Annotated in this window: 50 protein-coding genes, 1 pseudogene and 1 riboswitch (2 of these 52 only partly in view); of the genes and pseudogenes, 23 read left to right on the top strand and 28 right to left on the bottom strand. The window is 53.0% G+C overall.

Translation table 11 applies throughout. The features are described from left to right. The 4 genes in view from AC1MDE_RS02770 to ddpX are tightly spaced (at most 15 nt apart) and all read left to right on the top strand, a layout consistent with a single transcriptional unit that may run on beyond the window. Positions 1-804 carry the 3' end of a dipeptide ABC transporter ATP-binding protein gene (locus AC1MDE_RS02770; protein WP_479401744.1) on the top strand. The gene continues 834 nt to the left of window position 1, outside the view, so only the last 804 of its 1,638 coding nucleotides appear in the window; the start codon falls outside the window, past its left edge; the stop codon is at positions 802-804. 10 nt (positions 805-814) lie between these two features. Beyond that, complete coding sequence (locus AC1MDE_RS02765; protein ID WP_480344205.1) at positions 815-2,041, top strand: M20 family metallopeptidase; 1,227 nt, start codon at positions 815-817, stop codon at positions 2,039-2,041. Beyond that, positions 2,041-3,153 carry a M24 family metallopeptidase gene (locus tag AC1MDE_RS02760; RefSeq protein WP_479399965.1) on the top strand — a complete coding sequence of 371 codons (1,113 nt, stop codon included), beginning with the start codon at positions 2,041-2,043 and terminating at the stop codon, positions 3,151-3,153. The genes AC1MDE_RS02765 and AC1MDE_RS02760 overlap by 1 nt, the downstream gene beginning before the upstream one ends. A gap of 15 nt (positions 3,154-3,168) precedes the next feature. Then, positions 3,169-3,729, top strand: a complete 561-nt coding sequence (ddpX, locus tag AC1MDE_RS02755) for a D-alanyl-D-alanine dipeptidase (protein ID WP_058960759.1) — start codon at positions 3,169-3,171, stop codon at positions 3,727-3,729. A 3-nt stretch (positions 3,730-3,732) separates the two neighbouring features. On the opposite strand, the gene AC1MDE_RS02750 is transcribed toward ddpX, so the two are convergent. After that, positions 3,733-5,217 carry an MFS transporter gene (locus AC1MDE_RS02750; RefSeq protein ID WP_479401742.1) on the bottom strand — a complete coding sequence of 495 codons (1,485 nt, stop codon included), beginning with the start codon at positions 5,215-5,217 and terminating at the stop codon, positions 3,733-3,735. A 117-nt stretch (positions 5,218-5,334) separates the two neighbouring features. Here AC1MDE_RS02750 and AC1MDE_RS02745 point away from each other — a divergent pair, with 117 nt between their 5' ends. Then, complete coding sequence (locus tag AC1MDE_RS02745) at positions 5,335-6,339, top strand: helix-turn-helix domain-containing protein (protein WP_480344283.1); 1,005 nt, start codon at positions 5,335-5,337, stop codon at positions 6,337-6,339. A 7-nt stretch (positions 6,340-6,346) separates the two neighbouring features. Here the strand turns inward: AC1MDE_RS02745 and fhuB are convergent, their stop codons facing one another. From fhuB to AC1MDE_RS02710, 7 genes are all read right to left on the bottom strand, one after another. Further along, entirely contained in the window at positions 6,347-8,266 is a 1,920-nt protein-coding gene (fhuB, locus tag AC1MDE_RS02740) for a Fe(3+)-hydroxamate ABC transporter permease FhuB (RefSeq protein WP_480344204.1), read from the bottom strand. Continuing rightward, positions 8,263-9,147 (bottom strand): ABC transporter substrate-binding protein, encoded by an 885-nt coding sequence (locus AC1MDE_RS02735; protein WP_479399968.1) that lies wholly within the window; start codon positions 9,145-9,147, stop codon positions 8,263-8,265. The genes fhuB and AC1MDE_RS02735 overlap by 4 nt, the downstream gene beginning before the upstream one ends. Continuing rightward, positions 9,147-11,495: a TonB-dependent siderophore receptor gene (locus AC1MDE_RS02730; protein ID WP_058960757.1), complete on the bottom strand. Its 2,349-nt coding sequence runs from the start codon at positions 11,493-11,495 to the stop codon at positions 9,147-9,149. The genes AC1MDE_RS02735 and AC1MDE_RS02730 overlap by 1 nt, the downstream gene beginning before the upstream one ends. A 79-nt stretch (positions 11,496-11,574) precedes the next feature. After that, entirely contained in the window at positions 11,575-12,612 is a 1,038-nt protein-coding gene (locus tag AC1MDE_RS02725; RefSeq protein WP_058960756.1) for a FecR family protein, read from the bottom strand. Further along, positions 12,609-13,112 (bottom strand): RNA polymerase sigma factor, encoded by a 504-nt coding sequence (locus AC1MDE_RS02720; RefSeq protein WP_058960788.1) that lies wholly within the window; start codon positions 13,110-13,112, stop codon positions 12,609-12,611. Before AC1MDE_RS02720 ends, AC1MDE_RS02725 begins: the two co-directional genes overlap by 4 nt. Before the next feature lie 127 nt (positions 13,113-13,239). Next, positions 13,240-13,560, bottom strand: coding sequence for a type II toxin-antitoxin system RelE/ParE family toxin (locus AC1MDE_RS02715; RefSeq protein WP_480344203.1), 321 nt, complete (start codon positions 13,558-13,560; stop codon positions 13,240-13,242). Beyond that, the gene (locus AC1MDE_RS02710) at positions 13,553-13,795 is read right to left on the bottom strand and encodes a type II toxin-antitoxin system ParD family antitoxin (RefSeq protein ID WP_034822508.1); all 243 of its coding nucleotides are present in this window, start codon (positions 13,793-13,795) and stop codon (positions 13,553-13,555) included. The genes AC1MDE_RS02715 and AC1MDE_RS02710 overlap by 8 nt, the downstream gene beginning before the upstream one ends. 239 nt (positions 13,796-14,034) lie before the next feature. Here AC1MDE_RS02710 and pagP point away from each other — a divergent pair, with 239 nt between their 5' ends. Continuing rightward, entirely contained in the window at positions 14,035-14,592 is a 558-nt protein-coding gene (pagP, locus tag AC1MDE_RS02705; RefSeq protein ID WP_058960755.1) for a lipid IV(A) palmitoyltransferase PagP, read from the top strand. Further along, a complete protein-coding gene (locus AC1MDE_RS02700; protein ID WP_480344200.1) occupies positions 14,582-16,087 on the top strand; it encodes an alpha/beta hydrolase in 1,506 nt (501 codons plus the stop codon). Before pagP ends, AC1MDE_RS02700 begins: the two co-directional genes overlap by 11 nt. Here the strand turns inward: AC1MDE_RS02700 and AC1MDE_RS02695 are convergent. From AC1MDE_RS02695 to AC1MDE_RS02685, 3 genes are read right to left on the bottom strand one after another with little or no spacing between them, the layout of a single operon-like run. Beyond that, positions 16,077-17,042, bottom strand: coding sequence for an acyltransferase (locus tag AC1MDE_RS02695; RefSeq protein ID WP_479399970.1), 966 nt, complete (start codon positions 17,040-17,042; stop codon positions 16,077-16,079). The genes AC1MDE_RS02700 and AC1MDE_RS02695 overlap by 11 nt on opposite strands. Then, positions 17,039-20,101, bottom strand: coding sequence for an efflux RND transporter permease subunit (locus AC1MDE_RS02690; RefSeq protein WP_480344199.1), 3,063 nt, complete (start codon positions 20,099-20,101; stop codon positions 17,039-17,041). Before AC1MDE_RS02690 ends, AC1MDE_RS02695 begins: the two co-directional genes overlap by 4 nt. Continuing rightward, a complete protein-coding gene (locus AC1MDE_RS02685; protein ID WP_480344198.1) occupies positions 20,101-21,186 on the bottom strand; it encodes an efflux RND transporter periplasmic adaptor subunit in 1,086 nt (361 codons plus the stop codon). Before AC1MDE_RS02685 ends, AC1MDE_RS02690 begins: the two co-directional genes overlap by 1 nt. Before the next feature lie 757 nt (positions 21,187-21,943). Here AC1MDE_RS02685 and AC1MDE_RS02680 point away from each other — a divergent pair. After that, positions 21,944-24,631: a cation-transporting P-type ATPase gene (locus AC1MDE_RS02680; RefSeq protein ID WP_479403054.1), complete on the top strand. Its 2,688-nt coding sequence runs from the start codon at positions 21,944-21,946 to the stop codon at positions 24,629-24,631. Positions 24,632-25,101: 470 nt separating this feature from the next. Here AC1MDE_RS02680 and AC1MDE_RS02675 read toward each other — a convergent pair whose 3' ends face one another. Next, positions 25,102-25,461: a hypothetical protein gene (locus AC1MDE_RS02675; protein WP_268152935.1), complete on the bottom strand. Its 360-nt coding sequence runs from the start codon at positions 25,459-25,461 to the stop codon at positions 25,102-25,104. Positions 25,462-26,009: 548 nt separating this feature from the next. Next, positions 26,010-26,138: riboswitch (TPP riboswitch) on the top strand. 98 nt (positions 26,139-26,236) lie between these two features. Between AC1MDE_RS02675 and AC1MDE_RS02670 the strand changes: the two genes are divergently transcribed. From AC1MDE_RS02670 to AC1MDE_RS02655, 4 genes are all read left to right on the top strand, one after another. Further along, positions 26,237-27,319 (top strand): LuxE/PaaK family acyltransferase, encoded by a 1,083-nt coding sequence (locus AC1MDE_RS02670; RefSeq protein WP_479399974.1) that lies wholly within the window; start codon positions 26,237-26,239, stop codon positions 27,317-27,319. Continuing rightward, positions 27,316-28,767 carry an acyl-CoA reductase gene (locus AC1MDE_RS02665; protein ID WP_479399975.1) on the top strand — a complete coding sequence of 484 codons (1,452 nt, stop codon included), beginning with the start codon at positions 27,316-27,318 and terminating at the stop codon, positions 28,765-28,767. The genes AC1MDE_RS02670 and AC1MDE_RS02665 overlap by 4 nt, the downstream gene beginning before the upstream one ends. Before the next feature lie 26 nt (positions 28,768-28,793). Next, complete coding sequence (locus AC1MDE_RS02660) at positions 28,794-29,561, top strand: 3-oxoacyl-ACP reductase (RefSeq protein WP_479399976.1); 768 nt, start codon at positions 28,794-28,796, stop codon at positions 29,559-29,561. Between the two features lie 104 nt (positions 29,562-29,665). Beyond that, positions 29,666-30,607, top strand: a complete 942-nt coding sequence (locus AC1MDE_RS02655) for an alpha/beta fold hydrolase (protein ID WP_479399977.1) — start codon at positions 29,666-29,668, stop codon at positions 30,605-30,607. Positions 30,608-30,955: 348 nt separating this feature from the next. Here AC1MDE_RS02655 and arsC read toward each other — a convergent pair whose 3' ends face one another. From arsC to arsR, 3 genes are read right to left on the bottom strand one after another with little or no spacing between them, the layout of a single operon-like run. Next, on the bottom strand, positions 30,956-31,381 hold the full coding sequence (gene arsC / locus AC1MDE_RS02650) for a glutaredoxin-dependent arsenate reductase (protein ID WP_058960745.1): 426 nt from the start codon (positions 31,379-31,381) through the stop codon (positions 30,956-30,958). Positions 31,382-31,393: 12 nt separating this feature from the next. Continuing rightward, positions 31,394-32,683: an arsenite efflux transporter membrane subunit ArsB gene (arsB, locus tag AC1MDE_RS02645; protein WP_479399978.1), complete on the bottom strand. Its 1,290-nt coding sequence runs from the start codon at positions 32,681-32,683 to the stop codon at positions 31,394-31,396. A 45-nt stretch (positions 32,684-32,728) separates the two neighbouring features. Next, a complete protein-coding gene (gene arsR / locus AC1MDE_RS02640) occupies positions 32,729-33,049 on the bottom strand; it encodes an As(III)-sensing metalloregulatory transcriptional repressor ArsR (RefSeq protein ID WP_058960743.1) in 321 nt (106 codons plus the stop codon). Between the two features lie 85 nt (positions 33,050-33,134). Here arsR and arsH point away from each other — a divergent pair, with 85 nt between their 5' ends. Both arsH and AC1MDE_RS02630 read left to right on the top strand, forming a co-directional pair. Continuing rightward, positions 33,135-33,833 carry an arsenic resistance NADPH-dependent reductase ArsH gene (gene arsH / locus AC1MDE_RS02635; RefSeq protein WP_268152943.1) on the top strand — a complete coding sequence of 233 codons (699 nt, stop codon included), beginning with the start codon at positions 33,135-33,137 and terminating at the stop codon, positions 33,831-33,833. A gap of 195 nt (positions 33,834-34,028) precedes the next feature. Next, a pseudogene (locus tag AC1MDE_RS02630) lies at positions 34,029-35,470 on the top strand (IS1182 family transposase). 440 nt (positions 35,471-35,910) lie between these two features. On the opposite strand, the gene AC1MDE_RS02625 reads toward AC1MDE_RS02630, so the two are convergent. After that, on the bottom strand, positions 35,911-37,308 hold the full coding sequence (locus tag AC1MDE_RS02625) for an IS1182 family transposase (RefSeq protein WP_479399979.1): 1,398 nt from the start codon (positions 37,306-37,308) through the stop codon (positions 35,911-35,913). Between the two features lie 318 nt (positions 37,309-37,626). Here AC1MDE_RS02625 and AC1MDE_RS02620 point away from each other — a divergent pair, with 318 nt between their 5' ends. Beyond that, positions 37,627-38,367, top strand: a complete 741-nt coding sequence (locus tag AC1MDE_RS02620; RefSeq protein WP_480344197.1) for a hypothetical protein — start codon at positions 37,627-37,629, stop codon at positions 38,365-38,367. A gap of 201 nt (positions 38,368-38,568) precedes the next feature. On the opposite strand, the gene AC1MDE_RS02615 is transcribed toward AC1MDE_RS02620, so the two are convergent. Next, positions 38,569-39,108 (bottom strand): hypothetical protein, encoded by a 540-nt coding sequence (locus AC1MDE_RS02615; RefSeq protein ID WP_268152947.1) that lies wholly within the window; start codon positions 39,106-39,108, stop codon positions 38,569-38,571. A 314-nt stretch (positions 39,109-39,422) separates the two neighbouring features. Here AC1MDE_RS02615 and AC1MDE_RS02610 point away from each other — a divergent pair, with 314 nt between their 5' ends. Continuing rightward, positions 39,423-40,049, top strand: a complete 627-nt coding sequence (locus AC1MDE_RS02610; protein ID WP_479399982.1) for a Vat family streptogramin A O-acetyltransferase — start codon at positions 39,423-39,425, stop codon at positions 40,047-40,049. A gap of 158 nt (positions 40,050-40,207) precedes the next feature. Further along, on the top strand, positions 40,208-40,705 hold the full coding sequence (locus AC1MDE_RS02605; RefSeq protein WP_479414992.1) for a hypothetical protein: 498 nt from the start codon (positions 40,208-40,210) through the stop codon (positions 40,703-40,705). A gap of 127 nt (positions 40,706-40,832) precedes the next feature. On the opposite strand, the gene AC1MDE_RS02600 is transcribed toward AC1MDE_RS02605, so the two are convergent. From AC1MDE_RS02600 to AC1MDE_RS02585, 4 genes are all read right to left on the bottom strand, one after another. Continuing rightward, entirely contained in the window at positions 40,833-41,099 is a 267-nt protein-coding gene (locus AC1MDE_RS02600; protein WP_058960736.1) for a DksA/TraR family C4-type zinc finger protein, read from the bottom strand. Between the two features lie 38 nt (positions 41,100-41,137). Beyond that, the gene (gene ppk2 / locus AC1MDE_RS02595; protein WP_058960735.1) at positions 41,138-42,046 is read right to left on the bottom strand and encodes a polyphosphate kinase 2; all 909 of its coding nucleotides are present in this window, start codon (positions 42,044-42,046) and stop codon (positions 41,138-41,140) included. 25 nt (positions 42,047-42,071) lie between these two features. After that, positions 42,072-43,691, bottom strand: coding sequence for an inorganic phosphate transporter (locus tag AC1MDE_RS02590; protein ID WP_480344196.1), 1,620 nt, complete (start codon positions 43,689-43,691; stop codon positions 42,072-42,074). Positions 43,692-44,052: 361 nt separating this feature from the next. After that, on the bottom strand, positions 44,053-44,310 hold the full coding sequence (locus AC1MDE_RS02585) for a hypothetical protein (RefSeq protein ID WP_034822590.1): 258 nt from the start codon (positions 44,308-44,310) through the stop codon (positions 44,053-44,055). Between the two features lie 260 nt (positions 44,311-44,570). Between AC1MDE_RS02585 and AC1MDE_RS02580 the strand changes: the two genes are divergently transcribed. Continuing rightward, entirely contained in the window at positions 44,571-45,683 is a 1,113-nt protein-coding gene (locus AC1MDE_RS02580) for an alkene reductase (protein ID WP_058960733.1), read from the top strand. Between the two features lie 135 nt (positions 45,684-45,818). Here the strand turns inward: AC1MDE_RS02580 and AC1MDE_RS02575 are convergent, their stop codons facing one another. The 3 genes from AC1MDE_RS02575 to AC1MDE_RS02565 all read right to left on the bottom strand — a co-directional run bounded on the left by AC1MDE_RS02575 (position 45,819) and on the right by AC1MDE_RS02565 (position 48,037). Then, complete coding sequence (locus AC1MDE_RS02575) at positions 45,819-46,544, bottom strand: SDR family oxidoreductase (RefSeq protein WP_058960732.1); 726 nt, start codon at positions 46,542-46,544, stop codon at positions 45,819-45,821. Between the two features lie 75 nt (positions 46,545-46,619). Beyond that, the gene (locus AC1MDE_RS02570; protein WP_082678122.1) at positions 46,620-47,390 is read right to left on the bottom strand and encodes an enoyl-CoA hydratase/isomerase family protein; all 771 of its coding nucleotides are present in this window, start codon (positions 47,388-47,390) and stop codon (positions 46,620-46,622) included. A 20-nt stretch (positions 47,391-47,410) separates the two neighbouring features. Further along, positions 47,411-48,037 (bottom strand): glutathione S-transferase family protein, encoded by a 627-nt coding sequence (locus tag AC1MDE_RS02565; RefSeq protein ID WP_236699742.1) that lies wholly within the window; start codon positions 48,035-48,037, stop codon positions 47,411-47,413. Positions 48,038-48,167: 130 nt separating this feature from the next. On the opposite strand from AC1MDE_RS02565, the gene AC1MDE_RS02560 reads away from it, so the two are divergent. Continuing rightward, positions 48,168-49,046 (top strand): LysR substrate-binding domain-containing protein, encoded by an 879-nt coding sequence (locus tag AC1MDE_RS02560; RefSeq protein ID WP_479401722.1) that lies wholly within the window; start codon positions 48,168-48,170, stop codon positions 49,044-49,046. Here AC1MDE_RS02560 and AC1MDE_RS02555 read toward each other — a convergent pair. Further along, positions 49,043-50,062, bottom strand: a complete 1,020-nt coding sequence (locus tag AC1MDE_RS02555) for a LacI family DNA-binding transcriptional regulator (protein WP_479401721.1) — start codon at positions 50,060-50,062, stop codon at positions 49,043-49,045. The two genes, AC1MDE_RS02560 and AC1MDE_RS02555, sit on opposite strands and share 4 nt — an antisense overlap. 423 nt (positions 50,063-50,485) lie before the next feature. Here AC1MDE_RS02555 and AC1MDE_RS02550 point away from each other — a divergent pair, with 423 nt between their 5' ends. The 3 genes from AC1MDE_RS02550 to AC1MDE_RS02540 are packed head-to-tail and all read left to right on the top strand — an operon-like array spanning position 50,486 to position 54,312. Then, entirely contained in the window at positions 50,486-51,205 is a 720-nt protein-coding gene (locus AC1MDE_RS02550) for a gluconate 2-dehydrogenase subunit 3 family protein (protein WP_058960730.1), read from the top strand. Positions 51,206-51,227: 22 nt separating this feature from the next. Further along, entirely contained in the window at positions 51,228-53,000 is a 1,773-nt protein-coding gene (locus AC1MDE_RS02545) for a GMC family oxidoreductase (RefSeq protein ID WP_058960729.1), read from the top strand. A 1-nt stretch (position 53,001) separates the two neighbouring features. Then, positions 53,002-54,312: a c-type cytochrome gene (locus tag AC1MDE_RS02540; RefSeq protein WP_480344195.1), complete on the top strand. Its 1,311-nt coding sequence runs from the start codon at positions 53,002-53,004 to the stop codon at positions 54,310-54,312. A 657-nt stretch (positions 54,313-54,969) separates the two neighbouring features. Here the strand turns inward: AC1MDE_RS02540 and AC1MDE_RS02535 are convergent. Beyond that, complete coding sequence (locus AC1MDE_RS02535) at positions 54,970-55,485, bottom strand: NAD(P)H-dependent oxidoreductase (protein ID WP_480344194.1); 516 nt, start codon at positions 55,483-55,485, stop codon at positions 54,970-54,972. A 17-nt stretch (positions 55,486-55,502) separates the two neighbouring features. Beyond that, positions 55,503-56,468: an aldo/keto reductase gene (locus tag AC1MDE_RS02530; protein WP_480344193.1), complete on the bottom strand. Its 966-nt coding sequence runs from the start codon at positions 56,466-56,468 to the stop codon at positions 55,503-55,505. 116 nt (positions 56,469-56,584) lie between these two features. Between AC1MDE_RS02530 and AC1MDE_RS02525 the strand changes: the two genes are divergently transcribed. Beyond that, positions 56,585-57,478, top strand: a complete 894-nt coding sequence (locus tag AC1MDE_RS02525) for a LysR family transcriptional regulator (RefSeq protein ID WP_480344192.1) — start codon at positions 56,585-56,587, stop codon at positions 57,476-57,478. A 157-nt stretch (positions 57,479-57,635) separates the two neighbouring features. On the opposite strand, the gene AC1MDE_RS02520 is transcribed toward AC1MDE_RS02525, so the two are convergent. Further along, a protein-coding gene (locus tag AC1MDE_RS02520; RefSeq protein ID WP_161736118.1) for a LysR family transcriptional regulator crosses the window boundary here: on the bottom strand, positions 57,636-57,671 show its 3' portion. 852 nt of this gene lie beyond the right edge of the window; only the last 36 of its 888 coding nucleotides appear in the window; its start codon lies off the right edge, out of view; it ends in the stop codon at positions 57,636-57,638.

The following is a 57,671-nucleotide window of genomic DNA, read 5'->3' as shown; positions in this document are numbered from 1 at the left end:
CCGCTGCTGACGCTGGACGCGCTCACCATCGATTACGGCCAGCAAGGTTTTGTCGACCGCTTGCTTAAACGTGAAGCCAATACCACGCGTGCCGCCAACGCGGTTTCGCTCACCGTGCATCAGGGCGAGATCCTTGGCGTGGTGGGCGAGTCAGGTTCGGGGAAATCCTCGCTGGGCAAAGCGATCACCGGACTGGTGCCGTTTAGCGGTGAGCTCGACTTCTGCGGCTATGCGCTGCAAGGCCGCGCGCAGATGGATAAAGAGTATCGCCGCCGGGTGCAGATGATCTTTCAGCATCCGGACGCCTCGCTGAATCCACGCATGACCATCGGTGAAATCATTGCGCGTCCGCTGCGCTTATACGGTTTGCCGCCGGGAGAAACGGAAGCGCAAGCCGTGGCTCGCCTGTTAGAGGAAGTGCGGTTGCCCGCAGAGTTTGCCACGCGCTATCCGCACGCGCTGTCCGGTGGTCAGAAACAGCGTGTTGCTATCGCACGTGCTTTTGCCAATCCACCAGATTTAGTGATTTGCGATGAAATCACCGCTGCGCTGGATGTGTCAGTGCAGGCCACCATCATCGAGCTTTTGCTGGAACTGCGTCGCCGCTACGGCACGGCCTATCTGTTTATTACCCACGATCTCAACCTGATACGTCAAATCGCCCATCGCGTGGCGGTAATGTATCGCGGCGATGTGGTGGAAGTGCTGCCCGGCGAGAATATGAGCGCGCTGGCGCAGCATCCTTATACCCGCGCACTGCTTGACGCGGTGCACGTTCCCGACTTAAACCAATCCGTTGCTTAACGAGAAACGCATGAATCCTGAACAGTTAATTCATCATATCGATCGCGAGTTTTGTCTCTCTTTCCTGGCAAAAATGGTGCAGCACAAAAGCTACAGCGCCACCGACGGCGAGCGTGAGTTAGCCCGCTATATGGCAGAACAGATGGCACAGTTGGGCCTGGAAACCGAACTGCAAAAAGTCCCAGGCGACCGTCTCAATGCCATCGGCCGCCTGGCGGGCAGCGGCGGCGGCAACAGCCTGCTGTTCAACGGCCATCTGGACACCAATCCGGTAACCGAAGGCTGGACGGTGGATCCCTGGGCAGGAAAAATTGACAATCAGTTCATTTACGGCATTGGCGTCTCCAATATGAAAGCGGGCGATGCGGCCTACTTCTGTGCGCTGAAAACGCTGATTGATGCCGGTGTGAAACTGAAAGGTGATGTGATTCTGACCTACGTGGTGGGCGAATTGCAGGGCGGTATCGGCACGCTGGCGGCAATTGAACAGGGCGTGCGCGCCGATTACTTTATCAATGCGGAACCCACTGATCTGCAGGCGCTGACCATGCATGCCGGTTCACTGATGTTCACCATTGAACTCACCGGTGATACCCGCCATCTGTCGAAACGCGAAGAAGCCGTCGATGCGATTAACGCCGCCGTCGAGCTGATTCCGCAGATTAATGGCATGGTGTTCAGCGGCGCGAAAAGTGAAGAGCATCTGAAAATTAACCGGGGACATATCGGTACTGCGCACGGCGCATTGGGGCGCGATCTGCAAGAGTGGCGTCCGCCGCAGGTGGCTGACTTTGTACGCCTGAAGGGTTCAGCCCGCTTTGCGCCGGGTCAAACCGTTGAAGGCGTGTTAGCGGATCTGCAAGCGCTGCTGGATACACTGTGCCAGCGCTTCCCCGGCCTGAAAGCTGAGCTGTTTGATGACGGTATCCGCGATAAGCCCACCATGTTGCCTTTCGAAGTGTCGCCAGAGTCACCGATTGTCAAAGCGGTGAATCGCGGCTGGAAAACCGTGCGTGGCACCGAACAGCCTACTGGCGTCATCACGCCGCCAGCCTTCTTTGGTACTGATGCTGCACACCTGTATCAGCATGCGGGCATGGAAGGCATCGTGTGTGGTCCGGGCGGTAAATACAACACCATGCCGGATGAGCGCGTCGAGATAACCGAATTCCTTGATATGGTGCGCATTTATCTGCTCGCGATTCTGGAGATCTGCCAGCCGGTCGAGGGCGCATAATGAACGCCGCGGCGCTGAGTCGCCTGCGTGCCACGATGCAGCAGGCCAATGTGGACGTAATGATCATCGATCATGGTGAACTGCTGGCCTGGCTGACCGGTTATACCGTGTCAGAAACCTTGTATCGCGCTTGCCTGGTGCCGCTTAACGGCAATCCCTGGATGGTGCTGCGCCAGTTAGATGAAGCGCCGTGCCGGGCGCAATCTCCTGCGCTGACAGTAGAAAGCTATCGTGACGATCAGGACCCGTGGTTTGCGGTGGCGCACAGTCTGCTCCGACGCGGTTTTCAACGGGCGCGGTTGGGCGCGGATTACACCTCTTATGGCTTGACGGTGCACAGCTGGCAGCAGCTGTCGCGCCATTTGCCGGACGTGCAGTGGTGCGATTTAACCGGTGTGAGCGATCGGCTGCGCAGCGTGAAATTCCCGGCAGAGCTGGAGGCGTTGCGTCAGGCCTCCGCCATTGCCGATACCACGCTGGACGCGATGGGCAAAGCCGTGCAGGGCAGCTGGCGTGTACGCGATGTCGCTGCGCTGGCGGCAGGCGAATTTTTGCGTCTGGGTGCGGATACCGGGGAAACCGGGCCTATCGTCATCGCCAGCGGCGACAACGGTTTTCTCCATGCCAGCGGCCATGAACAGCGTTTACAGCGTGGCGATGTGCTGCACGTAGAGCTGATTCCTAAAGTGAAACACTACAGCGCGCGTCTGATGCGTCCGTTTATTGTGGGGGAGATCTCCACCCAGCGCGCTGAGCTGGCGCTGCAACTTATCGCAATACAGGATGAACAGTTCAGGGCCATGAAACCCGGCGTCAGCGCACGGGAAGTGGATGCGATTGTGCGCGAGGGGTTATTGCGCAATGGACTTCGTACGGATTATCCCAACATCACCGGCTATGCGCTGGGGCTGTATACGCGCACGCCGCGCCCGAGTGATTTTTCCTGTAGCTTCCATGCCAAAGCGGAGTGGTTACTGGAGGAGGATATGGTGTTCCATATGTATACTTCCGCGCAAAGTCTGGCGTTCAGCGAAACCGTTCGCGTGACGCCGCAGGGTGCAGAGCGGCTGACAACGCTGCCGCGCCAGCTATTATCATTGCCGGAACATTGATCAACAGGATGAAGGATGACGCAGGACATTTTACTCACTGATTTAGCCGCTAGCTTTCCAACGTTGGCTTTTGACCTGAAATACGCCACGACCGATAACATCACCGGTTACGGCATTTATCGCGAAGCGCGGGCCCTGCTGCATCCAGAAGCGGCGCGCGCGTTGCAAAAAAGTGTTGAGGTCGCCCGACTGGCTGGCTTCACCTTACTGATTTTTGATGCTTATCGCCCCCAGCAGGCGCAGTGGCATCTATGGGATGCCTGCCCGGATGCCGACTACGTGGTGCCGCCCGCAATCGGCTCGAATCACAGCCGTGGCGTGGCGATTGATCTGACGTTAGTGGATGACGCGGGCAAGGTGCTGGATATGGGCACCGCCTTTGATGCGATGGAAGATCTTTCGCATCCGTTCCATCCCGATGTACCGCCACAGGCACAGCGCCATCGTTTGATGCTCAATGCCATTATGCTGGCAGGCGGTTTTGTCGGTATGCCAACCGAGTGGTGGCATTTTGAGTTACCGGATGCGCAGCGCTATCCGTTGCTGGAAGATCGCTTTGGCTGCGTGGCGCGATAACCCTCACTCTCGTCGGCAGGGATGGGTCGTCCGCTCAGCCACTCTGAGACTTTTGGGCCTGAACAGCAGATAACTCGCCAGTGCCAGACCGCTTACACCCAGCGCGCCATAGGTCAGCACGGCGGAAAAACCGTCAGCCAGCACTTGCGAGGCGATAGCGCGGCTAAGCGAAACTTCAGCGCCAGCCGCTATGCGTTCTGCGAGCGCAACCACATCGCTGGAGGCAGGAAGCCGTTGCCGCAGACTGGAGGCGATCACTGCCACCAGCAGGCTGCCCATCAAGGCGATGTTGATCGCCAGCGTGATTAAACGTGCACTGATATCAATCCCGGAAGCCATGCCTACCCGATTAGCGGCAACGGAACCGGTCGTGGTATTGGTCACCGGCGTATTGGTGAGCCCGAGCGCGGTTCCCGCCAGCAGGGCACCCGGCAGCAAACTCAGTTGGTACGTGATGGCCAGTTTCATCAGCACGAACCCAGCACCGATCGAAAATAATCCGAGGGGAATGACACGGGCAGCGCCAAATCGCAGCACCAGTTTTTCCCCTATCGGCGGCATCAATAAGGTGGGCAAGGTATAGGCAAGCAGGGCAAAACCGGTATCCATACTGCTGAACCCAAGCCCGCTCTGGTAATAAACCGGCAGGTAGATCATCAGCGGCCAGAAACTGAAGTTCATGCCAATCGAACCCATCAAAGCCCCCGAGAAGGAGCGAATGCGAAACACCGAGAAATCAAACATTGGGTGAGGATGGCGCTTCTCCGTGCGAATAAACACCACTGAGCTGATCAGGATCACCAGCATAATTAGCCGGGCTTCAAGACCTCGCCAACCCATGCTGGCACCCTGGGTAATGAGATAGGTCACGCCAACCACGCATAGGGTGAGGGTGATCAACCCAACCCGATCGAGTTTGTTGCTTTGGCCAGGGTGGAATTCATCCACATTTTTCAGTGCGAGCACGAATGTCAGCAGCGCGATAAAGCCGTGCACCAGAAACACCCATTGCCAGCTTAAAACCGCCACCAGCATCCCGCCGATGATAGGACCGAAACCCAGACCAAAGCCAAAGGTTATCCCCCATGCGGCAAAGGCCTGGCTACGGGGTTTTCCCTGCGGGAACTGGTGCGAGAGTATGGCGATCAGGCAGGTTAACATCGCACCGCCGCTTAGCCCTTGCAGGAAGCGCCCGATGATGAGCCAGAATGCACTCCCGACCAGCCCGCACATCACCGAGGTCAAACCAAAACCGACAATGGTGATGAGAAAGATGCGCTTGCGGCCATAGTTATCCGCCAGCGTGCCGGTCGCCATTAAAACGGCGGTGCAGGCCAGCGTATAGGCATTCATGATCCACTGCAGATCGCGAAAATTCGCCTGCATCTCCTGTTCCAGTACCGGCAAAATCACCGGCACGCTGGAGATTTCCAGCCCCGACATCAACGCGGCTAAGCACACCGCCATCAGCGCCAACATGTTCTTCATCCTGAATTCCTGCGTCACGTTAAGAGCGTGCCAGCATGGAAGATTGACGCAACGGTGGAAATCCATGCCGATGCCAGATATCGTCAAAATCGTGCCAACATCATGGATAAGGCTGACATGCAAATCACTTCTTCTCTGCGTTCCCCTCCTGCAGCGCCGAAAAATCGGCGGCTGGTGCTTTTGGCGTATGAATGCCTCTGTACCTTTGAATTTGGTACTGCCGTTGAAGCGTTTGGCCGAGCAGATGACGTCTTCGGCCATCCGCTGTATGACCTGAGCGTGGCGTCGGTGGAAGAGGGCGTGTTTGGTGCGCAGGGCGGTGTGCGCCTGGTGGTGGATGGCGGGCTTGAGTTACTGGAAGACGCCGGAACCATCGTCATCCCCGGCTGGCGCAGCGTGACCGCACCGGCCTCTGAGGCGTTAATCACAGCGTTACAAAAAGCCCATCAAAATGGCACACGGATTGTCTCCATTTGTGCCGGAAGCTTTGTACTGGGTGAAGCGGGGCTGTTAAACGGGAAACGTGCCACCGCCCACTGGAACAGCACCGAGATCCTGGCCGAAAGATTTCCTCAGGTGCAGGTGGAACACGGCATGATTTACGTGGATGAAGGCAGCATCATCACTTCGGCGGGCGGTGCAGCAGGTGTCGATTTATGTTTGCATCTGATTCGACGCGATTACGGCATTGATGTCGCCAATCGCACCGCACGCAGAATGGTGACGCCGCCGCTACGAGAGGGCAGCCAGGCGCAGTTGATCCAACAACCTGTTCCACAACGCCGCAGCAATAGCCTCGCGCCCCTGCTCGACGATTTGCGCAATAATCTGAACGCGCCGTTGGTGATCGAGCAGTTGGCTCGGCAAGCAGGCATGAGCCGTCGCACCTTTATTCGTCGCTTTCATGATGCCACCGGCACCTCGCCGGGCGAGTGGTTGCTCGGCATTCGGCTGGAAAAGGCCTGCGCGATGCTGGAAAACAACGCGCTCAGTGTTGATCAGGTCGCTGAGCAGGCGGGGTTTGGTTCTCCCGAAGCGTTGCGCCATCACTTCAGACAACGCTTTAACACCACGCCGACCAAATGGCGCAAGGCGTTCAATGAGCGGTTTGTGATGGGCTGAGTGTTCTTCAGCCTGACGTTCTGCGCAGTTGCCATAAAAACCACGGTGCACCGATAAATGCAGTCAACAGCCCGGCGGAGATCGGCCATGGCCAGGCGATGTTGCGCCCCAACCAGTCGGCAAGCACCATCAACAATCCTCCCATCAACGCGGCGGCGCACAGCTGATGACGTAGCAAATGGGCACCCAGCGCTCTGGCGCACTGCGGTGCCAGCAAACCGATAAAACTCAGCGGGCCGACCAGCAGTGTGCCCGCAGCAGTGAGTAATGCCGTGAGCAGCAGAATTAACAAATTCGTGCGGCGCAAGGCGATGCCCAATGACTGAGCGGTCGGCTGCCCTAATCCTAAAAGCGTTAACCAGCGTTGCATCATCAACGCCAGCGGACATAACACCATCGCAGCTACCATCGCACCGACGGCCATGCTTGCGTCTATGTTCGCGGTCGAGCCGGTACTCCAGTTCAACAGCATCAGGGCACGCGGGTCGCCACTTAGCATCAGTATCATATTCAGCGCGCTGGCGAGGCTGGTGAGGCTCAAACCAATCAGCACCATCTTCTGCGGGTTAAACCTACTGCGCGCGCCAAACAAAAACAGCAACAGCATGGCGAGCAGGCTGCCGACCACCGCAGCGGGTAACATAAACGTCAGGGGCCAGGAGGTGAACAACACGGTCAATAACACCGCGAGGGCCGCGCCGCTGCTGATGCCGGTCAGCTCCGGGCTCGCCATCGCATTACCGGTTAAGCGTTGAATTAGCACCCCCGCACACGCCAGCATCATCCCTGCACAGAGCGCACCGCTGATTCTCGGCCAGCGCCAGACCAGCAATTGCGAAGTGATTGCGCCTGGCGGTGTACGGTTGAACCAGAGAGACGCAGGCAGAATCAGCAGCAAAAGCAGTAACAGCATCCCCAGTTGACGCGTGTTGAAACGCGGGGTAGCGCTGAGCCGCGTTTGCCCGGTCGGCAGATGTGTGGCGCGTTGCCGCATCAGCAGTATCAATAATAACGGTGCGCTTAACAGTGCCGTCACGGCGCCTGATGGAATGTCGCCCGCCGCAGGGGAACAGCGTAATGCGAGCTGATCGACCAACAGCAGTAAGGTTGCACCGGAGAGCATGCTGGCAATCAGCTGCTGTGGGAAGCGGCGCAGGCCGCAGGCTTTAACCATCGCCGGGGCCGCCAGCCCGATAAAACTGATAATCCCCACCTGGCTGGTGATCATCGCACTCAGAAACACCGCCACGCCCAGCGCCATAAAGCGCACCTGCACGGTGGCCAGACCCAACGCACGGGCATTTTGCTCGGATAATCCCAGCACCGTCAGCGGCCTGACCAGCAGCAGGCTGGCGATCAGTGCACAAGCCAGCGTTACCGCCAATACCAGGCTGCTGCTCCAGCCGCTTTGCGCCAGTGTCCCGGCTTGCCAGCTAAACAGATCGCTGAGGTAATCGTGGTTGAACAGCACCAATAGTGTGTTCAGGGCGTTGCCGTACAGGCTGAGAACCATGCCAACCAGAATCACGCTCAGCGGTGCGAATCGGCGACCCGCGGTGAGCGCCATCAGGATCAAAATAGCCACCATCGATCCGATCAGCGCCAGCAGCGGCAAGCCGATGACCAGCAGGCCGGGCGCGAAAACCAGCGCTGCGGACATCGCCAGATTGGCACCGGCAGCCACGCCGAGCGTTCCCGGTTCAGCCAGCGGATTTTGCAGCACCTGCTGAAACAGCAAACCGGCCAACGCCAGGCCCGCGCCGCACAGCAGGCTGACAGCGATGCGCGGCAGAAAGCTTTGCTCAACCAGCAGCGATGATAGTGAGACGGGATAGCGTGCCAGCAACGTGGAGTAATTGACGGTGACCAGCGTGAGAGCCGCAATAAAAGCGGCGCATAGCAGCACCATGGCGCTCATCGGTTTCATGATGCGGTTTCCAGTACGCGAGTGATATCGTCCGCCAGCCCAAGCGCCGTCGCGAGGCTGCCAAACGGAAAGAAATGATCCAAACGGGTCACACGCCCTTGCGCCACCATCGGCAAGTGGTGCCATAAACCGTTCGGCTGCCGGGCGCGCATCAAACGTGTCATCGCCGTCGGTAATTCAGTGTAGAAAAGCCAGTCGCAGGGGAGATCGGCCAGTTCCTCTATGCGCACTCGCGCGACGTGCGCAGCGTTAACCGATTTCTGCCAGGCGTTTATCAAACCGAGCTGGCGTAACACCGCATCGGCCAGACTGCCGTTACCGTAAAGCGTTGCGTACTTACCATCCTGATCCAACACCATCACCAGTACGCGCGTGTGTTGAGGATTAATCAGGCGCTGGCGATAAGTGTCCATTGCCGTATCGACCTGTTGCAGCCACTTTGTCGCGTGGGGTGTAACCTTCAGACGTGCGCCCAGTTGCCCGGTCCAGTCATGCAGGGCTTGCCATAGATCACCTGACGTCGCAAACGCGGTGACGGTTTCTACCGGGGCGATGGTCGCCATTTTGGTCATAACGGCGGCGGGGAGTGCATCGCTGATAATTAGAGCAGGGCGCAGGGCCGCGAGCATTTCCAGATTGGGCTCCCAGAAAGGCCCGATATCCTGCACGCTGTCAGGTAACAGCGGGCGCGGAATGCGTTGGCGAAAATAGTGGCTATCGGATATCGCTAGCGGCGTGACGCCCAGGCTCAGCAGCGTTTCCGCTGCCGCCCAGTTGATCGCCACAATACGCTGGCGATCGGGAATGGCCTGGCTCGCACGTGCCGCGATGGGCAGCACGACGAGCATTTTCAGGCAGGTACGACGACTGATATTGAACATCAGAAGTTCAGCTTCAGCGAGCCTATAAAGGTGCGTTCCTGGCCTGGATAGCAGCTGGTATCGCCATCGCAGGTACCGACATAGTGATGATCAAACAGGTTCTGCACGTTGAATCCGACCTGAATATTTCTGTTCACCTGATATTTCACGCCCGCATCGACCAGGGTGAAGTTCTTTACCGGAATGGTGTTGGCGTTGTCGCCGTACATGCTGCCGATATAGCGCACGCCAGTGCTCAGCAACAGCCCATCAAACATGCCCTGATGGAAGCCGTAGTTCAGCCATGCCGATGCCATGTTTTTCGGCACGTTAGCCTGCTGCTTGCCCTGATCGCCATTGTTGCTTTTGCTGATCTCGGCATCGGTGTAGGTATAAGAAGCCAGCACGTCGAAGTTAGAGGTCAGCTGTGCCTGTGTTTGCCACTCGATGCCGCGTGAGCGCACTTCACCTGATGCCACCTGATAACCGGTGGCGAGCCCATCGACGATTTCATTGGTGAGCACGTTGGATTTGGTGATATCAAACGCGGCCAGTGTCATCAGCAGATTGCTGTCCGGCTGATATTTCACCCCAATCTCATACTGATGCGCCTTACTCGGATCGAAGGTGCGGTTATGGCTGTCGGTGCCGCTGTTGGGCACGAATGACTCGGCGTAGCTGATGTACGGCGCCAATCCGTTGCCAACCAGATAAGTTAATCCCGCACGCCCCGTCCAGGCATCTTTGTCCACCCACGAGCTGCTGCCACTGAGGTTGTTCTGCGTGCGCATGCTGATATCGTCATGACGACCACCGAGCGTCACCAGCCATTGATCGGTCAGGTGAATTTGATCCTGCATGTACACACCCAACTGGGCGGTGGTTTGATCGTTGTTATTCACGGCGTTGGTCGGGTCGGCAATATCCAGACCGTAAACCGGATGGGTGATGCTGAGCGCGGGCGCAACAGCGCTGAAGCGCTTGGCGTTGGCATCCAGCCAGCTGTAATCCACCCCGGCCAGCAGCGTATGTGCGACTGACGCCGTGTTGAAATCCATCTGCAACTGATTATCGATGTTGAAGGCTTTCATGTGCTCATCAAAACGAATGGCGTTGCGTGACACGGTGTTGGTGGTGAAGTCTGGATCGCCTGCAAGCAGGTTGTTCAGAATGGTATCGGTCTGACCATAACGCAGGTTCTGGCGGAACTTAATGCCCTCAGAAAGCTGCTGGCTGAACTCATAGCCCACGCTGTACTGCTCCTGGCGGAAGCGGTTGTAGTTGTAATCGCCTAAGAGCGTGTCGGTGGTTTTATTGCCCGGATTGGTCAGGACTGCCACGGTGCCACCGGAGGTATCGCGCAGGTAATCAGCGCGCAGCGTCAGACTGGTATCGGCGGAAGGAAGCCACGTTAAGGTGGGTGCGAGGTACAGGCGGTTATCTTCTACATGCGGGCCATCGCGATACTGGAACTGGGTATCGCTGTCACGTGCCAGACCGACCACGCGATACAGCCACTGACCTTCATCATCCAGTTTATCGCTCATATCAAACTGCGCCTGACGGCGATTGAAATTCCCCAACTGGACTTCCACTTCATGCACGCCGCGCGCGTCAGGCATTTTGCTGACGCGGTTCACGATCCCGCCAGCATCGCCGAGACCAAACAGGGTTGAAGAGGGGCCGCGTACAATATCAATGCGTTCCAGTGCATAAGGCTCGGTGCGGAAGTAGCTGTAACTGTTGTTGAGTTGGCGTAGACCATCACGGTAATCGTTGGTGGTCAGAGCATTGAAGCCGCGAATGTAGATCCAGTCATAACCTTTGGGATCGACACCGTAGGTTTCGGTTTTCACTCCCGGCACATAGCGCAACGCTTCGGTGACGCTTTGGACATTCTGGCGGTCCAATTGCTGACGCGTGATCACCGAGACTGACTGAGGCACTTCAAGCAGAGGTGTATCTGTTTTAGTGGCGCTGGTGGTTTGATCCGGTACGGCGGAAGAGTTGCTCGGGGTTTTGGTTACCGTCAGCGTATCTTCGCCTACTGTCGAAGGCGTGACGGAGACGGTGTCACCATTTTGCGTCCACTCCAGTCCACTTCCTGCCAAGAGTTGACCCAGCGCGCTGTTCAACGTCATCGAGCCTTTCACCGCCGGTGCAGTTTTATTAGCAAGGGATGCCGGTGCAGCAATCAGCTGCACGTTAGCCTGTCTGGCTAATTGGTTGAGTGAGGTCGCCAGTGGTTGCGAGGGCAGTGACAGTGACAGCGTTGCCGCGGCGAAAACGGCGGAAGCAGGCAAGGCCACCGCCAGCGCGACGGCAATATGCGAAGGTCGAAATGCACGTAAAACAGAAAAACCAGCCATTCAGGATCCCCAGAGATAAGATAAATAATAATCATTCTCTTCTGAAGACGGCGCGCAGGGTCAAACCCTGACGTCGATTTTAATTATTTTTTAACGTCATGCTGGTTGCGACCACAGTGGATTGATTTTTAATGCTTTTTATTTTCACCGGCAGAACGCGCGGCAATGCGTTAGCAAAGCTATCCACCCGATTGGTATCAAAACTGCCGCTGATGCGCAGTGCGGCAACAGCAGGCGAATTCAGCTTGAGCGAAACGTCGCCGTAGCGAGCAAACTCCGCCAGTGCCATATCCAGCCGCGTGTCATCCAGTACGATACGATCGTCGCGCCAGGCGGCGATGCGCTCGGCGGGCAGCGTGGAACGAGAAATCAGACGTCCCTGCGCATCGGTGAGCGACCGTTCCGAGGCGTGCAGCACACTGATATGGCGCTGAGCTTGAGGAATGTGCAGATGCTGCATTGCCCGCCACCAGCGGTTCTCCCAGTTGCCGCGTGGACCGACGCGCACCGCGCCTGAACGCACGGCGACATCGCTGCCTTCACCACTCATGGTATGCGGCAGGTAACGGACCCGGAATTCGGTGCCCACTACGGTTACGCGGGTTGGGCCGCTAAGCACCTCAAACGGTTGGTTCGGGTTGTGTGTGACCTGGAAGAAGACTTGCCCTTGCGGCATCTCCACTTCCCGGCGATTGGCAAAGTAGCGCACATTGAGCTGAGTACCGGCATCCAGTGACAACGTGGTGCCGTCGGGAAGTTGCACGGTGCGCATCTCGCCACGTCCGGTGTGCCAGCTTGCGCTGTAAATCGGCGGGGCGAAGGTGTTACGTAGCGGGAAGTAGAGCACGGCTGCCAGTAACAGCAGCGCACAGGTCGCTACTATCGAACGCCACCCGATACGGCGTGCTGGCGCGGGGCGCAGATGCGCAACGGCAGCGGCAGGAATAGCCGCCGTCTGTTGCCACAGCCCGCCCAAATCCTCGTATTCTGCCCGATGGGTAGGCGTTTGCAGCCAGCGTTCGAAAGCCTGCTGCTCCTCTCGCGTCATGCCCTCTTGCTGACGGAGTAGCCAGTGAATCGCCTGTTCGGCAATTGTCTGCTCATCATGACGCGTCATCGTGCCTTCCCTGTCGATTGTTCATCACGCCAGCTGTCGCGGCTGGCACGGCAGGCCAGCATGGCGCGAATGATGTGTTTTTCCACCATGTTGGTTGAAATTCCCATGCTCGCAGCCACTTCGCTTTGCGACTGCCCCTCAATTCGATGACGGATAAAAGCCTCCCGACAGCGCGGCGGCAGGGTCTCAATGGCAGCCACAATATGGTCGATATATTGTTGGTTCTCAAGGCGATTGTCCGGTTGCTCGTAGCCGGGTGCCAGTAACTCATCGGTGTCAGTATCTTGCGAGGGATCATACTGTTTCTGCAGGCGATAGCGGTCGACCAAAAGATTTCTGGCGATATGGTAGAGCAATCCGCGGTGCGAGGAAATCTGTTCCGGGGCAGCCAGCGCGCGGCTGAATGTCTCCTGGGTCAATTCTTCCGCGAGGTGTTTATCCCGCAGTTTACCGCTCAAAAAGCGGAACAGTTCCGTGTAGTAACGCTCAAACGCTGACAAGATGGATTCCCAACAACCGCACAGTGCTGCATGCATGAAAGAGTGGCAGGCTGTATTTGAATGAAAATCGTTATCGTTATCAAGATGGGATGAGTGGAAAAGGTAAAAAAAGCGTTGTTGAGGAAGATTATGGGCGCGATAGGGTGCTGAGTGTGGAATTAAAAGTCGGGTAGGTGACGAGCCGTATCCATCTGTTGATGTAAAATTCGGGCAATAAATATTCCGGAAGGATTGGCAGTATAAAAATGGTATGTGACTGGAAAACAATACGTTTCACATCCTGCACGCGCGGGTAATCCTGTCCCATCTCAGGCATCTTTGACAATGTTTCAAGGAACTCATCCAATGCATCGGTGTAGCGATCGGCTTGGGCTTCACCAAATTTGAGCAAGGTATAATCATAGATATTGGCAAAGTCACTGTCGGCAAGTTTGGACAGTTTATACACGATGAAGCTTCTTCCTTTCCGCAGCGATCTCACGCAGTGAACGCGGGCTTTCGCCACTTTCTAACCCTTCAACAACGGCATTTCGGACAACTTGATCATGTGATTCCTGTTGTTCCAGCAGCCGTAAAGCCGAACGCATCACTTCACTGGCTGATCCATAGCGCCCTGAATCAACCATGCGCGAGATGAAGTTATCGAGTTGTTCGCCTACGCTAACCGACGTTATTTTTCTCATTGAACTCACCGTGTATTAACTGTTAATACAAAAGAACATAGTTTGCTCAAGTCTTCATCGCCAGTCAAATCGACCTCGTCCTTATGGAATGTGCCACGCAACAGTATGTTTTGCTCAGCCCCTTAACCTTCACTCAACAACTATAATATTCCCAGACGGTCTGCCCGGTATGGGCACACAGATCATGCTGGCTGTTCCCCTTGCTCACTATCATTGGTGCTTTTGCAGAAGGATAACTCATGCGTACTTTTCTGGTGGCGTTGTGCGTCTCGTTGAGTGTTTTGACCTTCCCGGCCCTGGCGGCTGGCACACTCAGTGATGGATGGGAATGGCTGAAGCAGGACGTGTCACAAACCTGGGAGCAGCCACAATATTACGACCTCTATTTGCCGTTCATCAGCTGGCATGCCCGTTTCGCTTATGACAAAGACAAAACCGATAACTACAACGAGTCGCCATGGGGCGGTGGCTTTGGTGTGTCCCGCTACAACGAGGACGGTGACTGGAGCGCGCTGTATGCGATGGCCTTTAAGGATTCGCATAACATGTGGCAGCCGATTATCGGTTACGGCTGGGAGAAAGGCTGGTATCTCGATGAGGCACGCGATGTGCGTTTAGGGTTGGGGCTGACGGCGGGCATCACCGCGCGTGACGATTTCGCCAACTACGTGCCACTGCCGATTGTCCTGCCGCTGTTCTCCGCAGGCTATAAAAATCTCAACGTGCAGTTCACCTATATTCCGGGTAGCTACAACAACGGCAATGTGCTGTTTGCCTGGTTCCGCTATGGCTTCTGACAGGGTGCAGCGTTCACCCACGCTTAAGTGGCTGAAGAGAATCGCCCTGGGCGTGGTTTCTTTGCTGATCATGTTTTTGCTGATTCGCGGCTATCAGTCTGAGCAGGGTGCACCGCTGCATCGCTGGCATACCTGGGCGGCTGACGAAATGACAGTGGATCAAATAGATCACGCCACCTTCGCCGATTATCTGGCGCAGGAAAATGTGATCTTCCAGCAGATGAATCACAACGTCACGGACCAACTGAGCGATGAAGAGAAAACCTCGCTAAACCGCTATTACGCGCAAAGCCCGGTCTATCCGGCAGGATTTGACACCGACTGGAATCGTTCGTTTGTACTGAAACCCATGGGTGAAATTAAAGGCGCTGTGGTGCTACTGCACGGCCTAACGGATTCGCCTTACAGCATGCGTTATCTGGCACAGGCCTATCAGCAACAAGGCTATGTTGCGGTAGTACCGAGATTACCCGGCCACGGCACCGCGCCGGGATCGTTAACCAAAGTTGACTGGAAAATGTGGCTGGCCGCGACGCGTCTGGCCGTGCGTGAAGCCACCCGGATAGCGGGAACCCAGGTCCCGTTGCATCTGGTGGGCTACTCCAACGGCGGCGCGCTGGCGATGAAGTATGTGCTTGATAGCCAACAGGATCAGGCGCTGCGTAAACCACAACAGGTGGTGTTGTTGTCACCGATGATTGGCGTGACGGCATACGCCCGTTTTGCGGGGTTAGCGGGATGGCCAGCGGTGTTCCCGGTGTTTGCTAAAGCGGCGTGGCTGAATATCGTGCCGGAATACAACCCGTTTAAATACAATTCATTCCCGGTACGAGCGGCGCGTCAGTCCTGGCTGTTAACCCAGGCGTTGCAGGAACAGATTGTGCAACTCGCCCGCGATGGCGAAATACGTGGCTTACCCCCGCTGATGACGTTCCAGTCGATCCTCGATTCCACTGTCAGTACCCGCGCGGTGGTGAATGCGCTGTACCGTTACCTGCCGGACAACGGCAGTCAGTTAGTGATTTTCGATATCAACCAGGCGGCCAACTTACGCGCGCTGTTCCGGCCTGCACTGTATTCAGCGGTCAACGACTTACTGCCTGCCGCGCCGCGTCATTACGCCACAACGGTGATCACTAACGCGTCGCCCACCACTTATGACGTGGTCGCCCGCATCACGCCCGCCGATCAAACCAACGAAGTGACGCGTCCGCTGCATCTGGCGTGGCCGCAGGATATGTATTCCTTGTCGCATATCGCTGTCCCATTCCCTCTCACAGATTCGCTGTATGGCCGCGAACCCACCGAGAAAAATCTTTATGGCATCAGCCTCGGCATCATCTCACTGCGCGGAGAAACCGCCAGCCTCACCGTGGGACTCGACACCTTGATGCGTAATACCTCCAATCCGTTTTTCACTTATATGATGGCGCAAATAAATGCACGAATTGCCTGCGGTCAGCAGCCGGATCTGCAGCAGTGCCTTAAAGAGTGATGACTTTTTTCAGCAGCCCGTTGGCAAGAATCAGTCGGGCCAGCAACACCGAGAGCACAAAGGTCAGCACAATCAGCGTGAGTTTAGTGGCCAGCGAGTTAATCGGGATCAACGCGGTGACGATGTGAAACACCGAGTAATGCATGATGTACACCCCGGTCATGGTTTTACTCACCGTGGCCAGCAGCGTCTCTTTGAGGGCGACATGGCGGCGGAAACGCACGCCGCTGGCGGCTAATACCAGTGCGACCACCAACAGGTAAATTTGTGAACCGGTGAGGAGGAAGGCATTGCGGTCGGCTTTAAACAACGCGAAGAAGAAGTGCTGCTCGTACAACCAGGTGAACAGATAGATAAAGGGCAGGGCGCAGGTGGCGACGAGGGCGACTCTTCTCCGATTCAGCCAGTCGGCAATCACTGGTTCACACATTAGTTGGCCGGTGAGGTAAAACAGCAGCCAGGTCCAGATACGGTATTGCGGCGCGAGGCTAAATACTCGCACCTCGGGATAGAGCACTGAGAGCAAATCGTAACCATAGGAAAACAACAACAGGGCACCGACCAGCGCGCAAAACGTCAGGCGATGCAGGCTAAGCCAGCTGAGCAGCGGATTAAAGCTGTAGATCACGATAAACGAGAACACAAACCACGGCTGAATCAGGTAACCGCGCTGATAAGGTTCCCACAGATAGTAAATCGTCATCCAGAAGAGGAAGACGATCACCACATTGCGGATCTTGTTGAGCTGCCAGCGTAAATCCTGCTCGGTATGGCTATCCATAATGCCCGCCACCACAAAAAACAGTGGGGTGGCAATGGTGGAGATAAATGTCAGGAACGCCAGAATCCAGTGGTAATCATAATCGTAGCGATCCCAGGTGTTATACAGCGTAAAAAAGGTCACTGCCGCCATGCAGCCGAGTGTCTTAATGACATTCAGCCCGGTGGCGTTCATGCTGACGTCGCTTTCTCAGCGCGGTGGAAGCAGGCATAAATCACCGGCAGAACCAGTAGCGTCAGTATCGTTGCGAAGCCCAGCCCAAACATAATCACCACCGCCATGCTCTGGAAAAACACATCGCGTAGCAGCGGTGCCAGGCCTAACACCGTGGTGAACGCGGTCAGCAGGATGGGGCGCAAGCGCGACGTGGCGGCATACAGAATCGCGTCATGCTGCGCTTTGTCCTGCTTCTGTTGCTCAATCTCTTCCACCAGCACAATGCCGTTACGGATCAGCATGCCGCTCAGGCTCAGCAAGCCAATCAGCGCCATAAAGCCAAACGGTATGCCGGTGAGTAAAAAGCCAGGCGTCACGCCGATCAACGCCAAAGGCACTGTCAGCCAGATCGCCACCGCATTTTTCAGTGAGCTAAACATCAGCACGGTAATCACAAACATCACCAGATAGCCCAACGGCAACGTGGTGAACACGCCTTGCTGCGCTTCGCTGGAGTTTTCGGCATCGCCGCCCCATTCAATGCTGTAGCCGTGCGGCAGTGTTAGCTGATCAATTTGCGGTCGTACGCGAGACAGAATATCACCGGAAGTGTCGCTGCTCAGTGGACTGGGGTCGGTCATCACCGTCAGCACGCGACTGCGATCGCGCCGCAGAATTAATGGATCTTCCCATTCAAGATTAAAGCCACTCACTACATTACTCAGCGGAATGTAATGCTGCTGGCTTTGGCTCCACACCAGCACATTGTTCAGATGGTTGGCATCCTGGCGTTCACTGGCGGGCGGACGCACCACCACCGGCAGCAAGTCTGCACCTTCACGGTATAAACCCACGCGGCTGCCGGTGAAATTCATTTGCAACGCGTTATCGATCTCCTGTTTATCCACACCCAGCTCGCGGCCCAGCGCCGGATTAAACTGTGGACGGATGACCTTGCTGCGGTTTTGCCAGTCATTGCGCACGCTGTCGGTGGCGGGATCCTGCGCGAGAATATCACCCACTTCGCTGGCAATCAGTCGCATGCGGTCGGGATCGGGGCCTTTGATACGCACCTCAATGGCGCTTCCGCCGGAAGGACCAAACATCACCCGCTTGGTGCTGGCATTCACCTGCGGATACTGGCGGGCAATATAGTCATCCACGCGGCGTGACAGCGCGGCGATGTTACGCTGATCGTCCATGCGCACCATGATTTGCGCGTAATTGCTGTATTGACGCTGTCCATTGTAAGTAAGGATAAAACGCATGCTGCCCTGGCCGACGGTGGTGACCGTAGACACCACGCCTTGCTGCCCGGTGATCGACTTTTCAATATCGCTGGCCATTTGCTCGGTGGCCTTGATGTCTGTGCCGTAAGGCAGCCACAAATCGACAAAGAAGATCGGCGTATTGGACGAGGGGAAGAAGTTTTGTCTTACGCCACCAAAGCCCCAGATCGCCAGTGCCAGCAGGACGGCCATCACTGAAAGCGTGAGGGTTTTCTGCTGTAGCAGCGCGTTGAGCGTGCGTTGGTAGATCCGGTAGAAACCGCCATCGTACGGCGAGGCTTCAGCGGCGAGCGTTGCCGCGCTGTTCTTTTTAAACAGCCACCATTTGATTAACACCGGCGTGATGGTGAGCGCCGAGAACCAACTCAACATCAGCGAAATCAGCAACACCTGGAACAGCGATTTGCAGTACTCACCGGTGGAATCCTGCGACAACCCAATCGGCGCAAACGCCAGTATTGCGATAATCGTGGCCCCTAACAGCGGGAAGGCCGAGCGCCGGATAACAAAGTTGATCGCCGAGGTACGCGATGAGCCTTGCTGACGTGCAATCAATACCCCTTCGACGATCACAATCGCGTTATCCACCAGCATGCTGAGGGCAATAATCAGTGCTCCCAGTGAAATACGCTGTAGCTCAATGCCCCACAGATACATGATTAGCAGGGTGCCCAGCACGTTCAGCGCCAGCGAGAGCGCAATAATGATGCCGCTGCGTACGCCCATAAAGATCAGCAGTACACCCACCACAATCGCCAGCGCCATCAGGAAGTTGGTGATAAAGCCGTTGACGGAGTGCGCCACTTCCGCAGCCTGATCGTAAAACGTATTGATTTGGATACCGGCTGGTTTTTCTGCCGACATCTGCTGCAGTTTGGCTTCCAGCGCACGCCCCACATCAATCACGTTGACGCCAGGGATAAAGGAGACGCCCATGGTGACCGCCGGGCGGCCGTTGGCGTGATAGATGCTGGAAGGGGATTCGCTCAACCCGCGAGACAGCGTAGCGATGTCGCGCAAGCGGGTGGTGGCAGTGTCGCCAACGGGGCTGATAAGCAGATCGCTCAGCTCATCGATATTTTCAAATTCCCCGGTAGGATGCAGACGAATCGATTCGGAGCCGGATTTGATCTCTCCTGCGCTGGAAACCACGTTCAGGCGGCTCAGTGCGGCGGAGAGTTGTGCTGGCGTGATGCCGCGCGCCGCCATTTTTGTCAGCGAAACATCGACATCAATTTGCTGCGGGATGGCGCCGCCAATAGCCACCTTGCCCACGCCGGGCACCAGCACCAGTTCCCGCCGCAGCTGTTCAGCGTATTGCACTAATTCAGGATTGCTGAAGTTGTCACCGGAAATGGCGAAGAAGAAGCCGAACACGTCGCCAAAATCATCGTTAACGAAAGGCGCCGCCACGCCGGGCGGGAAGAAGCGTGACGCATCACCGACGCGCCGCCGCAGCTCATCCCAGATTTGTGGCAGTTCGTTAGAGTGATAGCGCGACGCAATATTCACCGTAATTTGCGACAGGCCGTTGGAGGAGATGGAACTGACGCTGTCCAGATAGGGCAACTGCTGCAGGGCATTTTCCAGCGGCAGCGTCACCTCTTCTTCCACCTGCTGTGCGGACGCGCCAGGGTATTGTGTGACCACCACGGCGGTTTTAATGGTAAAAGCGGGGTCTTCCAGGCGACCAATATTCAGCAGGGCAAAAATACCCCCCAGCCCTAACAGCAATATCGCCAGCCAGACGCGAATCGGGTTATCAATAAACTGTTTGGAGATGTCCATTACAGCCCTCGCTCACGCGTCCAGATGCGTACCGGCTGTTGCGCATGTAACTCATTGACGCCTGCTGCGACCACGCGTTCACCGGCTTTCAGTCCATCGATGATCACCACGCCCTGGTTTGTGACTTCGCCGACAGTGACCTTACGATCTTCCAGCTTCAGCTGATCGCCGATGCCCTGCACCACCCAGACATGAGGCTCGTTGCGCTGGTGGCTGTCGGGGTTAAACACCGCTTCTACCGGCACAACCAGCGCTGCATGATTAACATTGGTGGGAAGATTGGCCAGATTGATGGTAACAGTTCCACTGACACCCCCCACAGCCGGAAAATCGGCAGGGCGCGGCATGGTTAAGATCACCTGCCAGGTCAGTGTGTTGCTGCTACTGCTGCCGGTGTGCTCTTTGTATTCAGCCTGAAATTCGCGATCTGGCAGCGTGTTAATGCGCACCAACGGGCGGTACGTCATGTTGCGGATATCCAGGGCGGTGAACAGGTTTTCCGGCACGTTAAACACCACATCAAGCAGGTCGGTGCGCGTTAACGTGGCGATGGTCTGGCCCGCCGCAATCACCTGATGATTACGCACATTGACCGTCGCCGCGGTGCCGCTAAAAGGCGCGGTTAAGGTCATCTGGCTTAACTCTTCACGGGCAATTTGCAAGGCCGCGTTGGCGGCATCGCGGTTCGCGCGCTGCACGTCCATTTCGGCCTGAGAAATCGCCTGGCGCCCGGCCAGCGTCTGGAAGCGTGCAAACTGTCGCTGGGCTAACGTAGCGGCAGTCTGGCGTTCGTTAACGCGCTGCTGCGCCTCACGTGCCACCAGTCTGGCGATCACTTGTCCCTGTGTCACATTGTTGCCCTGGCGAATCTCCAGGGCGTCGATCTGTCCACCCCGTTTAAAGGAGAGGTCTGTGGAATCACCCGATTCAATGCGTGCGGGGAAGATGCGTTGCTGAGCCTCACCGGAAGCCACTACCTCAACCACTTTCACCATGCGCGGCAAAGGAGTAACTTCCGTTTTTTTTTGATCGCAACCTGTTGTTATCAATATAACAATGGCGATCAGCGGAAAATAACGCGTCACGAGCTTGTCCTCAATCAGCAATATTGAATTAATTATTGGCGTTATTATTAGCGAGGTTCTTATTCGCCGAGCATTGAAACGACGGCGTAGGTAAATAACCCCACGGCAGAACAGGTTACAATAGCGATAACCACATAAAGACTCAGGCGCAGCAGACTATAGTCCGGCATCGTTACCTCCATTAACAGTGGGCGAAATAGAGTCATCTCACTGCGGACGGATAGGAGTGACGGTTAAGGTTTATTTGTTAAGCATGAGCATAGCTGTGTATATCCAAAAATGTAAAGTTTGATAAACGCAATAACTTTATCGCAAATCATGGAATTTAAGTCTGATTTGTTTGATTTAAACAGAGCTTTAAACCACGTTAACAACATAAACGCAAAGTGTGGCTTTTCTCGCCATTTCATTAACATAGGGGCGGGTTAATTTATTTTCGTTAAAAACGGCTTATTTATCTTTGGTTTAAAATTACGCTAAAAATTGTTTTTTGATTACGGATGACTTTCCTCATAAAAGCAGAGTGAGTTGAATAGCCTGTGCTACGTTTATAACGTTCATTTCTCTTGTCAAAGTTTGTCGTATAGATTATTTCCCTGCTCAATTTCTTTGAGCAGCCATTAATGACATGTCTTTCAGTTATAAACGGGACTCACCTCAGGCAGTGCGTGGATGTTTGTCTTTGTATTTGAAGTGGATCTGTTAATAACGCGATGTCACCGCCTTGATTTCCGAAACAGGATTTGAGGAGAAAGCGATGAATACTGCTAAATCGGAAAGGTCGTACTATCAGCTTTCTGTCGATGAAACCTTGAGCCAGACAGAGAGTTCACTCGAAGGTATCTCGGGTAGTGAAGCAACAGCACGCTTACAACAGTACGGTGAAAATGCCCTGCCACAAAAACCGGGCAAGCCAGCATGGCTGCGCTTCCTCGCCCATTTTAACGATGTGCTGATTTACGTGTTACTCGCTGCCGCGCTGCTGACGGCAGTGATGGGCCATTGGGTCGATACACTGGTCATTCTCGGTGTGGCAGTGGTCAACGCGTTGATTGGTCATATCCAGGAGAGTAACGCGGAAAAATCCCTGCAAAGCATACGCAATATGCTCTCCAGTGAAACGGTGGTGATCCGCGCGGGTAACCATGAAACCCTGCCGACCACCGCGCTGGTGCCGGGTGATGTGGTGGTGATCCGCGCCGGGGATCGTATTCCTGCCGACCTGCGCGTGATCGAAGCCCACAATCTGCGCGTCGAAGAGGCGATACTCACCGGGGAATCCACGGTGGTGGAGAAAACCACCGATGCGCTTGCGGGCGAACTTCCGTTAGGCGACCGCACCAATTTACTGTTTTCGGGAACAACGGTCAGTTCCGGTGGCGGTAAAGGGCTGGTCGTCGCCACGGGCGGAGAGACCGAACTGGGGCACATCAATCAGATGATGTCCGATATCGAAAAACACCGCACGCCGCTGCTGGTGCAAATGGACAAGTTAGGGAAAGCCATCTTCCTGATTATCCTCGCGATGATGGCGGCACTGTTTGTCTTCAGTCTGCTGTTCCGCGATATGCCGGTCTCTGAACTGATGCTGTCATTGATCAGTCTGGCGGTGGCGTCTGTTCCTGAAGGCTTACCCGCCATTATCTCCATCATTCTCTCCCTTGGCGTGCAGACTATGGCGAAGCAGCAGGCGATCATTCGCAAGCTGCCGACGGTGGAAACGCTGGGTGCAATGACGGTGATCTGCTCGGATAAAACCGGCACGCTGACCATGAATGAGATGACGGTTAAAGCGGTGATCACCGCCGACCATATCTATCGGGTAGACGGTGACAGCTATGAACCGGTTGGCGCCATTCATAAAGCGGATGACGCCATACCGATTACCGTCACGGGCGGGTCCTTGCTCGAACAGTATCTGCGCACCATCGATCTGTGTAATGACAGTCAATTGATTAAGGATGAGAGCGGCTTCTGGAAGATCACCGGAGGGCCGACAGAAGGTGCGCTCAAGGTACTGGCCGCCAAAGGGCAGTTGCCGGTGGTCACCACCGAGTTACGCAGTAAAATTCCGTTTGATTCGCAATACAAATATATGTCGACGTTGTACCGCATTGGTGACGAAGAGCGCGTGCTGATCACCGGCGCGCCGGATGTGCTGTTCCGGCTTTGTCAGCAGCAGCAAACCGAGCACGGCCTGCAACCGCTCGATATCAGCTGGTGGGAAGGCAAGATTGAAGAGTATGCGCGCGAAGGCTTGCGCATGGTGGCGGCAGCCTGGAAACCGGCGTTACCGGGACAAACTGAACTCACCCATCAGGATCTGCAACAGGGCGTGATTCTGCTCGGCATTGCCGGAATGATGGACCCGCCGCGCCCTGAAGCCATCACCGCGATTCGTGACTGTCTGCAAGCCGGCATACGCGTCAAAATGATCACCGGAGACCACCCGCAAACCGCGATGAGCATTGGGCAGATGCTGGGGATTGGCAATGCAGACTCAGCCATCACCGGGCGTGAACTGGAAGTGATGGACGATCACCAGTTGAGTGATGCCGCGCAGGCCTACGACATCTTTGCCCGCACCAGTCCGGAGGATAAATTCCGTCTGGTTCAGGCGTTGCAGAGTAAGCAAGAGGTAGTCGGTATGACCGGGGACGGCGTGAACGATGCGCCCGCCCTGAAGCGCGCCGATGTCGGTATCGCGATGGGCATTAAAGGCACCGAAGTGACCAAGGAAGCCGCCGATATGGTGCTCACGGATGATAACTTCGCCACCATTGCCAGCGCAGTAAGGGAAGGGCGCCGGGTTTATGACAACCTGAAAAAAACCATCCTGTTTATTATGCCCACCAACCTCGCACAGGGGTTGTTGATCATCATCGCCCTGCTGGCGGGGAATCTCATTCCGCTCACGCCGGTACTGATTCTGTGGATGAACATGGCGACGTCGGCCACGCTGTCGTTTGGTCTGGCATTTGAAGAGGGTGAAAAAAACATCATGCGCCGACCGCCGCGCGATCCCAAACTGCATGTGATGGATGGGTTCGCTATCTGGCGCGTGGTGTTTGTTGGCTCAATGATTGCGATAAGTGCGTTTGTGCTGGAAGCCTGGCTGCAGCCGCGTGGCTATTCCCCTGAGTTTATCCGCACCGTGCTGTTGCAGACGCTGGTTACCGCGCAGTGGTTCTATATGCTCAACTGCCGTGTGTCGGACGGCTTCTCACTGAGCAAAGGGCTGCTGATGAACAAAGGGATCTGGATCGTCAGCGCGGTGCTGCTGGTGCTGCAACTGCTGATCATCTACGCGCCATTTATGCAGCTGCTATTCGGTACCACTGGACTGCCATTCCGTTATTGGGTGATCACCTTCATCATCGGTTTCGTGATGTTCCTGATTGTAGAAGTTGAGAAACCGCTCACCCGCCGATTCAGAACGGCTTGAGTCTGCTGCCGCCCGTCACGCTGGTGTCAGCGAGGCGGGCGGTGTTTAAGACGATACATGTTGATTTCGGGCCAAAAGATGGGATTTAAACGTTGCAGGACATTTGCTGTCATCAAGTCAGAGAGGAAAGTGTCGCACGGGCTCGACAACCTTCACCGGTTTCTTTCTCTTTGGTTTTGTCGCCCTGCACAGTGCTGGCATAGCTGCCTTAGATTTTTCTGGCTCGATAGTCTTATTCACAGTGATACAGCACGGGCAGTAATGAACATTCGCATATTGCGCTGCGGCGACGGTTAATGCCTGGCTGTGGTTATACATACTGCCAATAAACGCCCGTGAATCGATACCGGGTAACTGTTCACATCCTGCGGTATGCAACAGCAAGCCCCTGCGGGCGTGATCGCAGACGTAATATTTCGTTGCCTTATACATGGTTTTTTATCCGTTTGCTGTGTGAGTCAATGGACTCATTAAAGTTTATCGTATTCAATATCTTGTAAATTTGAACATCTCACTACGGCCTGAAACTCAGATTGCCCACGATGGCTCGCCAAAGTAAACGGAACGATAATACGTGTACCATTTTTTGCTACGCTTTCGTTGTGGAACAGAAGAGAGCCCAGGGTGATTCTATTTTTTCCAAACATCTCGGTATGGGATTTATTGAGGAGACCTTTCTCTACGGCAATAACCGCATCACGACTGTGAACGGTCACACAGGCTATTTCATCTTTTTGATTTTCTACGTTCCGCGAATATACCTCATAACCCGACGCAGACAAAATAATCCCCAGGGCACCGAGTGCTCCAACCTTAGCGGAAGTCTTCATTTTAAATTCCCTTAAGTGCTTCACAAACAGTCTCTGGTCTAACTAACGGAAAATCAAGACTATTTCTGGTTTATTTGATGAAATGAATTGATGTGTATTGCAGATGCCGCCTGGTCATTATCTGATAATGGTTGGGATAAAATCTGAATATTACGTACCACAAAAAAATCCTGTGAGATTTATTGAAGAGGGACTCGAACAAATAAAACGGGCATTAAAGCTAAAGTACATCAAATATCCTGGTTAATAACTTGTTAATGGTAGAGTTATGGCATTCTCATGACATTTTTTCCTGGATTAATGCTGAGGCCAGAAGTATCTGATGATAAAAACTCACAGCTCGCTCATTCAGCAGGGCTATTCACATTAATCAATGAATCACCGCGAAGCTGAAACGCTCGTCGTGCATCTGGTCAGATAAAAAGATCAGTGTGTTAAAACAGCAAATGGTTTAACCTTTAACGACCGTCTGCAGTAGATTTAAAGTAAGCTTAATAAAATCAGTGAGTTGATTGACGTTTTATTGAGCGGCCTTTTGATTGACTGCGACCTGTTCCAGGGGGTGCCCGGTTAGCGGGCTGAGATTCTACCCGCCAGCGTTTTCGCGTTGGCAACGTGGTGACCCTACGAACCTGATCCGGCTAATACCGGCGTAGGGAGCGGAACACAGGGCGACACTGCGTCCTGATCCCATCTTTGTGCTTGTAGCGGACAGACTCTACTCATCAGGCCCGGCCTGAGAAATTTCGCGCAATCGCAACTGGTGGACTCGCCCATGACTGAAGCTGCTTTGATCGACGCTTTGCTCACCTTTCTTCAGCGTCAGGATACAACCGACGACGACTTTAACCGCATGGCGCTTGCCGTCTTCGCGTACCAATTTGAACACAACCTCCCTTATCGCCGTTTCGCCATGCAGCGCGGTCGCACACCGTTTATGGTGAAAAACTGGCGTGCCATCCCGGCAATTCCCATTACCGCGTTTAAGGATCTGACGCTGAGCTGCCATGCCACCGATGACGTCGAAGCGGTATTTATGACCAGCGGAACCACCGGCACGGTGAAAGGTCGCAGCTATCATCCGACGCTTGACGTCTGGAAATGCTCGATGATGCAGAATTTCAGCCAGCGCTTTATGGCGGGCGAAGAGCGGATTCGCATGGGCATTTTGTTCCCTGATAATCGGGCGCTGCCCAACTCTTCGCTGGCCCATTACCTGACATTAGCGGTGGAAAAATTTGGCACCGCCGAGAGCGAAGTGCTGTTGGATGACAGCGGTATCGCGATGGATCGCCTGTTTGCTGCGTTGGAGCAGGCTGAAGCACAGGGCGAACCTTATGCGCTGCTGGGCGCGAGCTACAGCTTTGTCCATCTGCTCGACGAACTGCAGCGCCAGGGGCGACATTTTGCATTACCCGCTGGAAGCCGAATTTTGGATACCGGTGGATTTAAGGGGCAATCCCGTGAGATTGAGGCCGAGCAGTTTTACGCCGAGCTGAGTGCGGCGTTGGGCGTGCCGCGCACGCACTGCATCAACATGTACGGCATGACCGAACTGAGCAGCCAGTTTTATGACGATGGCAACGTTGCCTGTCCCTCGGTGAAATCCGGCCCGCACTGGATCCGCACCCGCGTGGTCAATCCACTCACAGGCGATGAAGTGCCCGAAGGCGAGATGGGCGTGCTGGTGCACCATGATCTGGCTCATTTCAATTCAGTGTCTGCCTTACTGACCGAGGATGCTGGCCGCGCGGTCACTGGCGGCTTCCATCTGCTAGGCCGGGTCACCGGAGCGGATGCGAAGGGCTGTTCGCTGGCGATGGAAGAGTTCCTGGCTGCTGCGCAGGGTGCAGTGTGAAAGAGGTCGCGGGTTATCTACCGGGATGTTTATCACCTGAAGGGGTGCAGTGGCGCACGCTGAGTTTTAGCCATCACGGCCAGCATCTGGATGTCGACGTGCCCGATCTGAATCCGGCACAAATTACACTTCTCAGCGCACATCTGCGCGATCACGCTCGCGCTTATCTCACAACGCTGAGCGTGGCGAAGATCGTCGCAATTATTGATGAGGCCATTGCGCGTTTGCTGGATCGAAACCATCCATTGCGCCGCAAGGCCGAAATGCTGCTGGCGATTGTCACCGGTTATGACGCCGAGATGATTCGCCTTGGGCTTACCGGATACCTTAAAACTTTTCGACAGCCGCAGCTCAAGCGCTTTTTAACCGAGGACTTTAACGATCCACAGCTGCTGGATGATTTTCAGCCGCGACCTAATGGCGGCTTCGCACGGGCATTTGGCCCGGACCTGCTCATGCATATCTGGGCAGGAAATGTGCCGGGTCTACCGCTGTGGAGTCTGATTTGTGGATTGCTGGTGAAAGCGGGCAGCGTGGGCAAACTGCCTGGTGCCGAACCGCTGATGGCGGGCTGGTTCGCGCAACTGCTGGCTGAAATCGATCCCCAACTTGGCGAATGCCTGGCGGTAGTGTGGTGGAAAGGCGGCGAAGCCGAAGCAGAAAAACACTGGTTAACACAGCCTGACGTGGTGATGGCTTACGGTGGTAATGCCGCGCTGGCTGCAATCAAACACCAACTGCCGGTCACCACGCGTTTTCTGCCGCACGGCCATAAAATCAGCGTGGGACTGGTGGCGCGTTCGGCACTGGATACAAGGCAGGGCGTCTATCTGGCGCAGCGCGCGGCCTATGACGTCATGCGCTATGACCAGGCGGGCTGTTACTCACCGCAAATGCTGTTCGTTGAACGCGGCGGGCGCATCACGCCGCAGGAATTCGCGGAGTACATCGCCCATGAACTGCGAGCGCTGGCGCGCAAATATCCGCGTCGAGTGCTGTCTTCGGCTGAAGTTAATAGCGTGGCAACCTGGCGCAGCCGTGAAGAGATTCGCGCGTTGCAGGACGATCGCATCCTGTTCGGCGAGGCAATGGACAATTGGTCGGTGGTGGTAGTAGATGGCCCCGAAGCTCTGATGCCGTCGGCACTCGGACGCACGCTTAAAGTGGTGGCCGTTGATGAGATTGAGGATGCGATTGCATTGATTTCTCAGCAGAAAATTTATCTGCAAACGGCGGCGGTGGCGGCCACACCACGCGAGCTGTTTGGTCTCGCCGCGCGGCTAGGGCAAGCCGGTATCACCCGTATTACTGCCTTTGGCAGCATGACATCGCCTGCCGCCGGATGGCATCACGATGGCCGCTTTAGCCTGCTGGATCTGGTCACCTTTACGGAAATAGAGGCATCTGCTGAAACTGCCGCTGAGCGCTTCGCGCCCTATGCGGATTGAATCCACGTTTTTACAGAAGGTAAACGATGAAATTTGCTGATCAAACGATTCTGGTGACGGGTGCGAGTCGGGGTATTGGTGCAGCTATCGCGCAGGCTTTCGCCGCTGAGGGTGCGCTGGTGGTGGTGAACTACCTGCGCAGTGAAGCTGCCGCGATGGAAGTGGTAAAGCGCTGTGAAGCACTGGGCGGTTCGGCCATCGCCATTCGAGCCGATGTCACCTCAGCAGAGCAGGTAGCGGCAATGATGGAGCAGATCGCTAACACCATGGGTCGTCTGGATGCGGTGGTGAACAATGCTTTCGCGCCTTATGTTTTCGATACCGACAATCGACAGCGATTTTGGGAAACGTCATGGCAGGGCTACCAGAGCCAGTTTGACGGTGCCGTCGGCGCGGCCTACAACGTCTGCCAGGCCGCGTTGCCGCTGATGCGCTCACGCACACGCGGCAGCATTATCAATCTTTCCAGCGATCTGGTGGCGCGTCCGTCTGTTCCTTACCACGATTACGTCACGGCGAAATCCGCATTAATAGGCTTTAGCCGTTCACTCGCCGCTGAACTGGGGCCGCTGGGGATTCGCGTGAACTGTGTTGCGCCGGGTCTGGTCTATCCCACGGATGCCAGCAGTGCGACGCGAGAAGACGTGCGCGATTTTATCACCGCACAAACGCCGCTGCGCCGAATTGCCGAGCCAGTGGATGTCGCCGGTCCGGTGATGTTTTTAGCCTCAGAATGGAGCGAGTTTGTCACCGGGCAAACGCTGTATGTGGATGGCGGGTTGGTAATGGGATGACGGGGGACGAACGCTGATATTGTTGGCAGCACGATGGGTTAACGTTAGTCTGATCACTGATGTATCAATTTGCTAACGCCGCTTAACGTAAACAGGGAGGTTTAATGAATACCGCAACTATCCGCGCCGTCATCGGTGGAACGCTTTTAATGGCGTCGAGCTTAGTATCGGCGTCTGCCGCACAGCCATTGCCTGTGCCTCCAGAATATCCGAACTCACAGCGAATCTCTGTAGAGAGGCAAGGGGCGGGAACGGATGTCATACTGATTCCGGGGCTGGCGTCATCGCGCGACGTTTGGGCCGATTTATCCGCAAAATTACGCAAGAACCATCGCATTCATCTTATCGAGCTTGCAGGCTTTGCGAGTACGCCTGCCATTGCCAACCCGGACGGAAAAATAATGGCTCCGGCAGTTGACGCCATCGCTGCATATATTCACGGCCAGCACATCAAGGGTCCGGCGATCATTGGCCATTCCCTTGGGGGAGAAATGGCATTGATGCTGGCTGCTCGTCATCCTGACCTGGTGGGGCGCGTGATGGTCGTTGATGCGTTGCCGTTCTATTCATTGATGTTCAATCCAGCGGCGACCAGCGAAACGGTCGCCCCGCAGGCCACTGCTACGCGAAATTTAATTTTGGGGCAGTCGCTGGAGCAATTTTCCGAGTTTCAGAAAGCATCCATCGCCCGTTTAGCGAAGATCGAGGCGGTGAGGCCAGCACTGGTGGCGGCAGGAATCCATTCCGACCGTAAAACCATTGCCGATGCCGTGTATGAAGTGATGATCACCGATTTGCGTCCCGAACTTGGCAGCATTAAAGCGCCGATTGAGGTCGTATATGCGTATGACACGCTATTCGGCGTACCTGCAGTCAGCGTGGATGCGATGTACCGTCAAGCCTATGCTTCTGCACCCGATATCCACTTCACACGGATCGATGACAGTTTTCACTTTGTGATGCTTGATCAGCCTGAGCGGTTTTCCGACGCGGTTGAGTCGTTTTTGAATGGCGATGTAAGCCAGATGCAGTCGCAAACTGATTGAGATTTTGGGAGGAACGGCCGGAATGGACCGTTGCTTCGGTGCATTAGAGTGTATGGCGCAGATATTGCGCGGGATGCATGTCTGATGTGAAGGAGATGTGGGGATGAGACGGTATGGTCCGCTTTGAGCGCAGGCTGTGTGAAAACTCTGCCCCAAAACTGAAGTGCGCGCATCTACGCAAAATCTGGCAATGCCCGACTGGCTGGCTGAGCCAGATTTTAAGTATGAGCGCAGTTTTCATCCCTGTTTTTGGCACTTTAAGCGACCAAAACAGTTTTCACACAGCCTGAGCGAGGAGTGGACACCTGCATCAAGTAAAAAGGTGCCCGTTAATCTTAAGTGAATAGATTACTTAACCCGCTTCCCCGTTTCGTCAGTAACCTGTTCACCATCCTCTTTCTTAAATGCTCCTTGCTGAGGCTCCTGCAGTATATCCAGTACGACTTCGGAAGGTCTGCACAGGCGGGTTCCAAAGGGGGTCACGACGATGGGACGGTTAATTAAAATGGGGTATTCTAGCATAAAACCAATCAGTTGCTCATCGCTGAATGTCTCTTCTGAAAGTCCTAATTGCTCGTAAGGCTCCGCGTTTTTACGCAACAGAGCACGGACTGTGATCCCCATATCTGCAATAAGTTTAACCAGCTCATCATGAGCCGGGGGTGTTTCAAGGTAATAAATTATGGTGGGCTCATTGCCACTGTTGCGGATTATCTCCAGCGTATTACGTGACGTACCACAGTCAGGGTTGTGATAGATGATTATGTTGCTCATATTAGTATCTCATTACAAAGTGACAGAGAGCCGCAGCGCCAGCGCGGCCAGTGTGACAAACAGCACAGGCAGGGTCATGATGATACCCGTGCGGAAGTAATACCCCCAGCTGATGGTCATATTTTTCTGCGACAGGACATGCAGCCACAACAGGGTCGCCAGGCTGCCTATTGGCGTGATTTTGGGGCCTAAATCGCAGCCAATCACGTTGGCGTAAATCATCGCTTCCTTGATGACGCCGGACGCCGTGCTTCCGTTAATCGACAGTGCTCCAACAAGAACGGTTGGCATATTGTTCATGACTGATGACAGGAATGCAGTCAGGAAACCCGTGCCAAACGTTGCCGCCAGCAGTCCCTTATCTGCCAGTATATTCAGAAGCCCGGAAAGGTACTCCGTTAAGCCAGCATTGCGCAGGCCGAAGACCACCAGGTACATACCCAGTGAGAACACAACGATCTGCCACGGCGCACCGCGCAGCACTTTTCCGGTATTAATGGCATGACCCTTTTTCGCAACGGCGAACAACACTGCAGCGCCGACGGCTGCAATAGCGCTGACGGGGATCCCCAGAGGCTCAAGCACAAAGAACCCGGCAAGCAACAGAACCAGAACAACCCAACCGGCTTTGAAGGTTGCGGGATCTTTAATCGCACTGGCAGGTGCTTTCAGTAGAGTGACGTTGTAGGTTGCAGGAATATCCCGGCGGAAAAACAGATGCAGCATACCCAGAGTGGCGGCGATGGCAGCAATATCAACGGGAAGCATGACGGATGCGTATTCCGTAAAGCCAAGCCGGAATAAGTCGGCAGAGACGATGTTCACCAGGTTCGACACGATAAGCGGCAGGCTGGCGGTATCGGCAATAAACCCGGCGGCCATAACAAAGGCCAGCGTAGTCTGTTTGCTGAACCCCAGCGCGAGCAACATGGCGATGACGATGGGGGTCAGGATAAGTGCAGCGCCATCGTTAGCAAACAGTGCCGCTACAGCTGCACCCAACAGGACAATCCAGGTAAACAACAGACGACCACGTCCGTTGCCCCAACGGGAGACATGCAGCGCAGCCCATTCGAAAAAACCCGACTCATCGAGCAGCAGGCTGATGATAATTACCGCGATAAAGGTCGCGGTTGCATTCCAGACGATATTCCAGACCACCGGAATGTCACCCATATGGATAACCCCAAATAACAAGGCCAGCACAGCACCAATGCTGGCGCTCCAGCCAATACTGAGTCCCCCGGGTTGCCAGATAACCAGGATCAATGTCAGTAAAAATATACTCCCTGCCAGTAACATTTCCGACTCCATCACATATGATTAAAAGAATGTGTTCAATTCATCTCAGCAGGATGATGCCGCTGATTTCTCCAGCCACTGACGAACGTCTTCCCGCAGGCACTGCCAGGATGTCGTGATGGTTTCTGCTGCCCATGCGGGCATATGTGGAGAAAGTCGGTAATGGATCCATTTCCCTTCCCGGCGGTCCAGAACGAGTTCAGCCTCCCGCAGAATTGCCATATGCCTGGAAACTTTGGGCTGCGACTCGGAGGTGGCCCCGCAAAGGTCACACACGCACATCTCGCCCGATTCCCTGAGAAGCATCACGATAGCCAGACGGGTTTCGTCTGACAGAATTTTGAAAAGCTGAACAGGTTGTAGCATTTTCTCTTCCGGTAAATTTAGAATACACATATGATAAATCATATGTATTTGTTTGAACATTATCGATTTTAGAGAGGAAGAAAAAATGGATCAGTTTCCAGCCCTGAATGCTGAGTGTTTCGACAGGCAGATCGCTGAGCGGCTTCAGCATCCGACACCACCACGTATTCTGAGTCTGTATGGGTCAGTACGTGAACGTTCATTCAGCCGTTTTGCTGCCGAGGAAGCGGGTCGATTGCTTATTGCTATGGGTGCAGAGGTCAAAACGTTTAACCCGTCCGGCTTGCCTCTGCCTGATGATGCACCAGAAACTCACCCTAAAGTGACGGAGCTACGTGAACTGGTGAGATGGTGTGATGGCATGGTCTGGAGTTCTCCGGAGCGTCACGGGGCGATGAGCGCAATAATGAAGGCGCAAATTGACTGGATCCCTTTGTCGGAGGGCGCTGTTCGTCCTTCCCAGGGAAAAACGCTGGCGGTCATGCAGGTATGTGGCGGTTCTCAGTCCTTCAATGCCGTCAATCAGATGCGCATTCTGGGACGCTGGATGCGCATGTTCACCATCCCGAATCAGTCCTCCGTGGCGAAAGCCTGGCAGGAATTTGATGAAAACGGGCGAATGAAACCATCATCCTGGTATGACCGCATTGTGGATGTGGCAGAAGAGCTGTTCAAAATCACGCTGCTGCTGAAAGGTCATACGGAGTACCTTGCCGATCGTTACAGCGAACGCAAGGAAAGCCACCAGGAACTGTCAGCCCGCGTCAATCAGGTGAAAATATAGAGTTCCTTGTATTGTAAACCCATCCTGAGTGAACTCAATAACGTCCGCTTTTGGCACAGGCTGTGTGAAAACTGCTGATCACGTTTTGGTCTAAGCAGTGGCTTAATATGATCAACCATTCTTGATAAACCCATGCAGCAGCCTACTTTATTTAATAAAATTATAATCATACGATTAAATATTGCAGGCGCAGGTATGACTCATCATATTAAAGGCCAAGGCAGATATCAGGTGACGTTGCTCCCTGAAGTGCTTGATGATTTTGTCACAGAAGACAACGCTGTCAGGGTTATTGATGTCTTTGTTGATGAATTACAACTTGATGCACTTGGCTTCGAGCGCGTTAATGCAAAACAAACCGGGCGGCCTGGATATCACCCCGCAACCATGCTGAAGCTGTACATTTATGGATATCTCAACCGAATTCAGTCATCCCGCAGGTTAGAAAAAGAAGCCCATCGCAACGTTGAATTAATGTGGTTACTTGAACGATTAACGCCTGATTATAAAACCATTGCAGACTTCAGAAAAACAATGGTAAAGGCATCAAAAATGCTTGTCGGGCTTTCATTGATCTGTGTCGGCAGATGCAGATGTTCACCGATGTAGTGGTTGCCATTGACGGTAGTAAGTTCAAGGCGGTAAACAGCAAATCGAACAACTTCACGCCCCAGAAAACAAAAGGCCACATCGAAAGGGTTGAGCAAAGTATCGCTCTTTACCTGAATAAACTCGATGAAGCTGACAAGGCTGTGGAGCCCGATAAAAGTGCAGGTTCAACCGCTGAAAAACTGGCATGGCTCCAAAAACGACTGAAAGAACTCAAGAAAATCCAGCATGCTGTTATGCAGCACCCTGATAAGCAGCTGTCACTGTCAGATCCTGATTCCCGGCTAATGAAGATAAGCAATGTTAACCGCCAAGTTAGTTATAACGTTCAGACTGCTGTTGATGCTAAATATCACCTGATTGTTGCGCATGAAGTAACGAATACACCAGACCGTGGGCAGCTAACATCGGTGACAAAATTAGCGCAGAACGCTGTTGGCAAAACGGATATTACCGTACTGGCTGATAAAGGTTATTACAGCCGGGGAGATATTAAAGCAACGCAGGACTTAGGTGCCGTAGCCTTAGTGCCAAAAGGCGATACCTCTGGCGCTGACCGTAAAGGTCTTTTCAATCGTTCATTGTTCAAATATGACCAGGAAAAAGATATTTATATTTGCCCGATGGGTAACGAGCTTCAGAACCGATTTACTATGGTTGAGGATGGTTTAGAACAGCAAATGTACTTTAATAATATTGCCTGTCGCGATTGCAGTCAGCGGTCAAGATGCACCACATCAAAACGCGATCCAAGACGGATAAGGCGCTGGGTTCATGAAGCAGAAATGGAAGACATGCAAGCCAGGCTTAATGCATCGCCACAAGCAGCTGTCGTGCGAAAGCAAACGGTAGAGCATCCGTTCGGGACAATTAAAATGTGGATGGGAGCGACTCACTTCCTGACGCAAAGGTTTAAAAACGTCAGCACAGAAATCAGTCTGCATGTACTGGCTTATAACCTGAAAAGGATGATGTCCATCTGGGGTACCGAAGGACTGGCCATTATGCTGCGAGAACGATGTAACTAGCGGCAGTGGCCGCTTTAACTCCTAATAACAGGTCATTAGCACTCAATTTCCAGCACAAAGCCTCGATTTTCCTCTACATACAAATCACTGCGAGTACGGTCCATATCAGGAATATCTTGCATCCCCGGCTAGTGTTAGTCCTCAGATACTGCAAAAACCGAGTTTATACACAGCCTGGGCGCATAGCAGACATCCACAACAGCTAATGTCCGCTCCGAGCGCAGGCTGTGTGAAAACTCATATCTTTAAGTAGCCTAACAATATTTCTCATCTGTGTTTTGAGAAAGCTTTTTAAGTTGACGAGGTAATCTGTGATTTAATTCGGGTGTGTCAGAATTTTTTATTGCGGGAAAGAGCCTGATATTTGTTACTGGAGGATAAAACGGCCGGAACCGTTAGCCGTATTGTTCCTGAAGCTGAAATATCAATCCTGTAGTAACTCATATCGATATCATCCTTTTCAGGTTATAAGCCAATATATGTAGACTCATTTCCGTACTGACATTTTTAAATTTCCGCATCAGAAAGTGCGTTGCACCCATCCACATTTTAATTGTCCCAAACGGATGTTCTACCGTTTGCTTTCGCATGACTACCGCCTGCGGAAATGACTCAAGCCTCGCATGCATTTCTTCCATTTCAGCTTCATGAACCCAACGCCGTATACGCCTTGGATCGCGTTTTGATGTGGTGCATCTTGACCGCTGACTGCAATCGCGACAGGCAATATTGTTAAAGTACAACTGTTGCTCCAGTCCGTCCTCTATTGATGTAAATCGATTCTGAAGCTCATTACCCATTGGGCATACATAAACATCTTTTTCCCTGTTATATCTGAACATTGAGCGATTATAGAGCCCCTTACGTTCAACGCCAGAGGTATCTCCTTTTGGCACTAACGCCACGGCTCCGCTATCCAGAACCGTTTTAATATCGCTGCGACTGTAATACCCTTTGTCGGCAAGTACTGTTATGTCCTTCCGGCCAACAGCTTTCTGAGCCAGTGTTGCTACCAAACCAAGTTGCCCGTTATCTGTTGTGTTGGTGACTTCATGCGCAACAATCAAATGTTTCTTCGTATCCACAGCTGTCTGAACGTTGTAGCAAACTTGCCGATTCATATTATTTGTTTTCATCAACCGGGAGTCAGGGTCGGTTAAAGAGAGTTGTTTATCTGGCTGTTGTGCGACGGCTTCTTGGATCTCCTGAAGCTCACGTAAACGCTTTTTTAGCCAGGCCAGTTTAGTGGCTGTTAACTTATCGTTTGCATCGGGCTCAGCATTCTTGTCGGCTTCATCCAGCTTATTTAAACAATAAGTAATACTTTGCTCAACGCGCTCAATATGGTCTTTGGCTTTCTGGGATGTGAAGTTATTAGGTTTGCTGTTAACTGCTTTAAATTTGCTACCGTCGATGGCTACAACGACATCAGTGAACATTTGCATTTGCCGACACAGGCCAATAAAAGCCCGACAGGCATTCCTGATACCTTCACCGTTATCTTTTCTGAAGTCTGCAATGGTTTTGAAATCAGGCGTTAATCGTTCAAGTAACCACATCAGTTCAACGTTCCGATGGGCCTCTTTTTCCAGTCTACGGGAGGACTGAATTCGGTTGAGATATCCGTAAATGTACAACTTCAGTCGGGTGGCAGGGTGATATCCGGGCCGTCCGGTTCGCTTTGCATCAACTCTTCTGAAACCAAGAGAATCGAGCTTTAGTCCATCAACAAAGATATCAACCACTCTGACGGGGTTATCTTCAGTGACAAAATCATCCAGTGCATCAGGGAGCAATGTCACCTGAAGCCTGCCTTGTCCTTGAATGTGATTGGCCATGTAGGTATCCGCATTATTCATTTGTATGTTTTTAGTTTTAATGAAAAAGTCAGTCCGTCGCATGGGTTTATCAAGAATGGTTGATCATATGAAACCATCGCTTAGACCAAAAGGTGATCAGGAGTTTTCACACAGCCTGAGCGATCTGCAGACATTTATGACAGCACTCTATTTGAATCAACGGAGGGGCAGAACACGTCTGTAACAATATCCTGTTAGCTTATTTCTGAGCAGGTCTTTAAGTCCTTTAGGCCAACTGACTATCCTTTTTATAGTTACCACCGTTCTAACTATCATTTGCAGAAAAGGAGCACTGAGATGATTTTTACTGACGATAAAATTTTGGGATATGGCAGTTCACATCAGTTTTATTCAGTCGGGGACGAACTTGTTTTAGACAAAAATTACCGCCGCGCTCACCTCCCATTGGTTAACTCGTCCCATCCAGATGTCATAACCAGTGATGAAGACTACTGTATGGGGACGTATAATACCCAACGGCATTCTATAATACTGCCCGTTAGTGATGAACGCCTGCGCCAAACAACAACGTTTATCGAGATTGAGAAGGCTCTTCGCAACGCATCGTTTACAAATAAGATAGTCTGGGACTTGCTGGAAAAAAGGAAAAACCTGTTACATGCGACAATCAGTAGCGGGTTGAACGATAATTGCATAGAACTTGCCATTGAATCACTTCAGACATTTATGGATACACAACCAGTAAAAAAATACAAGCTTGGCGGGATTTTTATGGGGCCAGTCAATACTGGAAGACTTTATCTAAAAGTGTATCCCGAAGCGACCGGTTCGGGGCATATATTCGGTGAGATCCAGTCACTGCTTGGGCTTAAGCAAACAGAGTTTTTCCTTGTAGGTTATTTTAACCTGACAGATCATCTCAATCAGCCTGAAACAATAGAGCTTTCTGAGGTCCTCAATCGTTTTTATAATGAAACGCTATGGGAAGATGAACTCAGAGAATTATGGCTTATTTCAACACACGATGACTTGGTCTTGAGAGGTGAAATATCCAAAAAAATTATCAGGTCTGCATAACAGAAATTGATACCGGCCTTTTAGCCCCAGCGGAATAGCTTCTGTAAATCACCATTAAAATAAGCAAGAAACTTCCACGGGTGACATGGAACTGGCTAAGGGCATAAGCGAAGGGCTACTGTGAGCGAAAAGCGGACGCTGTCCTGCAACCATTTTCAAAAATACAGCCAGGGAAATGCAGGTGTAGCGGCAATGCAAAAATCAATTATCATCCGGCATTGAATATTTCAACTCTATATCAGGCGCATCCGTTAAATTCCGCCCTGAGCGGGCCATTAAATACCCGGCAATCTCCTCGACACTTAGGTTAGCATTTAACATTTCAGGATTCTGGAACCAATTATCCGGCCAGAAGATTAGGTCAGATGGATTACCTGCAAAATTACATTCAAGTGATGAAAGTGCGAAGTTTTGCTCGGACTCCTTGCCCTCGCAGACACAGATGAATGTTATTGTTTGAAGCAATTCTTCCCACGTAAAGTCAGGGTAAAATTTATCCAGATTAAAAGCCATCCTGGTAAATCCTCTGGCATTGGTCCAGGAGGAGAAGTCTCTGAAATCAGAAAATGTATAGGGGTGCACAACCTGGTTATTCCATTCGACCATCATAGCCGCCAGATCAGCATCGTCCTGTTCTGCACCTTCATCAATTTTGGAAATTATCATTTCAGCTTTTTTTGCTAGTTCACTAATTTTTTTACTACTGACTTTGGTAGGTTTCATTCTTTCCGGCAGTGGCATTGTTTTAATCCTTGAGCATTCAGAGACATCTTTATTGGTCATCTGATTGGCATATTACTAAAAAGCCCATTTCGAAGCACCTGGTATTCTGTTGAAAGGTTATATCAGCAGCTTAGATCACCCCTAATTATCCTTAAATTGTCATAGTACGTTAACGTCTGCTCCTTGCACTTAGCGGCTCTCAGGACGTGAACTGTCTGCTTAGAACAAACAGAGGGGAGTGCAATGCGCAAAAGAACGCTCATAATTAAAGCACTACCCTTATCGTGATATGGTAGCCTTCAAGCAACAAACTATTTTTATCAGGAGGAATTATGCACGGACCAGATCCATCCAATACACATCCAATGGAGGGATTCCCACAGGTTTGCTTTATCAAAAATACGATAAAAAACCCTAACATCATCGTGGGTGATTTTACTTATTACGATGATCCAGAGGACTCAGAAAACTTCGAGCGTAATGTTCTCTATCATTTTCCTTTTATAGGAGACAAGCTGATCATTGGTAAGTTTTGCGCCATTGCTAAAGGCGTTCAATTCATAATGAATGGGGCAAATCATAAACTTTCTGGCTTCTCTACTTTCCCGTTTTATATTTTCGGAAACGGATGGGAAAACGCCATGCCACAAGCGGGTGATTTACCTTACAAAGGCGACACTGTGATTGGCAACGATGTTTGGATCGGCTTTGACGCTCTGATTATGCCAGGTGTGAAAATCGGTAATGGCGCGATTATTTCATCACGTTCGGTCGTCACCTCCGATGTGCCTGCCTATACGATTGTGGGTGGCAACCCTGCAAAAATTATTAAGAAACGCTTCCCAGAGGAAACTATAGCGACACTGGAAAAGCTGGCGTGGTGGAACTGGCCGGTTGAAAAGATCACCAAAAATATCACGGCAATAATGTCCAATGATATTGAAAAATTGCGTAATTAACGGTCCTTCTCTGCAGGAATTCCGAAGATTAAACTTTAGGTGCGCTATCGGATCATCGTCCGCACTTGCTACCAGGCAGCGAAATAAAGGATTTAAAAACAGTGTTTTCAACGATAGGCTCTTGCGTTGTCTCACATTGACTCAGGAGCGTAGCCAATATGTTCGACCATCCTACCCAACCCGAAGTCGCTGAATGGTTTGCCAGTCTGGGTATTGAAGAAGTGTCATACAGTGTGTGTGGTATCGTCCTCACGAACGAACCGCCTGAGCACTGGTTCTATAAGCGCAACAAACTGCGACCTGAGAGTCTTAAGCTGGAATTGCGCATCCCATCGAGCGGGAACTGGCTGGTCGATTTGTCACGTCATGACCAGCTGTTCAATGTTCAGTGGCGTCCTGATGACGACTTACGCATTCAGTCGGCGCAACTGCGCTATCGCAAGTTAATCAAGTGGCCTCGACTGGCCTGCCTTATGGATTTTCCCCAGCTGATTGGGCAACTGGAGACGTGTCTGGAGATCAACTTTCTGCGTCATGCCAATTTCGGCGCGCGCCTGATCGAACCCGAAACGCTGGCGCGGAATGCCAGAATCCGTCAATGGTTAGCTCCCTGCGCTGATAATTTTGGCTGGAACAGCAAAACTCAGCCGGATTAACAATCCTCGTTAAATGCCTTCATGAGTTCACATGCAAGTAGTGATACTGAGTTTAAAAAGTCACTCATGCTGTTCGCTTCGGCCAAAGCGCATATCACGCTGGCGTCCTGAAGGGATTGCGACTCATCTACCGCAACTGGCTATCTTTGCTGCCACGGCGGTTATACCCGCTGTGGCTGGCTTCTTTTTTATCTAACGCACTTTGGCACTTCACGCAGTAACGCACCCCAGGCAACGCGCTGCGACGCGCTTCGGGAATCGGTTCCCCGCACTCGTCGCAATACTCTGCACTTTCGCCCTGGTTGAGGTGGCTCCTGGCGCGCGCAATCGCGTCATCCACGGTCGCATCAATCTGCTTTTGCACTGCACCATCTTCAGACCAGCCGCCTGCCATAATTCCTCCTGATTTTCATCAACTGGTCAAAGTATAGTTCAGTAGCTATCAGGCACGATCATGCTCTCAGGCACCGGATGACGGGCATAATTTTCATGATGAATGCGGGAAGGTAATGAAATCTGCTCGCCTTCTGCGGCTTCATACGGCACCTGTTGCAGCAGGTGAGAAATGCAGTTCAGACGCGCTTTCTTCTTATCAACGCCTTGCACCACCCACCATGGCGCCTCAGAAATATTGGTGCGCTCCAGCATCATCTCTTTGGCGGCGGTGTAATCCTCCCAGCGGCGACGGCTTTCCAAATCCATCGGACTCAGCTTCCACTGCTTCAGCGGATCATGAATGCGGCTAAGGAAGCGCATTTCCTGCTCTTCATCGGTGATGGAGATCCAGTATTTCACGATCTGAATGCCGCTGCGCACCAGCATGCGTTCAAACTCTGGCGTGCTGTGGAAGAACTCCTCGTACTCCGCATCGCTGCAAAATCCCATCACCTTTTCGACGCCCGCGCGGTTGTACCAGCTACGGTCGAACAAGACGATCTCGCCCGCTGACGGCAGATGAGAGACGTAACGTTGAAAATACCACTGCGTGCACTCACGTTCATTTGGCGCGGGCAGTGCCGCCACGCGGCAATAGCGCGGATTGAGTCGCTGCATGATACGTTTAATCACGCCGCCTTTGCCTGCCGCGTCGCGGCCTTCAAAAATCACCACCAGTCGATGGCCGGTGCGGATCACCCAGTTTTGCAGCTTCACTAATTCGCCCTGAAGATGCAGCAGCTCCATAAAATAGCGGCGACGCCACGCCATCTCTTGCGGATCGTTATTGGCCGCCAGACCAAAATCCGCTAACTCCATCTCTAGCGATTCGTCATAGCTGTCATAGAATTCCTGTAAAAAGCGCGCATCAAACATATTGTTGTTATTTATTTCGTGTGCAGACATCGTCTTATCCCTGTCGAAGCGAGCGTTACAGTGAAGTCATGATCCAGTAGAGGGCGGCAGAGAGCAGTGCGGCGGCAGGCAAGGTGAGCACCCAGGCCAGTACCATATTGCGCAGCGTACCGAACTGTAAGCCGCTGCGATTGGCGGCCATGGTGCCCGCAATCCCTGAGGAGAGCACGTGTGTGGTTGAGACCGGAAGACCAAAGGCATCCGCTGCGCCAATGGTGCCCATCGCCACCATCTGCGCACTGATGCCTTGCGCATAGTTAAGCTGGCTTTTACCAATCTTCTCACCCAGCGTGGTGACAATGCGACGCCAGCCCACCATGGTGCCTAATCCCAAAGCCAGTGCCACCGCGACTTTGACCCAGGTCGGGATAAATTGCGTTGCACCGTTCAGCGCGGTTTTCAGCGCCTGCAGATTTTGCTGGGTGGCAGACGGCAAAATCAGCGAGTGATCGGCTTGCAGACGTTTGATGGTTTCAGCTGCCAGATACATCTCATTACGCACGGCTGGTTTCTGCTCGGCCGGGATAGCCTGCAACGCGCCATATTGCTTTAGCGTGGCGCCAATGTTGCCACTGACCTGCGCCAGCGCGGCGACCACCTTCGTATCGCGTTGGCCAGTGCGCAGATAAGTCGCTAATACATCATCAGGCTGAGCAGGAGTGGGTGTGTTGCTGAACTGCAGCAGTTGTGACTGGCTGCTTTCGGTCAGTGTGATCAGATGTGGAATATCGGACTGGGGCACGGAACGATTGAGAGAATAGGTTACGGGCAGGGCAGCCACCAGAATCAGCATCATCAGCCCCATGCCTTTTTGGCCATCATTCGAGCCATGTGCAAAGGAGACGCCGGTGCAGGACAGCACCATCAAACCGCGGATCCACATCGGTGGCGCACCTTCGTGTTTGCTGGTGGCATACAACTCTGGCTTTTTCACCACGCGCTTCATCAACACCAGCAATAGTGCAGCACAGACGAAGCCAACAATCGGTGACAGGATCAGCGCATTGCCGATGTTTAATGCCTGTCCCCAGTTTACGCCGCTCATGGCGCTACGCCCGTGCATCACGGCATTGGCGATGCCCACGCCAATAATGGAACCAATTAAGGTGTGCGATGAGGAGGCGGGCAGGCCCAACCACCAGGTGGCGAGGTTCCAGATGATCGCCGAGAACAGCAGGGCGTAGATCATCACAAAGCTTTCGCTGCTGCCGGTTTGCATAATGAGTTCAATCGGCAACAGGGAGATGATGCCGAAAGCCACCGCGCCAGAAGAGCATAAAACACCAAGGAAATTGAAAATTCCTGACCACACCACCGCCACGGTCGGAGAGAGTGAGCGGGTATAAATGACGGTAGCCACGGCGTTGGCGGTGTCGTGAAAACCATTGACGAACTCGAAACCTAATGCCGCTAATAAGGCAAAACCAAGCAGCATTAATGGCAGTGCACTGCTAAATGTGACCCCGGTTTGCTGGATATCTCCGACTAATTGCGTTCCTGCAAAGAGAATGCCGGCGAGTAAAACCATGCCGAACAGGAAAAGCGGTTTCTTACTGTTTTTTGCAGGGAGTTGAATCGCGGAAGACAGCGGTGAAGCGGCAACATGTAAAGTTTGAGGCGTAACGTAATCACTCATTAGTGAAAATTTCCTATAGATCGCTAAAGCAGCATAAGCACAACGATATGTGCGGCTAACATATAGAAAATTTATGAAAGTTTTATGACAGAACTGTCAAAATTTAGTCATATAAATGAAATTTTTGGGATGCAATAAAATCGATATTTTCTTTTTTTATCATTCAAAACAATTTGTTGCGTGGTTATTGCTCAGTGGTGGATTCACCAGTTTGAGTTTTATTTCTGCCATAAATTTGTCACATTATGATTTGACTGATTACTATAGATTATATTTTCAGCGGGAGATCATTACCGTGCTAATGAGATCTAAGCTTGAAGACCCTGCGTTAATGTTGGCGTTAACTTATAGAACCAGACGACTATTTGTGGCGTCTTTTCAACTCATCAAACAACCATTCTTTGCTGATGGGGCCGGAACTTAACTTCTGAATCATGGCATTATCGGCATAGTTAAGTAGCCATTCTCCGAGTTCCGCCATGCCCGCTTCATAAGAGCCGTGCACCTCAACAAACTTTTCCGACAAAATCAGTAGCTCCATGCGCAGCGCGTTACTGCGGGTCATGAACTCCAGATAGCCTTCGCGATCGGTTTCATAATCGGGGATCTTCGACAGCACAATGACCTCTTCTTCCTGAATGGTGGCCTGCCAGTGTAAACCGCTCTGTCCTTTATGTGCAGAATAATCATGCTGTACAAGTGAATATTTAATTGTTGCGGTTCGCTTATCCGATAATTTCCTTAATCGCTTTAAGTGTATTGCGGGGCATTTAATATCAAGCCCATTCCTCCATAGCATAGCGGTTATGCGGCTGGACGTATTTCTGCCGGGTATGGGCCTGTTTATGCTGCTCCCATCATTCAATGAGAGAGCGACAAATGAACACACTATTTACGCCTATTACCGCCGGACAATTACGTCTTCAGCATCGTGTCGTGATGGCACCGACAACCCGTATGCGCAGTGAAAATGGCGGCGTGCCGGGTCAGTTGATGGTTGAGTATTATCGACAGCGCACCAGTCCCGGTGGGTTGCTGATTGCGGAAGCCACCGCGATTTCGCCCCATGCGAATGCCTATGCCGATGCGCCGGGCATTTTCAATGACGCTCAACAGGCGGGATGGAAGCAGGTGGTTGATGCGGTGCATAAGCAGGGCGGTCAGATAGTGCTGCAATTGTGGCACCCAGGGCGTCAGTCATTGCCAGAACTGTCAGAAGGTTACCAGCCGGTTGCACCTTCGGCTTTGACTGCGCGAGAGACCTACGGCGTGGGCAAGAATGCCGATGGTATTTATGAAGGAAAGTTGTTCCCTGAACCACGTGAATTGCAAGAAGAAGAAATTCCACAACTTATTGAAGCGTATCGACAGGCTGCGATAAGGGCAAAGTCGGCGGGTTTTGACGGAGTTGAGCTGCATGCTGCTAACGGGTATTTACCGGAACAATTTTTGCTGGATGGCAGCAATAAACGTCAGGACAGCTGGGGTGGAAGCCTGGCTAATCGAGCGCGGTTTTTACTGGAGGTGGTGGCAGCTCTGACGGAAGTGCATGGGCCGGGACGGGTTGGCGTCCGAATTTCTCCAAGTGGCATTTATGGTGATATGCATGATAGTGACCCGGCAGCGACGTTCAGCTATTTGGCCGACAAGCTCAATGATATGGCGCTGGCGTATCTGCACATTATTGAGCCGCGCATTGTCGGACCGGAAGACAGGGAAGGCGGGCATTATGAGGAACCGGTAGCCAGCCGACATCTGCGCGAGTTTTACCATGGCACCCTTATCGCGGCGGGAGGCTTTAAACCTGAGGCGGGGGAGAAAATGCTCGAAGCGGGTGAGGCAGACTTGATCGCATTTGGTCGTTTGTTTACCTCGAATCCCGATTTACCTGCAAGGATCCAACATGGCTATCCGTTAGCTCACTATCAGCGTGACGCATTTTTCGGTGGAGATGCTAAAGGCTATACGGATTTTCCTGCCTATGCGCAGTAGCAACGCGAGTTAATCCTTAGAAGAGCGGCCGTCTGGCCGCTTTTGCCTCGATCAATAAACGCCCGCCTCAATCACCTTTCTCCAGGCTCTAAAATCACTATCAAGCCAGTGCGGTTCCGCACTGGCTTATACGCCTTAAATCTGAGAAACCCCTACAGAAGCACCGCCATCAACATACAGTGTTTGTCCGGTCATAAAGCCCGCGTCCTCAGATAACAGGAACTGGATAGTGGCGGCAATCTCCTCTGGTATGCCAAAACGCTTCATGGGTACGCTATCCAGATAACGTTGTTCACCCTCACTGCCTGGTGCGTTGCTAGCTCGAAACAGTTCTGTCTCTGTCGGGCCGGGGGCAACAGCGTTTACGGTAATCCCCTGAGTCGCCAGTTCCAGCGCCCAGCTACGTGTAAAGCTGATCAAAGCTGCCTTTGCAGCAGCATAGGACGTGCGCTGCGGAACGCCGAGGACCGTCAGGCTAGCAATATTGATGACTCTTCCCCAGCCACGGGCTTGCATACCGGGTAAGGCGGTTTGCACTGCTAATAGGGCAGGATGCAAGTTGACGCGTAATACTTCATCCAGCGTTGCCGTCGAGACTTCGGGTAACCATTGCGGACTTACTAAACCGACATTGTTAATGATGCCATCTACATCGAACTCCGCATTGATTTGCTCCAGCTTCTGTTTTGTTGCGAGCGTATCTGCGAGGTCGAGTGAGACAAAATGTCCCGGGAAGCTTTGCTCAGGCTGATGTCGTGCAATACCGATCACGAGATGGCCTGCATCAGCCAGACGCTGGGATAAAGCCAGGCCAATCCCTTTGCTGGCACCGGTAATCAAAAATGTTCTTTGCGGTTGCATATTTTACTCCTGCGTTGAACGACAAAAACCGGCGCAGATGTCTGCGCCGGAGAGGATAAAACGGTTAAAGGTGATTTATGAGGCTGAAGCTGCTTGCAGAGCGACATCGGCTGCACTAATGCCTTCCAATGCCAGGCCGTACCCCGCACCTTCATCAATGATGCGCCGCAGTTTTTGCGTCAGCGCGATGCGTGTATAGCGGCTGGTGAGTGGAGGTAACGCCGCGAGCGATTCTGCCAGCTCATGAGCCCGTGTCAGCAAGGTATCGCGTGGCAGAATTTCATTCACCACACCCCAACCTTTGGCGGTTTCAGCGTCCAATTCCTGACGCGTTAACAGGAAATAGCGGCCACGAATGCTACCGATGACTTCTGGCCACAACAGGTTCACGCCATCCCCTGGGACGATGCCAAAGTCGAAATGGGGTTTGTCCTGGAAAACAGTATCGGGCGTGGCCAACACGATGTCCGCCAGCAAAGCGTATTCCGAGTGCAGGCGCACCGGTCCGTTTAAAGCAGCGACGACCGGCACTTCAATATCCAGCAGATTCATCAGAACTTTTTTGCCTTCGCGGAAAATTTTGTCGTAACCGCGCGGCGTGAAGAAATCAAAACCTTCCGGACTGATGTTCTCCATAAAAGCCTCTCCAGCGCCAGTCAGAATCACCACGCGATTATCGGGATCGGAGCCAATTTGATGAAACAGTTCAACAAACTCTTCGTGGGTATGCCCATTGAACAACAGTGAGCCGCCATCAGTATGAAACATCACTTCCAATACACCGGTGGGCGAGCGGGTAAGGCGTGCGTTGTTAAAGCTGTGACGATAGTTTTCGAAGCGAGACATAGTGATTTCCTTTTGAATGATTAGTTTTCGATTAAGGCATTTAATTTGGTAATGGCACACATGACCGCAGGGCGCGCAGAGACGGCGGCATACCAGCGACTGAGGTTGGGAAGCGTTTCAAAGCTGACGCCAGCGAACTCGCGTCGCCACATCCAGCCGAAATGCGCAATATCCGCGATGGTGTATTCATCCCCTGCTAGCCACGCCGTTTTTTCTAATTGACGTTCCAGCAGGCTGGTGACTCGATTGGCTTCAGTGCTAAAGCGCTGCTGCGCCAATGGTTGAGGTTCACTCGTCAGGCGGGTAAAAAATCCGGCTTGTCCATAAGCGGGGCTTAGCCCTGAGGCGTGGAAGAAAAGCTGCTCAAACACTCTGGCGCGAGTCAGTCCGTTTGCAGGCAACAAACTCCCGTGCTTTTCGGCCAGGTAAACCAAAATGGCAGCAGACTCACTTAGCACTGCACCGTTGTCGCTATCCACCAGCACCGGCACTTTGCCGTTCGGATTTAACTCTAAGAAATCTGCTTCCTGCTGTTCACCCTGGCGGATGTTTACGGCACGCAGGTGCCATGGTTGTGCGAGCTCTTCCAGCAAGATGGCGGGTTTAATACTGTTTGGAGTAGCAAAGGCATAAAGTTCGTACATCATCCGGCTCCTTAGTGACAGTTTAGCTGGGCAGTGACATTTGCCCGCTGTTGTTGATAAGGAGTATCTGCTAAGGTCGGTGGGTAATGGCAGAGGGCCAAAAACCATAATTGCTATTCCCAGGAGGAATACCATGGATCGCTTTCAGGCGATGCAGATGTATGTGCAGGTAGTTGATGCGGGGTCGTTTTCGGCAGCAGCGCGCATTTTGGATATCGGGCAACCGGCGGTATCAAAGACTATCGCCCAGTTGGAAAAGCATCTGGATGTACGTTTACTGCTGCGCACCACGCATGGACTCACGCCCACTGAAGCAGGGCTGCGATTTTATGAGCGTGTACGCATTACGCTGCAGCAGGCAGATGAAGCGGAGATGGCGGCGCGAGGTGCGGACAAAGGGCTTACCGGTATTCTGCGCGTGGCGGCAGCTCCGACTTTTGCCCGATTACATGTGATTCCACATCTTGCCCAATTTATGGAGCAGCACCCGCAACTCAAGGTGGACATTCGGCTCGACGATCGCCCCATCGATCTGATTGCCGAAGGGATCGATATTTGCCTGCGCATGGGCACATTGCAGGATTCCGGCGCGGTGGCGCGCAAAATTGCCACCTCACGACGTTCTGTATTGGCCACCACCGACTATCTGACGCGCCATGGTTATCCGCAGCATCCCCATGACCTCAGCCAGCATGAAGCGCTGATTTTTAGCCAACTCAATGATTCCTGGCAGTTTAAGCGCGCAGCTGAAGTCGAAAATGTTGTCCTGAACGGGCGACTTCATCTCAGTGCAGCGGAGGGGATTCGCACTGCCGTGCTGGCGCATATGGGCATCACGGTGGCATCAGATTGGATGTTTTCCCAGGAGATAGCTGACGGTAGCGTCGAGCGTCTGGTCAGCGATTGGGCTTTGCCAGATATTGACCTGTGGGCCGTTTTTCCTGGTGGACGCATGGCGACGGCAAAAGCACGTCAGTTTGCCGCATTTGTTGAACGCGTCATGACTGACTAATCCAGATTCTCCGCTGTCACAATGCGCAGTTCAACGCGGCCGTCCTGATACAGATCGGGTTCAAAGCCCTGTTCCAGATGCCGTATCAGCAGGTCAGTGGCCAGCACGGCGTGCTGACGGGCGTTTTGATCCAGCGTGTAGGAGAGCGCGCCACTTTGCAGCAGATCTTTCGTCACATCATACAATTCGTGGGTGATGTAGCAGCAGCGGCCCAGCAACTGGTGTTGCTGCAATACAGCACTGATATCGCTGTTGTTGTCGCCAGAGTTATACAAACCGACCACATTTCTTGATCGCTGTAAAGTGTGATTCAGCAGCGTTCGGATTTTGTGCCGTTCATCTTCCCCCGCCAATACTTCACGCAACTGTAGCCAGGGGGCGCGTTGGGTGATGGCATCACGAAAACCTGAAATACGTTGAATATGTGCGCTGAAATCAAAACGCCCGCTAACCATGATCACGTCACCCTTGTGGGGCATAGTCTGGCTCATTAATAAGCCTGCGGTACGCCCAGCCTGATATTGATTTATTCCAACATGGCAGAATCGATGCGAATCGGGTAAATCAGAAACCAGTGAAACCACCGGCACACCTTTATCTTTGCACCAGGTTAAGGCTTCATGAATAACGGGATAATCGTGCCCATAAACAATAATACCGTCGCGCAACTCACCGCTTTTTTTTATCTTTTCCGCCAGTTTTTCCGGTGGGTTTTCACTCACCAGCGTACGAAATAATTTTATTTTACGATAACCCAGTCGATCGGCAATGTTGGCAAATTCATCGGCTAACTGCTGAAAAAACCAGGTGCCATTACTGCTCAGGAATACCTCAATCTGCCAGGGATGCTGCGTGTCATCCGGCAGTAAACGCTGTAACCCGGCCTGACGCGCGGCGCGCAACACTTTGCGTACCGTTTCCGGACGAACCCCGCCACGCTCATTCAGCACCCGGTCAACCGTGGCGATCCCAACCCCGGCCAGTTCAGCCACTTTAATCAGGGTGAGTTTTTTCATTTGTTTCTGAGCCCCAGTAAAATTCATGTTCACTATTTCAACTACGCAGAGTGCGCATCAGGTCACAGCCTGGCGTCTATTTTCCCCGTATTATGCGCAACGTTTCGTGACTGGCAAGATGTTAAATGTTGCGAGACGAAACCACACTCTACATCGTCCAGTCCGGCTTATTAAAAACTTCAATGATGGGAAACCATCAACAAAAACCTTTCAAAGAGAAGGGGGAGTCATTACTCTTTGCTGCGTTGTTAATATTTAATTAATTACGTGATTTGAATGTAAAAACTTACCTCAGTATTTATCTAATAAAAGCCCACCGGGCAGCGTCATTATTTATCCAATAAACCTTATTTATATGGCTCAATGCCAGGCACAAATACGTCTGTTATTTGACCTGGTTTGCAATGTGAAAGCAGGGAAAACATGAAACGCAGAGAATTTCTCACTTCCATCACCGCATTGGGAGTGGCTTCCACGATCCCGACATTGGCGCAGGCCGATGAGGTGAAGGGTGGCCAGCCCTGGGAACCCGGCAAAATCCAAACGCCGCCCGCACCGCCGAGAAAAGGGGGGCTGCAATATCTCACTCAGCATGAATTTGACACGGTAGGCGCCATCGCTGAACGGTTTATCCCAGCGGATGAAACCAGCCTGAGTGGCAAAGAGGCAGGGTGCGCCATCTTTATCGACCGCCAACTCGCGGGTGATTACGGAAACGCAGTGGCGATCTATCGCCTTGGCAAATTCGTGAAGGGCACGCCAGAGCAGGGACCGCAATCCTCGCTCACTCCGGCGCAACGTTATCGCTTAGGGATTGCCGCACTGGATAAGGCGATCCAGCAGCAGTTCGGCAAAAGCTTCCTCGCACTGAGCGGCGATCAGCAGGATCAGGTTCTGACGGCGATGGAAAATAACCGCCTCGATCTGGGGGAAGAGGTCGAAACCAAAGTGTTCTTTGAGCTGCTGCTGCAGAACGTGCGAGAAGGGTTCCTGGCTGACCCGATTTACGGGGGCAACAAAGACATGACCAGCTGGAAAATGATTGGCTTCCCTGGCGCTCGCTACGACTTCCGCGATCTGCTGCCGAAAAAAGGACAGAAGCTCAACATCATTCCTACCAGCCTGATTGATAACACCCTTTAATTTGTTTGCTGAGCAATAAACTATGAATAACGTCCGTCCAAAAGCTGATGTCGCCATCGTCGGCCTGGGGTGGTGTGGCTCTTTGATCGCCGAAGAGCTGACCCGCGCTGGTCTGAATGTCGTTGCCATTGAACGTGGCCCGTGGTTTGAAACCGCGACAGATTTTCCCCCCTCGGTCGATACCGATGAACTGCGCTGGGATACGCGCCGCAGTATGCTGCTGCCGCCCGCCGTCGAAACCACCACTTTCCGTAATAACACCACGCAAACGGCCCTGCCAACTCGCGAGTGGAACCTGAATGAGCTGGGTTACAACGTGGGAGGCTCGGGCACCCACTGGGCTGGGATGGCATGGCGTTTTACGCCGTTCGATTTCGAGCCTTACAGCCAGACAGTGAAGCGTTATGGAAAACAGCAGATTGCCAAAGGGGTGATTCTGCAAGACTGGGGAGTGACTTACGACGAGCTGGAACCGTTTTACGATCGCTTTGAAAAGATCGCCGGCGTGTCAGGCAAGGCCGGTAAGCTGAACGGCGAAGTCATTGAAGGCGGCAACCCTTACGAGGGCAACCGCTCAAGCGAATACCCTTTGCCTGCGCTGGAGAGTATGCGTCTAACGGATATTTTTGCCGAAGGCGCGAAGAAGATCGGCTTGAAACCCTTCATGGTTCCCGCTGGCCAGGCGTCACGCGCTTATGTTAACCCACTGGGTGTGCGTATGGGGCCTTGCACCTATTGCGGCTACTGCCTGTATTACGGCTGCGGTAACTTCTCAAAATCCAGCCCTAACGCCTGTGTCATCCCAGCGTTAATGCAACGTGAGAACTTCACGGTATTAACGGACTCCGCGGTGGTTCGCGTCAATAAAGCGGAAGACGGTAAAACCGCCACCGGCGTGACCTATCTCGATAAGAACAAGAAAGAGTGGGTACAGCCCGCAGACATCGTGATCTTGTCCGCCTTCCAGATGCAAAACGTGCGTCTGCTGCTGCTGTCCAAAATTGGGGTGCCTTATAACCCGGTGACCAAAACCGGTGTGGTAGGACGCGCCTACAGCTTCCAGACGGTATCGGGTGCAGCGATCCACTTCAAAGATGAAAATCTGAATCAGTATATCGGTGCCGGAGCCCTTTCTTCGCAGGTGGACGACTGGAACGGCGATAACTTTGACCATACCGGTCTGGGCTTTATCGGTGGCGCAGGGATTCTGGTCGTGGCGCGTGGCGCGCGTCCTATCGGCAACGCCGATGCACTGCCGCCGGGCTCACCACGCTGGGGTAAAGAGTGGAAGAAGGCTTATACCCACGCGTTCCAGAACACCACCTTCATTTTCGGCCAGGGCACCAGCTTCTCGCACGAAGATTACTATCTTGACCTTGATCCTGAGTACAAGGATGACAACGGCAATGCACTGCTGCGTGTCACCTTCGACTACAACGATAACGATCGCCGTTCAGCGAAATTTATCGAAGAGAAAAGCGTCGAGATCGGTAAAGCCATGGGCGCGGAAATCGTCATCGGCACCAACTCTGCTTCGGGTGCTTACTCGCCGTATAACTTTGCCAGCGACCACACCATTGGCGGTGCGGTGATGGGCAACGATCCGAAAACGTCGGTGCTCAACCGTTATCAGCAGTGTTGGGATGCGCACAACGTGTTTGTGTTGGGGGCGTCTTCCTTCCCAAACAATGCGGGATACAACCCGACGGGCACGATTGGCGCACTGAGTTTGTGGACGGCGAAAGCCATTATCGAGCAGTACCTGAAAAATCCAGGTCCGTTGGTGAAGGTGTGAGATGAAAAAGAGCAAACTCATTGCGGGCGTGGCGGTGATCGCTGCGGCCGTGGCAGCGGGCATGCTGTGGATGAACGGCGATACCTCCGCGGATGATGTCGCCAGCAACAACGTACTCACCAGCCAACCGCCAACGGCGGCAGACAGTGCCGCAATTGAGCGCGGACGTTATGTGGCGATTGCCAGTGACTGCACGGCTTGTCATACCATGCCGGAAAGCAAACTGCCGCTGGCCGGGGGCTACTCCATCAGCACGCCGTTTGGCGGTATTTATGCCAGCAACATCACGCCGGATAGCGAAACCGGTATCGGTAGCTGGACGGAGCGTGATTTCTTCCGCGCAGTCCGTCACGGTAAGGGCAAAGAAGGGGAGCACCTTTATCCTGCGATGCCCTACAACGCTTATGTGAAGCTGACGGATCAGGACATGCACGACCTGTGGATGTACCTGCGCTCGGTTAAGCCAATTCACTATCAGGTGCCGGAAACCAACCTGGGCTTCCCGTATAACATTCGTCTGGCGATGATGGGCTGGAACCTGCTGTTTTTCCGCAACGCAGGTTTCCAGCCAGACAGCAGTAAAAGTGCTGAATGGAACCGAGGCGCTTATCTGGTGGAAGGGCCAGAACACTGTGCCGCCTGCCACACGGCTAAGAACCTGATTGGCGGTGACAGCAGTGATTATCTGCAAGGCGGTAATCTGGGTGAATGGCATGCCCCCGACATCACACCGAACCCGCACACCGGTATCGGAAGTTGGTCTGAGCAACAGGTGGTGGATTACCTCAAGCTCGGCAGTAACCATGTGGCGGTCGCTTCAGGCCCGATGGCGGAAGCTGTGACTAACTCCACGCAGCATCTAACCGACGCTGATTTGCGCGCAATTGCGGTGTATCTCAAGCAAGTGCCTGCATCGACCACGACGTTGCCGCAACCTTTGTCGATGGGCAACGCGCAAATGAAGATGGGTGAAAATGTCTATTCCGCCAACTGCACTGCCTGCCATAACAGCGACGGCAAAGGGATTCCCAACCTCGCGGCGAGCCTGGAGAATAACCCTGGCCTGTTAGCGGATGATGCCTCTTCCATTATCACGACGGTGTTGCAAGGGGGACGCGGCGCGGTAACCGCGGGTAATCCAACCAGCGGTGCGATGCCTTCCTTTGCCTGGAAGCTTTCGGACGAACAGGTGGCAGCCGTGGCAACCTACCTGCGTAACAGCTGGGGCAATGCCGCAAAACCGGTGACACCGGATGAGGTGGCAGACAAGCGAGCCCTGCTGCGCCTGCCTCCGCAGATGGCCGCGCATTAATCAGGTCTGAATCACAGGCCGTCCGGACGGGCGGCCTGAATCATTCCCCAAAACTCCTCCAAAATCCTTCCCCAAAACTCCTCCAAAATTCTTCCCCAAAATGAATTCTTAAATTCTGGCGGATCTGACCTTCCGTTCTGTTAATGCACGAGCGTTGTTCATCTTGCGCTTCGGTCATCGTTGTACAGGTCTGTCAGCGCGTAAATCACACCAAACACCATAGCAATGGGGATTAAAACTGGCTAACTGCCTGAACATCGGGCGGAAAAGTGCTCATATGCACGCTAAATCAATACGGGACATAACCATCATGCCCACGCTGACTATGAGATATCGGAGCGTTTCAGGAGAGGCTAATGCGTCCAGGGAATGGGCAGCACGCAAAGCCTGTCTGGCAGGAGGTCCGCTGTGAGCGAATAACGGACGTTAAAGATTCATACAGTAATGTCTGTATACGGAGAACATACCTTTATGAGAATGTCGCGCTTCACCCGTTATCTTGGAAAAGCACAGCGTAAGTGCGGAGCTCTCGCGTTTGCTGAGGGCCGTCACAACAGCCATCAGCAGCCATAATTGTGCAAGTAGCCACAATTATAATCGTCAGCAACAACCAGCACATCTGAGCGTTTTCGCAATCAGAAGAATGCATGATGCTAATCAGACTAATACCGTTTTGTAGCGTTCAGCCTGTGCCGCAATTTCTTCGTCGGTGATCGTCGCACTACCGCCGGTAATGAAAGGTTTAAGATAACGCATACCCAGATATCCAGAGATGGTTTCAAAGGACAACAGATATTCGCTGACCGTATGTCCGGCTGCACCATCAGGCTGATAGGCAGACTCAGCGCCACCCAGCGAAACGGCCAGCATAAGTTGCTTGTCACGCAGTGCCTGTGTTTCGCCACCATGTGACCAGCCGTAGGTCAGCACATCATCAAGCCACTGCTTGAGCAGTGGCGGCGTGCTGTACCACTGCATCGGGAACTGCAGCACAATACGGTCGCTGTTTTCCAGAGCAGCCTGTTCAGCGGCTACGTCAATTTTGCCGTCCGGATAGAGGTCATACAGATAACGCACTTCAGTATCGGGCAGCGATGCTGCACTTTTTGCAAGCGCCGAGTTAACACGGGAACGATGAATGTCTGGATGAGTAACAACAATTAGGGTTTTCATTTTCTTATCTCTTGTCTTTAAAAAAAGGTTTCGTCAATTTCAAGCCGGGCTAAAGCGGCATTGATATCATCTAATTCAGCGTCACTGAGCTGTACATTTGCGGCATTAAAATTCTCTTCCAGCCGGTGCAATTTGGTTGTTCCCGGAATCGGCACGATATAAGGCTTCTGAGCCAGTTCCCATGCAAGGACAACCTGTGCCGACGTTGCAGTGTTTCTTTCAGCAATGTCCGCGATCAGATTAAGAAGCGCCTGGTTGTTTTCCATTACCTCGGGTTTAAATCGCCCCATCATGCCCCGGTAATCGCCCTCGCCATAGGTTGTGTTCGCGGTCACCTGACCACTCAGGAATCCATTACCCAGCGGGCTGTAGGCCATAAAGCCGATATCGAGTGCGTCGCAGACTGTAAACAGATCCTGCTCAGGCTTACGCCACATCATCGAATATTGATCTTCAACGGCGGTGACCGGGCACACTGCATGGGCCCGCCGGATATAAGACGCGGGCGCATTAGATAATCCCCAGTACTTTATTTTCCCTTCGGCGATTAACTCTTTCATCAATCCTGCGACCACTTCCGGCTCAACCGCGGGATCAACGCGATGCTGATAAAACAGGTCAATATAATCGGTTTTAAGGCGGTCAAGAGAACCTTCCAGCTGCTTTCGGACAGACGCCGGACTACTGTCCAGAACCGGTACCAGCTGACCATCGATATTTTCCATTCCGGTCACGCCGAACTTGGTCGCAATGATGACACTCTCCCTGTGTTTACTGAGAGCAGTACCCAGCAGTTCTTCGTTTTCAAATCCGTAAATAGGGGCCGTGTCGAAAAGGTTGCATCCCAGCTCAATAGCCTTGTCTATCAGCTTTATCCTTTCCTTGATTTCAACTGAATGACCATAGCCATGATCCATGCCCATGCACCCCAGCCCCATCTCTGAGACCTGAAGCCCCTGGCTACCTAACCTTCTCATTTTCATGATTATTTCACTCTTATTTAAGGCGATGATGATTTTGAGTGGTTAAGTATACGGCTGGATTTATTGCTGAAAAATTGTTAATTTCGAAAGTCAGAATTGCTTAAAACACAATAATTATGAATAAACTTGATGCTCTGCGATTTTTTGTTGCCGCTGCGGAAACGATGAATTTTCGCGAAGCGGCGGTCAGGCTGGCCATTTCTCCCTCCGTAGTAACGCGAACAATTGCTGAGCTGGAAAATCAGCTCGGCGAGCCACTCTTCAAGCGGAATACCCGATCGATTGTGCTGACCAGCTTTGGCGAACTTTTCCTGCCAAAGGCTGTGCGCCTTCTTGAAGACTCACAAGCGCTGTTTCAGACGGCCAGAGATGACAATGAGATGAAGGGGATTGTGAGGATCACACTGTTCCGCTTTCCCGGACACGAACAGGTGTTGTTTGAGCTTCTGACTGCGCTTCGCCCCTATCCTGAGCTGTTTATAGACTGGCGGCTGGACATGATGAAGCTGGATTCGGTACAGAACCGTATTGATATGGGGATCCGCATCGAACGCGAGCCAAATCCGAACTTTATTATCAGGCCAATCACGCTCGTTCATCACGCGCTGATGACATCGCCTGAACTCATTGAGAAGCTGGGGGCGCCGGAAAACTTCGAAGATCTGCGCCAGCGCTATCCTTTCAGTGGGCTGCTGAATCCTGAAACCGGCAAAGTATTCGAATATATGCTCGATGGCGTTGATACGTTTGTACCACGCCATCTTGAGTTTTTTACCACCGACTCCCAGTCTGAGATTCAGGCTGCTTTAGTCGGGAAAGCCGTGATCCAGTCAAGTAATCTGGCCTGCAGGGAATATCTGGAAGATGGCAGGCTGGTGAATGTCCTGCCGGAACTGAAACTGGAAACCTGGCAGCTTTATCTTTACCGGCCCTATCAGGCACTTGTACCGCAGCGCATCAGGACCGTTTTTCGCATTCTGGAAGATATTTTACTCCGGCACTTCAGCTGAGTACGTGCCCGGATGCGGCTGGCACCTTCAGACGGCGGCGCCCCTTACCTGGAGCGGTGAGTTTCCGGGAGGGTATAGCCCTTTCCCCGGTAAGTCGCTGCTCCGGGATGCACGCATGCGCCAGACACAGACTTTCGTCTGCACCGGCCGGGAGGTATCAGTTAACGATTTCATCTATCCAGTCTGCAAATGC

This window comes from Pantoea folii, assembly GCF_056678875.1.
This window is presented reverse-complemented; position numbering and strand designations above follow the sequence as displayed.

What these genes read in the sequence shown, in the direction of transcription:
- AC1MDE_RS02525 (WP_480344192.1), top strand. Translation starts at nt 56,585, where the DNA reads ATGAATAAACTTGATGCTCTGCGATTTTTTGTTGCCGCTGCGGAAACG.
- AC1MDE_RS02590 (WP_480344196.1), bottom strand. Translation starts at nt 43,691, where the DNA reads ATGAGTGATTACGTTACGCCTCAAACTTTACATGTTGCCGCTTCACCG.
- AC1MDE_RS02565 (WP_236699742.1), bottom strand. Translation starts at nt 48,037, where the DNA reads ATGATGTACGAACTTTATGCCTTTGCTACTCCAAACAGTATTAAACCC.
- AC1MDE_RS02690 (WP_480344199.1), bottom strand. Translation starts at nt 20,101, where the DNA reads ATGGACATCTCCAAACAGTTTATTGATAACCCGATTCGCGTCTGGCTG.
- AC1MDE_RS02670 (WP_479399974.1), top strand. Translation starts at nt 26,237, where the DNA reads ATGACTGAAGCTGCTTTGATCGACGCTTTGCTCACCTTTCTTCAGCGT.
- ppk2 (WP_058960735.1), bottom strand. Translation starts at nt 42,046, where the DNA reads ATGTCTGCACACGAAATAAATAACAACAATATGTTTGATGCGCGCTTT.
- AC1MDE_RS02530 (WP_480344193.1), bottom strand. Translation starts at nt 56,468, where the DNA reads ATGAAAATGAGAAGGTTAGGTAGCCAGGGGCTTCAGGTCTCAGAGATG.
- AC1MDE_RS02710 (WP_034822508.1), bottom strand. Translation starts at nt 13,795, where the DNA reads ATGAGAAAAATAACGTCGGTTAGCGTAGGCGAACAACTCGATAACTTC.
- arsC (WP_058960745.1), bottom strand. Translation starts at nt 31,381, where the DNA reads ATGAGCAACATAATCATCTATCACAACCCTGACTGTGGTACGTCACGT.
- AC1MDE_RS02625 (WP_479399979.1), bottom strand. Translation starts at nt 37,308, where the DNA reads ATGGCCAATCACATTCAAGGACAAGGCAGGCTTCAGGTGACATTGCTC.
- arsR (WP_058960743.1), bottom strand. Translation starts at nt 33,049, where the DNA reads ATGCTACAACCTGTTCAGCTTTTCAAAATTCTGTCAGACGAAACCCGT.
- pagP (WP_058960755.1), top strand. Translation starts at nt 14,035, where the DNA reads ATGCGTACTTTTCTGGTGGCGTTGTGCGTCTCGTTGAGTGTTTTGACC.
- AC1MDE_RS02575 (WP_058960732.1), bottom strand. Translation starts at nt 46,544, where the DNA reads ATGCAACCGCAAAGAACATTTTTGATTACCGGTGCCAGCAAAGGGATT.
- AC1MDE_RS02680 (WP_479403054.1), top strand. Translation starts at nt 21,944, where the DNA reads ATGAATACTGCTAAATCGGAAAGGTCGTACTATCAGCTTTCTGTCGAT.
- AC1MDE_RS02745 (WP_480344283.1), top strand. Translation starts at nt 5,335, where the DNA reads ATGCAAATCACTTCTTCTCTGCGTTCCCCTCCTGCAGCGCCGAAAAAT.
- AC1MDE_RS02700 (WP_480344200.1), top strand. Translation starts at nt 14,582, where the DNA reads ATGGCTTCTGACAGGGTGCAGCGTTCACCCACGCTTAAGTGGCTGAAG.
- AC1MDE_RS02655 (WP_479399977.1), top strand. Translation starts at nt 29,666, where the DNA reads ATGAATACCGCAACTATCCGCGCCGTCATCGGTGGAACGCTTTTAATG.
- AC1MDE_RS02735 (WP_479399968.1), bottom strand. Translation starts at nt 9,147, where the DNA reads ATGTTCAATATCAGTCGTCGTACCTGCCTGAAAATGCTCGTCGTGCTG.
- AC1MDE_RS02545 (WP_058960729.1), top strand. Translation starts at nt 51,228, where the DNA reads ATGAATAACGTCCGTCCAAAAGCTGATGTCGCCATCGTCGGCCTGGGG.
- AC1MDE_RS02555 (WP_479401721.1), bottom strand. Translation starts at nt 50,062, where the DNA reads ATGAAAAAACTCACCCTGATTAAAGTGGCTGAACTGGCCGGGGTTGGG.
- AC1MDE_RS02600 (WP_058960736.1), bottom strand. Translation starts at nt 41,099, where the DNA reads ATGGCAGGCGGCTGGTCTGAAGATGGTGCAGTGCAAAAGCAGATTGAT.
- arsB (WP_479399978.1), bottom strand. Translation starts at nt 32,683, where the DNA reads ATGTTACTGGCAGGGAGTATATTTTTACTGACATTGATCCTGGTTATC.
- AC1MDE_RS02725 (WP_058960756.1), bottom strand. Translation starts at nt 12,612, where the DNA reads ATGACGCGTCATGATGAGCAGACAATTGCCGAACAGGCGATTCACTGG.
- AC1MDE_RS02605 (WP_479414992.1), top strand. Translation starts at nt 40,208, where the DNA reads ATGTTCGACCATCCTACCCAACCCGAAGTCGCTGAATGGTTTGCCAGT.
- AC1MDE_RS02765 (WP_480344205.1), top strand. Translation starts at nt 815, where the DNA reads ATGAATCCTGAACAGTTAATTCATCATATCGATCGCGAGTTTTGTCTC.
- AC1MDE_RS02540 (WP_480344195.1), top strand. Translation starts at nt 53,002, where the DNA reads ATGAAAAAGAGCAAACTCATTGCGGGCGTGGCGGTGATCGCTGCGGCC.
- AC1MDE_RS02730 (WP_058960757.1), bottom strand. Translation starts at nt 11,495, where the DNA reads ATGGCTGGTTTTTCTGTTTTACGTGCATTTCGACCTTCGCATATTGCC.
- AC1MDE_RS02760 (WP_479399965.1), top strand. Translation starts at nt 2,041, where the DNA reads ATGAACGCCGCGGCGCTGAGTCGCCTGCGTGCCACGATGCAGCAGGCC.
- AC1MDE_RS02610 (WP_479399982.1), top strand. Translation starts at nt 39,423, where the DNA reads ATGCACGGACCAGATCCATCCAATACACATCCAATGGAGGGATTCCCA.
- AC1MDE_RS02580 (WP_058960733.1), top strand. Translation starts at nt 44,571, where the DNA reads ATGAACACACTATTTACGCCTATTACCGCCGGACAATTACGTCTTCAG.
- AC1MDE_RS02750 (WP_479401742.1), bottom strand. Translation starts at nt 5,217, where the DNA reads ATGAAGAACATGTTGGCGCTGATGGCGGTGTGCTTAGCCGCGTTGATG.
- AC1MDE_RS02560 (WP_479401722.1), top strand. Translation starts at nt 48,168, where the DNA reads ATGGATCGCTTTCAGGCGATGCAGATGTATGTGCAGGTAGTTGATGCG.
- arsH (WP_268152943.1), top strand. Translation starts at nt 33,135, where the DNA reads ATGGATCAGTTTCCAGCCCTGAATGCTGAGTGTTTCGACAGGCAGATC.
- AC1MDE_RS02695 (WP_479399970.1), bottom strand. Translation starts at nt 17,042, where the DNA reads ATGAACGCCACCGGGCTGAATGTCATTAAGACACTCGGCTGCATGGCG.
- fhuB (WP_480344204.1), bottom strand. Translation starts at nt 8,266, where the DNA reads ATGAAACCGATGAGCGCCATGGTGCTGCTATGCGCCGCTTTTATTGCG.
- AC1MDE_RS02660 (WP_479399976.1), top strand. Translation starts at nt 28,794, where the DNA reads ATGAAATTTGCTGATCAAACGATTCTGGTGACGGGTGCGAGTCGGGGT.
- AC1MDE_RS02675 (WP_268152935.1), bottom strand. Translation starts at nt 25,461, where the DNA reads ATGAAGACTTCCGCTAAGGTTGGAGCACTCGGTGCCCTGGGGATTATT.
- AC1MDE_RS02535 (WP_480344194.1), bottom strand. Translation starts at nt 55,485, where the DNA reads ATGAAAACCCTAATTGTTGTTACTCATCCAGACATTCATCGTTCCCGT.
- AC1MDE_RS02620 (WP_480344197.1), top strand. Translation starts at nt 37,627, where the DNA reads ATGATTTTTACTGACGATAAAATTTTGGGATATGGCAGTTCACATCAG.
- ddpX (WP_058960759.1), top strand. Translation starts at nt 3,169, where the DNA reads ATGACGCAGGACATTTTACTCACTGATTTAGCCGCTAGCTTTCCAACG.
- AC1MDE_RS02550 (WP_058960730.1), top strand. Translation starts at nt 50,486, where the DNA reads ATGAAACGCAGAGAATTTCTCACTTCCATCACCGCATTGGGAGTGGCT.
- AC1MDE_RS02570 (WP_082678122.1), bottom strand. Translation starts at nt 47,390, where the DNA reads ATGTCTCGCTTCGAAAACTATCGTCACAGCTTTAACAACGCACGCCTT.
- AC1MDE_RS02615 (WP_268152947.1), bottom strand. Translation starts at nt 39,108, where the DNA reads ATGCCACTGCCGGAAAGAATGAAACCTACCAAAGTCAGTAGTAAAAAA.